The 57,671-nt window shown below is 44.9% G+C and carries 46 protein-coding genes and 5 tRNA genes (1 of these 51 running past the window's edge); 11 read left to right on the plus strand and 40 right to left on the minus strand.

The features are described 5' to 3' along the window. From KQI32_RS05620 to KQI32_RS05630, 3 genes are all read left to right on the plus strand, one after another. Nucleotides 1-1,659: RHS repeat-associated core domain-containing protein (locus KQI32_RS05620; protein WP_305854628.1), on the plus strand; the 1,659-nt coding region annotated here is incomplete at its 5' end. A gap of 10 nt (nt 1,660-1,669) precedes the next feature. Next, nucleotides 1,670-2,251: a hypothetical protein gene (locus KQI32_RS05625; protein WP_177691804.1), complete on the plus strand. Its 582-nt coding sequence runs from the start codon at nt 1,670-1,672 to the stop codon at nt 2,249-2,251. Between the two features lie 277 nt (nt 2,252-2,528). After that, nucleotides 2,529-2,984, plus strand: a complete 456-nt coding sequence (locus tag KQI32_RS05630; protein ID WP_177691805.1) for a hypothetical protein — start codon at nt 2,529-2,531, stop codon at nt 2,982-2,984. A 327-nt stretch (nt 2,985-3,311) separates the two neighbouring features. On the opposite strand, the gene KQI32_RS05635 is transcribed toward KQI32_RS05630, so the two are convergent. The 12 genes from KQI32_RS05635 to KQI32_RS05690 all read right to left on the minus strand — a co-directional run bounded on the left by KQI32_RS05635 (nt 3,312) and on the right by KQI32_RS05690 (nt 10,621). Further along, nucleotides 3,312-3,668 (minus strand): sporulation initiation factor Spo0A C-terminal domain-containing protein, encoded by a 357-nt coding sequence (locus tag KQI32_RS05635; protein WP_253291082.1) that lies wholly within the window; start codon nt 3,666-3,668, stop codon nt 3,312-3,314. Further along, on the minus strand, nt 3,658-3,924 hold the full coding sequence (locus KQI32_RS05640; protein ID WP_216424264.1) for a helix-turn-helix transcriptional regulator: 267 nt from the start codon (nt 3,922-3,924) through the stop codon (nt 3,658-3,660). Before KQI32_RS05640 ends, KQI32_RS05635 begins: the two co-directional genes overlap by 11 nt. Nucleotides 3,925-4,282: 358 nt before the next feature. Beyond that, nucleotides 4,283-4,357, minus strand: a tRNA-Cys gene (locus KQI32_RS05645). 73 nt (nt 4,358-4,430) lie between these two features. Beyond that, nucleotides 4,431-4,505: transfer RNA gene (locus KQI32_RS05650), tRNA-Gly, on the minus strand. 3 nt (nt 4,506-4,508) lie between these two features. Further along, nucleotides 4,509-4,584, minus strand: a tRNA-Phe gene (locus KQI32_RS05655). Nucleotides 4,585-4,614: 30 nt separating this feature from the next. Beyond that, nucleotides 4,615-4,691, minus strand: a tRNA-Asp gene (locus tag KQI32_RS05660). Between the two features lie 9 nt (nt 4,692-4,700). Continuing rightward, nucleotides 4,701-4,776 (minus strand) — tRNA-Val (locus KQI32_RS05665). Nucleotides 4,777-4,943: 167 nt separating this feature from the next. Then, nucleotides 4,944-5,864 (minus strand): Hsp33 family molecular chaperone HslO, encoded by a 921-nt coding sequence (gene hslO / locus KQI32_RS05670; protein WP_216424265.1) that lies wholly within the window; start codon nt 5,862-5,864, stop codon nt 4,944-4,946. Continuing rightward, the gene (locus KQI32_RS05675; protein ID WP_216424266.1) at nt 5,861-6,601 is read right to left on the minus strand and encodes a class I SAM-dependent methyltransferase; all 741 of its coding nucleotides are present in this window, start codon (nt 6,599-6,601) and stop codon (nt 5,861-5,863) included. Before KQI32_RS05675 ends, hslO begins: the two co-directional genes overlap by 4 nt. Beyond that, on the minus strand, nt 6,594-6,893 hold the full coding sequence (locus KQI32_RS05680; protein ID WP_177691809.1) for a YerC/YecD family TrpR-related protein: 300 nt from the start codon (nt 6,891-6,893) through the stop codon (nt 6,594-6,596). Before KQI32_RS05680 ends, KQI32_RS05675 begins: the two co-directional genes overlap by 8 nt. A gap of 18 nt (nt 6,894-6,911) precedes the next feature. Continuing rightward, entirely contained in the window at nt 6,912-7,586 is a 675-nt protein-coding gene (locus KQI32_RS05685; protein ID WP_177691810.1) for a uracil-DNA glycosylase, read from the minus strand. Between the two features lie 137 nt (nt 7,587-7,723). Then, nucleotides 7,724-10,621 (minus strand): glycoside hydrolase family 2 TIM barrel-domain containing protein, encoded by a 2,898-nt coding sequence (locus KQI32_RS05690; protein WP_216424267.1) that lies wholly within the window; start codon nt 10,619-10,621, stop codon nt 7,724-7,726. 115 nt (nt 10,622-10,736) lie between these two features. Here KQI32_RS05690 and KQI32_RS05695 point away from each other — a divergent pair, with 115 nt between their 5' ends. From KQI32_RS05695 to KQI32_RS05715, 5 genes are all read left to right on the plus strand, one after another. Further along, nucleotides 10,737-11,507, plus strand: a complete 771-nt coding sequence (locus KQI32_RS05695) for an AraC family transcriptional regulator (protein WP_216424268.1) — start codon at nt 10,737-10,739, stop codon at nt 11,505-11,507. A gap of 89 nt (nt 11,508-11,596) precedes the next feature. After that, the gene (locus KQI32_RS05700) at nt 11,597-11,773 is read left to right on the plus strand and encodes a hypothetical protein (RefSeq protein ID WP_253291083.1); all 177 of its coding nucleotides are present in this window, start codon (nt 11,597-11,599) and stop codon (nt 11,771-11,773) included. 146 nt (nt 11,774-11,919) lie between these two features. Continuing rightward, nucleotides 11,920-12,183, plus strand: coding sequence for a DUF6809 family protein (locus KQI32_RS05705; RefSeq protein WP_216424270.1), 264 nt, complete (start codon nt 11,920-11,922; stop codon nt 12,181-12,183). 209 nt (nt 12,184-12,392) lie between these two features. Further along, nucleotides 12,393-12,605 (plus strand): heavy-metal-associated domain-containing protein, encoded by a 213-nt coding sequence (locus KQI32_RS05710; RefSeq protein WP_216424271.1) that lies wholly within the window; start codon nt 12,393-12,395, stop codon nt 12,603-12,605. A gap of 28 nt (nt 12,606-12,633) precedes the next feature. Beyond that, nucleotides 12,634-14,610 carry a thioredoxin domain-containing protein gene (locus KQI32_RS05715; RefSeq protein WP_216424272.1) on the plus strand — a complete coding sequence of 659 codons (1,977 nt, stop codon included), beginning with the start codon at nt 12,634-12,636 and terminating at the stop codon, nt 14,608-14,610. Between the two features lie 59 nt (nt 14,611-14,669). Here the strand turns inward: KQI32_RS05715 and KQI32_RS05720 are convergent, their stop codons facing one another. The 12 genes from KQI32_RS05720 to hprK form a co-directional block, all read right to left on the minus strand. Further along, a complete protein-coding gene (locus KQI32_RS05720; RefSeq protein WP_216424273.1) occupies nt 14,670-16,829 on the minus strand; it encodes a DNA topoisomerase III in 2,160 nt (719 codons plus the stop codon). 41 nt (nt 16,830-16,870) lie between these two features. Further along, complete coding sequence (locus tag KQI32_RS05725) at nt 16,871-18,127, minus strand: coproporphyrinogen-III oxidase family protein (RefSeq protein WP_216424274.1); 1,257 nt, start codon at nt 18,125-18,127, stop codon at nt 16,871-16,873. 19 nt (nt 18,128-18,146) lie between these two features. After that, a complete protein-coding gene (locus KQI32_RS05730; protein ID WP_216424275.1) occupies nt 18,147-19,049 on the minus strand; it encodes a radical SAM protein in 903 nt (300 codons plus the stop codon). 154 nt (nt 19,050-19,203) lie between these two features. Beyond that, the gene (locus tag KQI32_RS05735; protein WP_216424276.1) at nt 19,204-19,503 is read right to left on the minus strand and encodes a hypothetical protein; all 300 of its coding nucleotides are present in this window, start codon (nt 19,501-19,503) and stop codon (nt 19,204-19,206) included. A gap of 5 nt (nt 19,504-19,508) precedes the next feature. Continuing rightward, nucleotides 19,509-19,880: a radical SAM protein gene (locus KQI32_RS05740; protein WP_216424277.1), complete on the minus strand. Its 372-nt coding sequence runs from the start codon at nt 19,878-19,880 to the stop codon at nt 19,509-19,511. 154 nt (nt 19,881-20,034) lie between these two features. Then, nucleotides 20,035-23,460, minus strand: coding sequence for a DNA polymerase III subunit alpha (locus KQI32_RS05745; RefSeq protein ID WP_216424278.1), 3,426 nt, complete (start codon nt 23,458-23,460; stop codon nt 20,035-20,037). Continuing rightward, complete coding sequence (gene whiA, locus KQI32_RS05750; RefSeq protein WP_177689634.1) at nt 23,457-24,398, minus strand: DNA-binding protein WhiA; 942 nt, start codon at nt 24,396-24,398, stop codon at nt 23,457-23,459. The genes KQI32_RS05745 and whiA overlap by 4 nt, the downstream gene beginning before the upstream one ends. Nucleotides 24,399-24,459: 61 nt before the next feature. Then, nucleotides 24,460-25,344 carry an RNase adapter RapZ gene (gene rapZ / locus KQI32_RS05755; RefSeq protein ID WP_177689635.1) on the minus strand — a complete coding sequence of 295 codons (885 nt, stop codon included), beginning with the start codon at nt 25,342-25,344 and terminating at the stop codon, nt 24,460-24,462. Next, nucleotides 25,341-26,252: a UDP-N-acetylmuramate dehydrogenase gene (gene murB / locus KQI32_RS05760; RefSeq protein WP_216424279.1), complete on the minus strand. Its 912-nt coding sequence runs from the start codon at nt 26,250-26,252 to the stop codon at nt 25,341-25,343. The genes rapZ and murB overlap by 4 nt, the downstream gene beginning before the upstream one ends. Before the next feature lie 16 nt (nt 26,253-26,268). Next, nucleotides 26,269-26,739 (minus strand): flavodoxin domain-containing protein, encoded by a 471-nt coding sequence (locus tag KQI32_RS05765; protein WP_216424280.1) that lies wholly within the window; start codon nt 26,737-26,739, stop codon nt 26,269-26,271. A gap of 23 nt (nt 26,740-26,762) precedes the next feature. Next, complete coding sequence (locus KQI32_RS05770) at nt 26,763-27,509, minus strand: phosphatase (RefSeq protein WP_177689639.1); 747 nt, start codon at nt 27,507-27,509, stop codon at nt 26,763-26,765. Nucleotides 27,510-27,512: 3 nt separating this feature from the next. Further along, nucleotides 27,513-28,457, minus strand: coding sequence for an HPr(Ser) kinase/phosphatase (hprK, locus tag KQI32_RS05775; RefSeq protein WP_177689641.1), 945 nt, complete (start codon nt 28,455-28,457; stop codon nt 27,513-27,515). 385 nt (nt 28,458-28,842) lie between these two features. Between hprK and rpmB the strand changes: the two genes are divergently transcribed. Beyond that, a complete protein-coding gene (rpmB, locus tag KQI32_RS05780) occupies nt 28,843-29,031 on the plus strand; it encodes a 50S ribosomal protein L28 (protein ID WP_177689642.1) in 189 nt (62 codons plus the stop codon). Between the two features lie 109 nt (nt 29,032-29,140). Here rpmB and KQI32_RS05785 read toward each other — a convergent pair whose 3' ends face one another. After that, on the minus strand, nt 29,141-29,290 hold the full coding sequence (locus tag KQI32_RS05785; protein WP_177689644.1) for a hypothetical protein: 150 nt from the start codon (nt 29,288-29,290) through the stop codon (nt 29,141-29,143). Nucleotides 29,291-29,517: 227 nt separating this feature from the next. Here KQI32_RS05785 and KQI32_RS05790 point away from each other — a divergent pair, with 227 nt between their 5' ends. Next, nucleotides 29,518-30,132: a LexA family transcriptional regulator gene (locus KQI32_RS05790; protein WP_177689645.1), complete on the plus strand. Its 615-nt coding sequence runs from the start codon at nt 29,518-29,520 to the stop codon at nt 30,130-30,132. Nucleotides 30,133-30,236: 104 nt separating this feature from the next. On the opposite strand, the gene KQI32_RS05795 is transcribed toward KQI32_RS05790, so the two are convergent. From KQI32_RS05795 to KQI32_RS05815, 5 genes are read right to left on the minus strand one after another with little or no spacing between them, the layout of a single operon-like run. Further along, the gene (locus tag KQI32_RS05795; protein ID WP_216424281.1) at nt 30,237-32,258 is read right to left on the minus strand and encodes a hypothetical protein; all 2,022 of its coding nucleotides are present in this window, start codon (nt 32,256-32,258) and stop codon (nt 30,237-30,239) included. A gap of 36 nt (nt 32,259-32,294) precedes the next feature. Further along, nucleotides 32,295-34,889: a stalk domain-containing protein gene (locus tag KQI32_RS05800; RefSeq protein WP_216424282.1), complete on the minus strand. Its 2,595-nt coding sequence runs from the start codon at nt 34,887-34,889 to the stop codon at nt 32,295-32,297. A 17-nt stretch (nt 34,890-34,906) separates the two neighbouring features. Then, the gene (locus KQI32_RS05805; RefSeq protein ID WP_216424283.1) at nt 34,907-37,927 is read right to left on the minus strand and encodes an S-layer homology domain-containing protein; all 3,021 of its coding nucleotides are present in this window, start codon (nt 37,925-37,927) and stop codon (nt 34,907-34,909) included. 17 nt (nt 37,928-37,944) lie between these two features. After that, nucleotides 37,945-41,016: an S-layer homology domain-containing protein gene (locus KQI32_RS05810; protein ID WP_216424284.1), complete on the minus strand. Its 3,072-nt coding sequence runs from the start codon at nt 41,014-41,016 to the stop codon at nt 37,945-37,947. A 13-nt stretch (nt 41,017-41,029) separates the two neighbouring features. After that, nucleotides 41,030-42,637: an extracellular solute-binding protein gene (locus tag KQI32_RS05815; protein ID WP_177689652.1), complete on the minus strand. Its 1,608-nt coding sequence runs from the start codon at nt 42,635-42,637 to the stop codon at nt 41,030-41,032. A 158-nt stretch (nt 42,638-42,795) separates the two neighbouring features. On the opposite strand from KQI32_RS05815, the gene KQI32_RS05820 reads away from it, so the two are divergent. After that, nucleotides 42,796-43,653, plus strand: coding sequence for an AraC family transcriptional regulator (locus KQI32_RS05820; RefSeq protein ID WP_177689653.1), 858 nt, complete (start codon nt 42,796-42,798; stop codon nt 43,651-43,653). A 64-nt stretch (nt 43,654-43,717) separates the two neighbouring features. On the opposite strand, the gene KQI32_RS05825 is transcribed toward KQI32_RS05820, so the two are convergent. The 10 genes from KQI32_RS05825 to KQI32_RS05870 form a co-directional block, all read right to left on the minus strand. Continuing rightward, nucleotides 43,718-47,983: a hypothetical protein gene (locus KQI32_RS05825; RefSeq protein WP_216424285.1), complete on the minus strand. Its 4,266-nt coding sequence runs from the start codon at nt 47,981-47,983 to the stop codon at nt 43,718-43,720. Between the two features lie 425 nt (nt 47,984-48,408). Then, entirely contained in the window at nt 48,409-49,002 is a 594-nt protein-coding gene (locus KQI32_RS05830; RefSeq protein WP_216424286.1) for a TetR/AcrR family transcriptional regulator, read from the minus strand. Nucleotides 49,003-49,038: 36 nt separating this feature from the next. Then, entirely contained in the window at nt 49,039-49,389 is a 351-nt protein-coding gene (locus KQI32_RS05835) for a dihydropteridine reductase (protein ID WP_216424287.1), read from the minus strand. 404 nt (nt 49,390-49,793) lie between these two features. Next, nucleotides 49,794-50,918, minus strand: a complete 1,125-nt coding sequence (locus KQI32_RS05840; RefSeq protein ID WP_216424288.1) for a polysaccharide pyruvyl transferase family protein — start codon at nt 50,916-50,918, stop codon at nt 49,794-49,796. 25 nt (nt 50,919-50,943) lie between these two features. Next, on the minus strand, nt 50,944-52,128 hold the full coding sequence (locus tag KQI32_RS05845) for a Coenzyme F420 hydrogenase/dehydrogenase, beta subunit C-terminal domain (RefSeq protein WP_216424289.1): 1,185 nt from the start codon (nt 52,126-52,128) through the stop codon (nt 50,944-50,946). Continuing rightward, nucleotides 52,109-53,125 carry a glycosyltransferase family A protein gene (locus KQI32_RS05850; RefSeq protein ID WP_216424290.1) on the minus strand — a complete coding sequence of 339 codons (1,017 nt, stop codon included), beginning with the start codon at nt 53,123-53,125 and terminating at the stop codon, nt 52,109-52,111. Before KQI32_RS05850 ends, KQI32_RS05845 begins: the two co-directional genes overlap by 20 nt. Beyond that, nucleotides 53,122-54,657, minus strand: a complete 1,536-nt coding sequence (locus KQI32_RS05855; RefSeq protein WP_216424291.1) for a lipopolysaccharide biosynthesis protein — start codon at nt 54,655-54,657, stop codon at nt 53,122-53,124. The genes KQI32_RS05850 and KQI32_RS05855 overlap by 4 nt, the downstream gene beginning before the upstream one ends. A gap of 34 nt (nt 54,658-54,691) precedes the next feature. Further along, a complete protein-coding gene (locus tag KQI32_RS05860; RefSeq protein WP_216424292.1) occupies nt 54,692-55,864 on the minus strand; it encodes a polysaccharide pyruvyl transferase family protein in 1,173 nt (390 codons plus the stop codon). Nucleotides 55,865-55,885: 21 nt separating this feature from the next. Beyond that, a complete protein-coding gene (locus tag KQI32_RS05865; protein WP_216424293.1) occupies nt 55,886-57,136 on the minus strand; it encodes a nucleotidyltransferase family protein in 1,251 nt (416 codons plus the stop codon). 63 nt (nt 57,137-57,199) lie between these two features. Beyond that, nucleotides 57,200-57,671 carry the end of a flippase gene (locus KQI32_RS05870; protein WP_216424294.1) on the minus strand. Its footprint extends 977 nt past the window's final position, so 472 of the gene's 1,449 nt are visible here — the last part of the coding sequence; its start codon lies off the right edge, out of view; it ends in the stop codon at nt 57,200-57,202.

Below are 57,671 nucleotides of genomic sequence, written 5' to 3' on the forward strand. Positions count from 1 at the left end.
ACTTATAACGATGCAAACATGCTGACTGCCCAGACCAACCGATTGGGAGAAAATGTTTTGGGACAGTATTCCGTCAGCTACTATCTGGACGGCAACAAGGAAAGCATTGCGGAGAGCGGAAAGCCGACCACCAGCTATCTCTATGATGATATGGGCAGGCTGACCCAGGAGGTTATCGCCGGGGAAAGCCAGACCAACTATCAGTACGACAGCTTCCTGAACCGGAGCCGGAAGGTGGAAAAGGATGCGTCGGGCAACGTCATAAAGACAAACACTTATCAGTATAATAAGAATAACTGGCTGCTGGAAGACCGGGAAACAGCGGGAGAAAGCCAAGGGAATGAAGTAATCAGAAACTTCTTCTATGACAACATGGGCAATCAGACCATGAAGACCATCACCACCATCGGCGAAGCAGCCGGAAGCCAGTCGGTCACCATCGGGGAGGATCCTAACGGAATCCAGCTGTTTGAATACGATCCGCTGAACCGGATGACAAAGTCCACCATAAACAATGTGACAACGACGTACACATACGACGCCAATGGTTTACGCCAGAGCAAAACCACCAACGGCGTGACCACCAGCCATATCTATGACGGGCAGAATATTGTCATGGACAGCAAGAGCGGAGAAAAACAAATCTTCCATAGAGGTATTTCCCTGATTTCCAGAACCGTAAACGGAGGAAGCAAGGAGTATTATACCTTCAATACCCACGGAGATACCGCACAACTGGTCAACGCAAGCGGAACCATATTAAAAGATTATACCTACGATGCATTCGGGAACCAGAAACAGGAACAGGCAGAAGACAACAATCCGTTCCGTTACTGCGGAGAATATTTCGATAGTGAAACCGGATTTATCTATCTCAGGGCAAGGTATTATGACAGTTCTATCGGGAGGTTTATTTCTGAAGATCCAATTCGAGATGGAATGAATTGGTTTATTTATTCAAACAATAATCCACTACTATTTGCTGATCCAAGTGGATTGAAACCTTCCGTGTGTCAAGCAGCTAAAATGTCCAAACATATATATGAATATGATAAAAACTCTAGCAGAAACGAACGAACGGTGGAAGGCTGGCGATTGATAGATGTATGGAAAGGCCGTGAAAGTTTAAAAATGGGAATTTATATAAAAGACAGTGACAATTGGCAAAATCCTTCGGAATATGCTATCGTATTTAGAGGAACATCAACTTGGTTCGACGAAGATGGACTTAGCAGTGAAGGGCGAAACAATTTGGAAGCTGGCGCTTCAGGAAAATCAGCGGATCTATGGGATGCAATGAATTTTGCTAAATGGTTTGTAGATTCTCATTCTCAGGAAGTAACTTTTGTTGGTCATTCAAAAGGTGGCGGTGAAGCTATTGTAGCTGCAGATTATATGGATAAAGACGCAATTACATTTAATGCAGCAAATTATAGTTTCAAAAAATATGTTTCGGGAAAAGGAAAAGGCAGGATTGATAATTATTATATTGAACGTGAAATACTTTCACCATTGATAGGTACAGCAAGTATTGGAGAAACACATTGGTATCCTACACGATATTGGGCAAAAGAATGGGATGTATTAGGAAAAAAAATTAAAATGTCTGCTCCAATCAAGAATCATGCTATAGAAACAGTAATTGAATCAGTTTGCTAGGAGGATATTTATGAAAAAAAAACGAAAAGCTATTGGTATTATAGTGATACTATTTATAATAATCTCACTTTTACTAATTGGCATTTTGTATTTCTTAGTAATGAGTGGTGCTGTATTTTCATTGATGCCAGATCCTCCTGCACCTGAAATTACATATGGAGAGTTTGATTATAAATTAGTGTATGAGTTAAATGATGAAACAAAAGTATCTGAAGGCACTTTTATATGTGAATTTGCTGGATTTTATAGTTTAGGAAGTGCAGGAAAATATCGCAAGTGGAACATGCACTTAAACAATGATGAGAATTATATTACTCTTTTAGATTTAAGTAATGGGGATGTTGTTGATGATTTTAACCATAAAATTTTGAAATTATATTTTTCTCCTGGAAACCCAGGATATTACATGGGGGACAATTCTATTGATATTGGACAACAGCCGTGGGATTTAAAATGGATAGATTATATGTATGAAGATACTGATGGCACAATAGGACATAGTGGCTATCGAGCAGACGAAGCATATGAGAAATACAAAATCAAACTTATAAGTTGGGAAGTATCTTCACCAATTCAAAACAGTTTCCATTAGTCAACGCAAGGTTAGAAAACGGTTCTATTGACAACATCTAGTGTATGTTAAATTGTTTCAGGGGACAAATTTGATGTCTGACGACAGGTGACATTATTTTCGTCCCCTGTCTTTTCTTCTGTATCCATCCATGAAAAGTACGACAAGCTGGGGAATCTGAGCTATCAGAAGGATGGCCATTGCGGAAACCGGAAAGTAGAACCTATTGTTTCTCATTTTATGGTTCTGGAAGCTATCCTAACGAAGGACAGGGTTCAAAGGAGGTTATTTTTACACGATGAAGATAATGCAAAAGATAACTTTAATGTTATGTAGTATAACTGCATTATTTTACCTAATAGGATTCATACCAATTAAATGGGCAATAAAAAAAGAAGACATTAAGGATGATAGAGAAAATTATATCGTTGTACAGGCAGAGGCATCTACAGTTTCAGCTTGGATCTACGAAAAAGAGTCCGAATGGCGAAATGTATCGCTTCTGAATGAAACTATCAGAAAATTTAATAGAGAGTTAGCAGGTTTGGGTAATCAATATATTTGTTATGGAAAATTTAACGGTTCAACAGAAAGTATTGGTATCCAAGTAGAACTTTTTGATGTAACAGGTTGGGATATCCTGTATCCTATTAAACGTAACAAATATATGGAGGGTATCTTGCCCAAATCATATTTATGTATCTTTGATAAGGCAGAAAGTTTATATTATACCTTATTTTGGTGGAAAGGATAAACCAAGTACATTGAACGATCTATGTCTTGACGAAGAAAAGCACGAAATATCTATTCTATCAAAAACCTTTTAAAAATGGGGACTGGAAAACTCTAGCCCCCAAAATATTGTTTTTCTCAAGCCTCCATTATTCTTTAAACTTTGTTTTATTATGTCACAAATTCAATAAGCGATTTGCTCCTAAAAGAGCATCGGCTATTTTTTCTAAATCTTTCATCGAAAACTTATCATTTCTAAGTTTATTTATTACTTCTCCAGCAGAACCTCCTAAACGAATTATAATTCTGCTATCATAACAGCGCTTATACGCCATTGCTATTTTTTAGCTTATCGTACTGAGTGAGATTCTTTTAAAGCAGATGCCAAGATTGAGATAAACTGAGCTGTACCCGGCTTTTTCTCCAAAGGATGACCCGCCATCTTCTCCAATGATTCAGAATTGTTATTCCAAATCATCGTTAAAATCGTCCGTATATTACGCTCCACTGCATTCCATGTAGTATGATACTTTTTCGCTACTTCGGGATATAGCCGCTTTGTCACCAGTGATAATCTTTGCGGCTTCTGTGCAGCTAAATATACTGCATAAGCGGTTTGTGTATAGCCTTTATAATTAGATGAAATCCCCAGCATATGAAACAGCTTGTACACCTTAGGCATTTCAATACTATCTCTAAACAGCATCTTTGTTTTCCACCTCACAAATCAGTTCTCGAAAATCCAACAAAAGCTGTTTTATTTCTTTTTCTTCCATGAGGTTCATAAGAAACAGCAAAGATTGAGCGGACAAACAGTACTTTCCTGTTTCCAGATAGCTATAAGCCCTTGGAGTAATATGCAGTAACTCTGACATTTTATCTTGAGATACTTTTAGCTTACATCGAATACTTGATGTATAATTTGTAAGTAAATCTTTCACAATTGATTTGTAGGTGCTCACTGTATAAAACCTCCATATTCTTATATTTTATGGATATTTTATAACGTTCGGAAGTATATTTCAATGAAGCACACTTCTATCGGGTGAATTTTGCTATTTAATAAAGAATTTGTGTGGCTTAATCACTGGGCTGTCTGAATGTGGATGATCATAAAATCATGGCTTAACAATCCTCAAAGGGAGCGTGCCTATTTTTACACATTTTCAATTGACGAATAAATTTCAACTAGAAAGCGTAATCGAAATATCAAGAAGAATAACAACAAGAACTAAAAACATGCAAAATCTTTAATATGAGAAATATATCATATCCAAGAAAATATTCCATTAAAAAAAGCACTTTAATAAAGTGCTTTTTTGGAGGCGCCACCCAGATTTGAACTGGGGAATAAAGGTTTTGCAGACCTCTGCCTTACCACTTGGCTATGGCGCCATACTATATTATATGGAAACTTAATAAAATGTTGAAAACAAAAGACGCAAAAATATGCGTCTTTTATCTTCTGTGGAGCGGAAGACGAGATTCGAACTCGCGACGTTCACCTTGGCAAGGTGACGCTCTACCACTGAGCCACTCCCGCAAATGGTGCCTCCGGGCGGAATCGAACCACCGACACGGGGATTTTCAGTCCCCTGCTCTACCGACTGAGCTACAGAGGCAAAATCTCAATCTTCAAAAAGATGAGATTCTGGCGACCCGGATGGGGCTCGAACCCACGACCTCTAGCGTGACAGGCTAGCGTTCTAACCAACTGAACTACCGGGCCAAATTTAAGTGGTGGGCACAATAGGGCTCGAACCTATGACCCTCTGCTTGTAAGGCAGATGCTCTCCCAGCTGAGCTATGCGCCCACTTCATTGTGTAAACAACAAAAATTATTATACACTATTTAAAACAAGTTGTCAATACTTTTTTGAATATTTTTCATATTTTATCAACGTTGCTTTGGTCGTCTCACTGACAAGAGTTATTATACACAACAAAAAGATAAATGTCAAGCATTTTTGAAATGTTTTTATTATTTTTTTTGATTTCTTTTTTCCAAAATTTCCTTTGCCTGAACAGCTACTCTTCGATACATTTCCAGCTCTTCCAATGTGAAGTCATATTTTTTATTACAAAAATGGCATACGGTTTCAATCCCCTCTTTTGCTTCGATCATACGTCCCAGTTCCTCTTCTCCCAAAGAAATCAAACCTCTTTCAAACCGTGCCTTGGAGCAATCACACTGATATTTCGGATAAAGTGTTTCAATGCATTCATAGTCCAGTCCATTTAATAATATGCCCAGGATATCCTGAATATTTTCATGTTCTGCTAACAATTTTGAAATCGTAATTCCGGAATTCAGAATTTCTTCTATCTTTACGATGGTTTCTTCCGATGCCTCTGGCAGCAATTGAATCATAAATCCGCCGGCTTTAAGCACACAGCCGGATTCCTTGTCCACCAAAACGCCCAGCCCTATTGAGGTCGGAATTTGCTCTGACTTTGCAAAGTAGTAAGTGATATCCTCGGCGATCTCGCCGCTGACCAGGGGAATGGTTCCCGTATAGGGCTCTTTCAGCCCGATATCTTTTACAATTGTGAGTGTTCCGTTCGTGGTAAGCAGTCCGCCCACATCCAATTTACCATCCGCACGCAGAGGCAGATCCGCATCGGGATTACTGATATAGCCTTTTACCTCACAGGCTGCATTGGAAAGAGTAATAATATTTCCTGCTCTGCCTTCCGTACGAATCTGGATGGAAACAGAATCCTTTTCTCCTTTCAAATCAGCTCCCAGTATCACATTTGCCGTCAGTGTTCTTCCCAAAGCGGCTGTAGCAGTCTTCGTCGTATGATGCCTTCTGCGCGCCTCATCTGTCAATTCTGTGGTATCCGCTACATAAACCCGGACTTCCCCGTTTAATGTCAATGCTTTTATTATTGTATTCATCTTGATTCTCCTATCTTCTGTGCAACCATAAATATCCGTTCCGACGCAGGTTTTGGCCTGCGAAAGGAAAAGGCATCATATGTACCAAGCAATTTCAGCCCCGCTTCTTTTAACATTGTACCCAGTTCACCCGGCGCATATGCTCTCTCATAATGTTCTTCATAGAACCTTTCAAACAAGGTTCCTTTTTCCCGGTAAAACAGATCAATAAAAAACGTGCAGATCCCAGAACGCTTGTCCAGTTCATTCTGCCAAACACAATAGACGCTTTCCTTGTCATAGACAAAGGTGTTTCCATCCAGGACATTTTGAAACTTATGGGGAGTATTGATATCGAAGATAAAAATGCCGCCAAAATTCAAATAATTTTTTACCAGGCGAAACATTCTTTTTAAATCCTTTTTCGAAAGGACATAGTTGACTGCATCCAAAGCAGAATAAATAACATCAACTGTCCCGTACAATTCAAAATCCGTCATATCCTGCTGAAGAAACAGCACTTTATCCGTTTTCGTGCGGGCAATGTTCAGCATTTCCCCGGAGATATCCACGCCTATCATGTCATAGCCACGGTTCGCCATCATAGCTGTTACCGTTCCTGTCCCACACCCTAAATCCAGAACCAGTTCCGGCTTGATTCCCTGTCTTGCAAAAATTTCTTCATAGTAGTCCGCAAATTGTTTGTATGCAATATTATCCGTCAGCAAGTCATAGCCGCGGGCAAAAGAATTATACATTTTCTTTTCCGCCCAGCCTTTCCAAGGCCAAAAGGTAACCATCGTTGCCGTAATTCAGGCAGCGGCTGACCCGGCTTATGGTGGCGGTGGACGCCCCTGTTTTCTTTGCCACATCGGAATAGATCTCGTTATTGTGAAGAAGCTTGGCCACTTCCATACGCTGTGCCATAGACTGCAGTTCTGTTATCGTACACAAGTCCTCAAAAAAAGCCTTACATTCTTCCACATTCTTCAATGTGAGGATCGCTTTATATAAACCCTCTATCACCGGCGTATCCAGTTTTTTATTCATGGCGGTTACCCCTTTCTGTTAAATATCCTCAATCTGCCAATCGATCGGTTCCTTATGCAGGGAACTTAAAATTTCATTTGTTTTGGAAAAATGCTTACAGCCGAAAAATCCATTATATGCGGACAACGGGCTTGGATGTGCAGCTTTTAATATGTAATGCTGGGGATTTGTAATTAGCCCTTCCTTCCGCTTTGCATTCCCGCCCCACAGCAGAAAAATCACCGGTTCTTCCCTCTCGTTCAGCTTACGGATGATCTCATCTGTGAGAAGCTGCCATCCGATATCCTGATGAGAGTTGGCACGATACGCTTCCACTGTAAGGGAAGCATTTAACAGAAGGACACCTTGTTCCGCCCATTTTTTCAAATAACCGTTGTTGGGAATACGAAGCCCTAAATCACTCTGCAGTTCCTTATAAATATTCTGAAGGGACGGCGGTGTAGAAATTCCCGGTTTCACAGAGAAGGATAGTCCATGCGCCTGCCCGTCCCCATGATAAGGATCCTGTCCCAGAAGCACCACTTTTGTATCTCGATAGCTGGTATATTTCAATGCGTTAAAGATATCGAACATGTCAGGGAACACTTTCTTATGAGCGTATGCCTCTTTTAGAAACTCCCTGATTTTCGCATAATATTCTTTCTGAAACTCTTCTTTTAAAATTTCATCCCAATCATTTCCGATATTCACCATAGGAACACCTCCACTTTCGTATTATATCACTTTAACGCGTAAAAGTAAAGGAGAAAAAACAACGGCTGTATCAAAAAAATACAGCCGTATAGAACAATAAAAGCATAAAACTAGTCTGGTTTCAAACTATTTTGCTTCTATCTGCTGGGTCTCAAAAGAAAGCGGTAATTTATCTGTTTCTCACTGAGCTGATATTTCTCCATCAGTTGGGGACCGCAGCTTCCGGATCCAATCCCCGAAACCTTATAATCCACTCTCAAGATATTTTTCCCGCTCCTTTCCAATTCAAAAGCATGCCCCTTTTTGGTCAATTCCTCTGCCGAATAGCTGGACAGTTGGCAGGCCACCGGGCTATGCGCCGCTATTTCCATTCCGTTTTCCATCCACAGATGTGTAACCCCCTCATGATTGCCGTGCTCCTGCGGCATGATATAGGGTACATATTCTTTCTCCACCGTGCTGTGATAAAGTCCCATTCCCACGTGATGGCACATATCCGCATAGTTTTCATAGGGACCTTTTCCGAAATAGGAGAACTTGTTCCAGTCGTCGTTAAAAGAGATCTCAAAGCCGAACCGCGGCAGGTAAACAATATTTTCCCTCACCCTCGCCGATACATCGAAAAGAATTTCTCCGCTGTCTGAAATGATATAACGGTTTTCATAATGCAGAAAAGGAGCTCTGGCCAATCCGCTGAGGGATCCCTGCACAGTAATCACATTTTGTTCTATTTTCCAGCTGTAAATTTTATTGCTGAGCAGATTGAAATTGTAAGACGCCATATTGTCCTCATAAAGTCCCCAGCGTTTTTTAATCTGGCGATCGTTATCGGCAGGCGCCCGCCAGACCGTCATTTTTATCTGGCCGTCCAGCAATTCTTTTCCGTCTCGAACGAGGGAATCAAACGCGCCGTAATGGGTATTAAAGCGATAAGTGAATTCTTTTCCAGACAGAACAGCATACTCTTTTTCCAGGGTTATTTGCAGTTGTTTCGCAGTGCCGGAGATGACTGTTTTTTCTTGCGGGACCAGAAGAGTATGCTGTTCGAAAGCCAGTTCATATCCCTCTTTGCACCATGGTGTTTCCCGTTTCTCAACAAGGTAGATATTCAGATAAGCCCCCAAACAGCAGACCTCCGGCATGGAAAAACAAAGCTTATACTCTTTTTTCTCATGGGGTGCAATATCACAGCAAAGCGCACCATTCTCCATGGCTTTTCCGTCAATCATAATCTGCCATTGCAGAATATAGTGTTTCAGATTTGTAAAATCAAACCGATTTTCCACCGTCAACAAGTCTCCTGACAGTTCTGTTCTGATTGGCTGATAAACCGCTTTTGCCTCCAGCGTTCCAGCTTTGAAGCTTCTGTCAGGAAAGACAAGACCGTCGCAGCAGAAATTTCCGTCGTGTATTGGCTCGCCGGAATCTCCGCCATAAAGATATCCTTTTTCGCAGAGAACGGTATGATCCGCCCATTCCCAGATACAGCCGCCCAGCAGTTTCGGATTGCGATATATCTTTTCCCAGTAATCAAAAATGTCTCCCGGTCCATTGCCCATGGCATGGGAATATTCACACAGAAACACCGGACGTTTGTCGCCGTCCACAATCAAGTCTTCCAGCTTATCCACATCAATATACATATAGGACAGCAGATCAACCGAAGGAGGATTCCCCACTTCGCAGGCGCGTTCATAATGTACAAGCCGGCTGCCATCCCGTTTCCGGATCCATTCGCTCATGGTATCAAAGGCCTTCGCATAGCCACTTTCATTCCCCAGTGACCAGACAATGACACTGGGATGATTTTTGTCCCGTTCCACCATTCTTGTAACCCGTTCCAGAAAAGCATCCTGCCATTCATCCCTCTGCGCAGGCCAATCTTCATGGTAATCCTCGAATCCCAGCGGTTCTTTCCGGGACGCAAAGCCGTGCAGCTCCACATCCGCCTCGTCAATCACATAAAACCCCAGTTCATCGCACATATCCAAAAAGGCCGGCGCCGGAGGATAGTGAGAGGTACGGATGGTATTGATGTTCAGCTGCTTCATCAGCAGTAAATCCTTTCGCATATCCTCCTCGGTCAGATAATACCCTTGCACTGAATGGGAATCATGGTGATTGATCCCCTTGAGCTTAATCGGTAAGCCGTTTAATAAAAGCTCTCCGTTCTCCGCCTGGTCCAAGATACGCATTCCAATCTTCTGAGGGATATATTCATCCCCTCGTTTCAGGATAACGGTATATAGAGCCGGTGTCTCCGCCGTCCACAGCTTGGGATGCTCCACCGCAAAACAAACGGTATTCACGCCTTCCGCTGAGTCAAGCAATGTCTTCCCATCATACAGGAAGCACTCCGCTTTTCCGTCAAACATGACCGTGATTGTATCCAGAGAAGTTTGTATTTCAACATCCTGAATGCCGTCATACTCCCGGCTGAGCAGATAAACATCCCGGAAAATACCCGACATGCGAAAAAAGTCCTGATCCTCCAAGTAACTTCCGACACACCATTTTAAAACCTTGACCTGGATTTGATTTTTTCCCGCATGAACCGCTTTGGTAATATCAAATTCCGCCTGCATATGGCTTCCCTGACTCATTCCAATCTCCACGCCGTTGACGGAGAGGTAAAGGCAGGAGCTGACGCCTTCAAATACAAGCATTGTCCGCTTTTTCAGCCATGTATCGGGAATATCCGCTGTGCAGGCGTAAACGCCGCAGGGATTGTCATCCGGTACATAGGGCGGATCGACCGGATGGGGATAGTTAACATTCGTATAATAAGGTTTTTCATACCCCTTCATTTGCCAGTTGGAGGGCACCTCTATTTCATCCCATTCTTCTATGGCATCCGGTACATCAATATCGCGGTTGAAATATTTGAATTTCCAAATCCCATTCAATATCTGAACATTTTCCGATGTGTTCCGCTCCATTGCAAGCGCCCCATACAGACTATGATAGGGAATAAAAGAAGTCCGCTCTTTTTCTCTGTTTCTGCTTGTTACCATTGGATTTTCATAATCTCTCATAAGAATCCTCCCAATTCGGTTGAAAAATTTCTTTCTATGTTTTATTATAGAGAAAAGAGGAAAAATAGCAAGGGCAACATTTGAAGAAAACATGTAAAATATGAAGGTGAATTCGATGAAAGTAATCTCTTTTTCCAACCTCAATCACAGCCTGCCCATTTATATAACAGGAATCGGGCTGGATTATCCCCAGGATGAAATGCGAAGAGAAGAGGGCTTTGAGGATTATCAGTGGCTGGAAAACGCCGGCGGAAGCGGAATTTTATATGCCGGCGGTGAATCCTATCCCATCGAGGGACAAATGGGCTTTTTGCTCCCGAAAGGATTGCCGCATCACTACCGCCCCGTATCGAAAAATTGGGTCGTGCATTGGGTGACCTTTAGCGGAGACGCAGTACTCCCTTATTTTCACTCCCTGCATCTGGAATCCTTTTTGCTGTGCGGCGAATCGGTTCTGCCTTGCCTGAAACGTGCCGCTGCGCAGGAGGATACGCTGGACGGAGGAGCTGGAAACTCCGCAATTATGATCGAACTTCTCTGCCAGCTCGCCAAAGGCGGAGAACACCATGTTCTCTCCCCCGCCATCTCCTATCTGTACGAACATTACCGCGAGGATATCCTTCTCACGGATTTGGCAGCTGTTATGAATCTCTCTCCTCAGCATTTCTGTAAGCTTTTTCTGAAATATACCGGTTCTCGCCCCTTCTCCTATCTGGCAAAACTCCGCATCTCCAAAAGCAAGGAGCTGATGCTGTGTGACCGTTCCCTTTCCGTCCGCCAGCTTGCGGAGGCAGTGGGCTATCATTCCTATCAGTATTTCATTCGGGTATTCAAAAAACTGGAAGGTATTTCACCGGGTGAGTACCGAAGAAATTTTCTTTCGTAGCGCTGAGAATGATGATTCGAAAATAATGATTGACTTTTGGGCTTCTTAATTGTATAATTATTATGGGCTTCAAAAGTGAGGTGAATTCATTGCCTGAAAAAAAGAAATTAGGTCGTCCTACAGATAATCCGAAAGGGACATCGATTCATGTTCGCCTGGATGAAGAGTGCAGAATAACTTTAGAAAAATATTGTCAGCAAAAGAATGTCACTAAAATGGAGGCAACGAGACGAGGTATCAAAAAACTGAAGGAAGATCTAAATTAAAAAGGAAGTCCGGCTTTCCCGACCAAAGCAAATCCGAACTTCCCCAACTCGCACCTTCTGCAAAAGCAGAGATACATAAATACTATACCATATGTATCTTTCTCTTTCAAGCAGTTTGTGCGTAATTTGAAAGGATGAAAGAAAAAATGGACATTTTAAAAAAGCTATTTTTGGGTGAAATCTCCCCTATTGAACAGCTTCGACCTCAGACTACGGAATACGATGGTTATGCACAGAAGTATTTTCAATATGAAAAACAGTTTTACAGTCGGCTGGACGAAGAATCAAAAAAACAGTTTCAAGAACTTTTCGAGCTGGAAAGCCAAATGGAACTAGAAGAATTTTCCCTGTGCTTCTGCCGCGGTTTTAAGCTGGGGATCCAACTTATGCTGGCGGCAATGGAAACATAGAATTTCGCTGGAAGCAATGATAACAAAATTAAATGTTTTCAATTAAAATAATGGTTCTGAGCCAATCTTTCAAGTATAATACAACGGCTCAGAACCGTTTTCACTTTATCCCCCAATATGTATAATAAATTTCCTTTCGTTTGCCAATACTATAAAAAGAAGATTTCAAAAAATATATGCCGTGAACAACGGCGGATTGGAGAATACTTATGTCACATCAGCACCTTTTTTATCAGCCTGTGGGAAAGCCGGACTATGAGGCTTTGAAGTTTCAGCTTGGTTCCATGCGGGGCATTATCTCGATGGATATCGACGGGGAAAGCAGCGGCGTTTCGGTAGACTATGATGACATTTATGTCAGCGAGACACAAATCTCCAGATGCCTGAACGAAATCGGTTACAGGAGAAAAGAAAAATGCTAGGACAATATGCCGGAAGAGAGGAACCACCATGAATGCAAACAACCTGATCGCCGAAATGTCTCCCTATCTGCTCCAGCACGCCTATAATCCGGTGCACTGGTATCCATGGGGAGATGAGGCTTTTTCCAAAGCAGAGACAGAGGATAAGCCGGTTTTTCTGTCCATCGGTTATTCCACCTGCCACTGGTGTCATGTGATGGAGGAGGAATCCTTCGAGGACAAAGAGGTGGCAGAAATCCTGAACCGCTCTTTTGTCGCTGTCAAAGTGGATCGCGAGGAACGTCCGGACATTGACACGGTCTATATGACGGTTTGCCAGGCCATGACCGGACAAGGCGGCTGGCCCTTGACTATCCTGATGACGCCGGAAAAGAAACCGTTCTTTGCCGGAACGTATTTTCCCAAGCACAGTTTCCGGCAAATGCCAGGTCTTGTGGAGCTTTTGGAGCTCGTTGAAGCGCAATGGCAAAACAGCCGCGGAGAGTTGTTGGAAGCAGGCGAAAAAATCGCTGTGTTTGCCAGCCAGCTTGAGGAGCAAACCAGCGGTGCGAAAATCAATGAGAGCGTTTTAAAGGACGCGCTTCAGCAATTTAAGGATGCATTTGACCAAAAATACGGCGGCTTTTCCCCCGCTCCCAAGTTTCCCACCCCGCACCATCTTCTGTTTCTGTTACAATACAAGTCTTCCTGCGCTATGGCGGAGAAAACGCTGGAATCCATGTACCGCGGCGGCATTTTTGACCACATTGGCTTCGGATTTTCCCGCTATTCCACCGACCGAAAATGGCTCGTACCCCACTTTGAAAAAATGCTGTATGACAACGCGCTTTTGGCCTATACCTATCTTTCCGCCGATTCCCCTTTCTTCCACAAAGTAGCAGAAAAAGTTCTTCGGTATCTGGAGCGGGAGATGCGTTCGCCGGAAGGTGGTTTTTATTCCGCACAGGATGCCGACAGCGAAGGTGAGGAGGGAAAATATTATGTGTTCACTCCCGAGGAAATCATCCGCCAATTGGGAGCGGAAAAGGGAGTGGCCTTCAACTTGCATTTTGATATCACTCAGAACGGGAATTTTGAAGGGAAAAGCATTCCTAATCTGCTCAGCAACACCGCGTTTCAAATGGAAGATCGAGAGATAGAAAAGGCGGCCGAAATCCTGTATTCCTACCGCAGGCAAAGAACAAAGCTTCATCTGGATGACAAGATACTGACCTCGTGGAATGGAATGGCGCTGGCCGCATTTTCCAAAGCCTACCGCGTTTTAAAAGCGGAGAACGATTTAAAACTGGCGGAAAACTGCTATTCTTTCATCGAGAACCATCTCTCTATGGAAAAGAAGCTGTTTGTCCGCTATCGCAATACGCAGACCGCAGGAAAAGGCCATTTGGACGACTATGTATTTTATATCTGGGGATTAACCGAACTATATCAGGCAACCGGACGTCCGCTGTATCTCGCAAAGGCGGCGGACTACTGCAGTACGGTTCTAGAAGCCTTCTGTGATGAGAAGAACGGCGGATTTTTTCTCACGGAAAACAGTGCCGAAACGCTTTTATTCCGTCCCAAAGAAACCTATGACGGTGCAATCCCATCCGGAAACTCCATGGCGTTTTATGTCTTTGTCCGCCTGTATCAGCTGACCGGAAGAAAGGAATATCAGGAAGCCTCTGAACGACAGTTGGCTTTTTTAAGCGGAAAACTCACCGAATATCCTATGGCGCACAGCTTTTCCCTCTATGCGCTTCACCGGTATTTTCATCCCGGCAAACGCTTGGTTTGCGTCTTGCGCACTCCGGAGGAACGGCAAAAGCTTTTACCTTACTTCCACAAGTTTGAAAACATACTGGTTTTAGGAACGGAGGAAGATGAACTGCTCCGAAGGACTGTCCTCCCCCTGGAGCACTATTCTCTGAAAGACGGAAAAACCACCTTCTATGTATGCGGAGAAAACAGTTGTTCTCCACCCTTCCACAATATCGAAAACTTAGAGAATTCATTGGATTAAATATGGAAAAGACCGTGAAACTGCTTCTGCAGTCCGCGGTCTTTTTTGGAAAACATCTTCTATTTTTTTTGCTCCATCGCTTTTTTCATGGCAAGCTCCAAAGCGCTCATTCCAGTATCTGCGCTTTTTTGCTTATTCAGATACTGCTGAACCTGTTTTTTGGACATGCCGGAGGAAGTCTCGCTCATTCTTTTGTGGAAGGATTCCGCCCGTTCCCGGTAGCCGCACTGGCAGCGGTAAGTCTTTTTCTCGTCCTTCCCAAACAGCTCCATGGTCTTGTGGCACTGGGGACACCGTGCGTTGGTCTTGATGCTGACGCTTTCCCTGTATCCGCACTCCCTGTCCTGACAAACCAGCATTTTGCCCCGCTTTCCGTTGACGCTCAGCATAAATTTACCGCACTGGGGACACACGTTTCCGGTCAGATTGTCATGAGTGTATTTTTCCTCGCTGGCGGCAACTGTCTGCACCAGCTTTTTCGCATATTTTTCAATTTCGCCGATGAAGGCGTCCTTGTTGTATTTGCCCTTGCTGATGGCTTCCAGCTGCTGCTCCCATTTTGCGGTGAGGAGCGGTTCCCGCAGATCCTGCGGAGCCAGCTTCACCAGCTGGATTCCCTTGGAGGTCGGCACGATGCTCTGCCCCTGCTTCTCCACATAGAAGGAGGAAAACAGCTTTTCAATGATATCCGCACGGGTTGCAGGCGTGCCCAAGCCGCCGCCGATGTACTCCTTCATACTCTTGTCGCTGATAAACGCGGAGGGATTTTCCATAGCGGAGAGCAGCGTCGCCTCGGTATACCTTGCAGGCGGCTTTGTCTTGCCGGATTTGACCTGAACGTTTTTGCAGGAGAAACTGTCCCCCCGTTTCAGAGCGGGCAAATCCTGTTCCTCCAGCTCCTCCTCGTCCGCAAAGTCATAGACCTTTTTCCAGCCCTTATCCACCGTTTCCCGGCCGACCGCGCTGAATTTCTCGCCGCCGGCTTCCAGCTCCGCCTTCTGCTGTTTAAACACATAACTCCCGTAGAAGCAGGTGAGAAAACGGCGTACCACCAGCAGATAAATCCTCCGCTCGTCATTGGTCAAATCGGACAGATTCACTGGCTGCTCGGTGGGAATGATGGCGTGATGGTCGGATACCTTTGCATTGTTGACACAGCTTTTGGCGATGGAACGCTTCCCGCCGATGATATCCCGCACCACGGGTGCAAACTCTCCCACCATCACCGCTTTCAGCCGTTCCGGAAGGGTGGGGACAATATCGTCGGTGAGATAGCGGGAATCGGTGCGGGGATAGGTCAAAGCCTTATGCCTTTCATACAGGCTCTGCATAAAGTTCAGGGTCTGTTTCGGGGAATAGCCGTACAGCTTGTTTCCATCCCGCTGCAATTCCGTCAGATCATAGAGAAGCGGAGGCGGCGTTCGTTTTTCGGTTGTCTTTAAATCCGTGATGCGGAAAGTTTGATTTTTCACTTTCTCCGCCACGGCGTCAGCTTTGTCCCGATCGAACGTGGAGTTCTGTCCTTTGGCGTCGTGCCAGTTCACATGAAAATTGCCCAGATTTGCCTGCACGGTGTAGTAATCCTTGGGGACAAAACGCCGGATATCTTCCTCCCGCGCCACAATCATAGACAGCGTGGGAGTCTGTACTCTTCCCGCGGAGAGCTGAGCGTTGTATTTGCAGGTCAGGGCGCGGGTTACGTTGAGCCCCACCAGCCAATCCGCTTCCGCTCTGCCCTGCGCAGACAGATACAGGTTCTGATATTCTCTTCCGTCCCGCAGATTGGAAAAGCCCTGCTTGATTGCCTTGTCGGTCTGCGAGGAGATCCACAGCCGTTTGATCGGCTTGCGGAAGCCCGCCTTTGCGAGAATCCAGCGTGCCACCAGTTCCCCTTCCCTTCCGGCGTCGGTTGCGATGATTAGGGAATCCACCTCCTTGCTGTGCAGCAGGTTTTTGACCACGCTATACTGCTTTGCCGTCTGGGGAATCACACAGAGCTCCATCTTTTTGGGCAGCATAGGAAGGGTTTCCATGCTCCAGGTTTTATACTGCTTGCCATATGCCTCCGGATCCGCCAGCGTCACCAAATGCCCCAGCGCCCATGTCACAATGTAACGGTCGCCGGAAAAGAATCCGCTGCCGTTCTTCCGGCATCCAAGCACTCTTGCCAGTTCCTTTCCCACCGACGGTTTTTCCGCCAGCACCAATGTCTTTGCCATTTTCTCGATTTCCTTTCTATTCTTCAGATTACCGCTGCACCTCAGAATCGAATTTTTTCCGGAAACGCCTTTTTCCGCAAAAGATTCCACATCTGATCGATATAAGACAGGGTATAATAATTTTCATAATAATGATAATAAAACGCGCCTTTTGACGTCATCTCATAGATTCCTCCGTGATGGGTAATATACTTCAGCCGTTTCGCCAGCCACAGTTCCAATCCGTATTTTTTTCTCAGCGGCACACCGAAGAATCCTTCAAAATCTGCTTCGGATACCCTTGTGGTATAGGCTGTCCAAAATAGATAATACACCATCCTCTGCCGTTCGGTAAAGCGCAGAGTCAATGCGGTTGGAAGATGATGCACGGCGATTCTGCGGATGTACTCCTCCACCGAAAAGGTATTGATTTTAAACTGTTTTTCCAAAAGAGTGGTGGCGGAACAGCCAAATCCTAAAAAGTTTTCCCGCGTCATAGAGGAATATTTTTTGCCGCCATGCTTAGAGAAAGTCCAGATAGATTCCCGATAACATCCTTTCTCTCTGCAATAGGAGGTGATATCTTCCAAAAGCTTTCTCTTTTCCCGATTATCCATAAGCGGAATCTGATGCTCCGCAAAGGAAAAATCAATAAACGGGTAAATTGCAATATGATCGGCACCGCCTTCAAAGGCAGTGTCAATATCCTGCTTCAACAGAGCAAAGGTTTCCCCGGGCAAAGCAAAAATAAAATCCATGGATACCGTCTCAAAAGCAACCTTGCGGATTGCCTGAAACATCGTTTCATAATCGGAGGAAGTCCGTCCCAGCACCTTCAAAAAAGTCTCCTGAAAGGATTGAATGCCAATGCTAATCTTTGTAACTCCCGCCTGTTTCAATTTCTGAAGAAGAGGAACTGTCACTTCATCCGGATGAAGTTCGATTCCAATCCCCTCTGTGATCTCAAAATAGATTTTCACCACACCGATTATTTCGGCAAGACGGTCGACAGCCAAAGCGGGAGAACCGCCGCCGATATACAGGCTAGTCACTGTTTTTTTACGATTTCCCTGTTGTTTTCCGACCAGATGAATTTCCTCTGTCAGTGCGTCTATGTATCTCTGTGCAAGCTGTTTTTCATATCTTACTTTACAGTAAGGACAAAAGGAACAAATCTCTCTGCAAAAAGGGATGTGTATGTAAAGTCCAAGCTGTTGTGTATCGGTATATGGAAGATTTTGATCATATTCTTTTGTAAAGCAAAAAGGTTTTGCTGATCTTGTCAGCCACATTCTTGCGGCGGTTGTAAGAAAGCTCATATCCTTTTCTCCGTAATCTTCAGATATATTTTAAATAAGTCGTCAGCATCTCAGACATAACACGCAGCTTTCCCTGAAATAGCAGAGCATACTCGGCCGCAAAGAAATAACCGCACCGGTCACACAAACCGGGTATGTCAATACATCTTCCGCAAACCGACAGTCTACCGTTCTCCATAACAACACATTGGGCGCAGGGGGTCGGAAACGAGTTATGGATCAGATAAGAAAAAGCGCTCTCTAGATTAAATACCGGATACCCCTGCCGTTTCAGTTTTCCGATGACACGGCAACATTGCTCTTTTTCCGCTTCGTTCAGATACAAGGTCTCCGTCCCCGGATACGGAGTATGAAAATTAAAAGAGACTGCCCGCACCTTCTCCTTTTCTTTTGCAATCTGACATACCCTTTCAACGGTATCTTTGTTTATTTGATTGATCGCCATATAGAGGCAGATATTATTGCCGGGTGATCGATCAATGTTCTCCATAATGGTGTCAAAGGTATCTCCGCGGATTTGATTGTGCCGTTGCCTATCGCCGTCAAGGCTTAAAAGAATCAGATCTGCCTTTGGCAATTCGAGGGGGAAAGTTCCATTGGTTACCGTATTTACAATCAGGAAACCCATCTGCTTCGCCTCTTTGACCAAATCCCGAAGCGTTTTCCCGCCGTCCTCCCACAGGAAGGTTTCGCCGCCGCAGAAAAAGAGTATCCGGATTCCCATCTGGTACAGTGTTTTCATCTCTCTTCGAATCTGCTCATACGGATAAATAACCGCTGTGATATTGTTGACGGCACAGTGCTTACAGGACAGATTGCATTTATCCGTCAGTATGATGGTTCCCAAAATGGGATCTTTTTTGTGAAACAAAATGGTTTTCAAACCAAATGCAGAAAAATAGAACAGAGAAGATCGTTTCATTTTTTCTCCTTTTTGCGAAATTGCTCCATATAAAATGTTTTCAAATATTGCTTTACAATTTCATCGCCAGTCTTCTATTTCAGGACAGAAACTCCATCCCCTCGCTTTTACACACGCTAATATGACATCACATTTCAATTTTTATCTTATTCCTTTACAACGTTTTCACATTCTTCTGCCCCAGCAGGCTCTCCAGAATGCCGACAAGGGTATCATCCCTTCTCACCCAGAGGGATTTCTCCGCCATGGTCTTCTGGTTCTTCTCCGCAAAATAGACATAGACAGGAATATTGCCGTGATATGCTTTCAGCGTCTCCTTCACCTGCGGAAGTGCCGCCTGGTTCTCTCCGGTGATTTTCAAATACAGACGGTTAAAGCCCTCCTGGTATTCATAGATGGAATCCAGATAGATACAAGCGTCCTCATCCTCCCGCTTGGAAACGCCGCCGTCCACTTCGACTACCAGACCATCCCGCAGCTGATGGGAGAACTGTTCAAATTTCTGTTGGTTACCGTATTTACAATCAGGAAACCCATCTGCTTCGCCTCTTTGACCAAATCCCGAAGCGTTTTCCCGCCGTCCTCCCACAGGAAGGTTTCGCCGCCGCAGAAAAAGAGTATCCGGATTCCCATCTGGTACAGTGTTTTCATCTCTCTTCGAATCTGCTCATACGGATAAATAACCGCTGTGATATTGTTGACGGCACAGTGCTTACAGGACAGATTGCATTTATCCGTCAGTATGATGGTTCCCAAAATGGGATCTTTTTTGTGAAACAAAATGGTTTTCAAACCAAATGCAGAAAAATAGAACAGAGAAGATCGTTTCATTTTTTCTCCTTTTTGCGAAATTGCTCCATATAAAATGTTTTCAAATATTGCTTTACAATTTCATCGCCAGTCTTCTATTTCAGGACAGAAACTCCATCCCCTCGCTTTTACACACGCTAATATGACATCACATTTCAATTTTTATCTTATTCCTTTACAACGTTTTCACATTCTTCTGCCCCAGCAGGCTCTCCAGAATGCCGACAAGGGTATCATCCCTTCTCACCCAGAGGGATTTCTCCGCCATGGTCTTCTGGTTCTTCTCCGCAAAATAGACATAGACAGGAATATTGCCGTGATATGCTTTCAGCGTCTCCTTCACCTGCGGAAGTGCCGCCTGGTTCTCTCCGGTGATTTTCAAATACAGACGGTTAAAGCCCTCCTGGTATTCATAGATGGAATCCAGATAGATACAAGCGTCCTCATCCTCCCGCTTGGAAACGCCGCCGTCCACTTCGACTACCAGACCATCCCGCAGCTGATGGGAGAACTGTTCAAATTTCTGTGGAAACAGAATCACTTCAATGGATCCATACAGATCCTCCAGCGTAAAGAATGCCATATTACGGTTTGCCTTGGTCAGCTTGTGCCGCACATTGCTCACCAGCCCGACCAGCTTTACCTTATCTCCATCATGATACTTGGCACTTTCCTCCTCACCGCTGTCGGTGATTTCATAGGTGTAGGCGGTCGCCGTCTTTTCGATGCCACTTCGATACTTTTCCAGCGGATGGGTCGTCAGATAAAGTCCCAGCACATCCTTTTCCATATCCAGCATTTCCTTGGGAAGAGGCTGGTTTTCAAACCGGGAAAAATCCACAAATTCCTTGCTTTTCTCCTGACATTCTACTTCCTGCTGACTGAACAGATCGAGCTGCCCGCTCAGATTATTGCGGTTTTCCTCCTGATAGCCGTCCACAATAATCTCAAAGGTCTGCAGAATGGGAATACGGGGAGCCAGCTCATCGAAAGCTCCCCCCATCACCATACTCTCCACCGCCCGCTTATTCAAGTCCTTCGAGGCAAGCCGCATGGCAAACTCATTAAAATTCTTGAATTTTCCCCGCTTCTCCCGTTCTTCCACAATGTTGCTGACAAAATTTGCGCCAACATTCTTTATAGCGCACAATCCATACATAATGTCCTTGCCCTTCGCATAGAATCTGCCCAGACTTTCATTCACATTGGGAGGTATTACCTTGATGCCGCACCGCCCGCAGTCAGCGATATACTGCGTGATCTTATTGGAGGATCCGATAAAGCTGGTCATCAGCGCCGCCATGAACTCCGGCATATAATAGTGCTTTAAGTAAGCGGTCTGAAAAGCCAGAACCGAATAAGCTACCGCATGAGACTTGTTGAACGCATACTTGGCAAACTCTTTGATCTGATTGAAAATTTTCCGTGCTGCAGTCTCGGAGATACCGTTGGAGGCGCAGCCCTCGATAAACAGCTTTTCCTCACTGTTGAGTACCTCGGTTTTCTTTTTGGACATGGCACGGCGCACAATATCCGCTTTGCCCAGTGAATAGTTTGCCAGCTTTCGGAAAATCTGCATGACCTGTTCCTGATAAACAATACAACCATAGGTTGTGCTCAGAATTTCCTCCAATTCATCGCAGACATAGGTTACACGTTTCGGATGCTCCTTGTTCTTGATAAGCTGGGGAATCTGCTCCGCCGGTCCCGGCCGGAACACCGATGTCCCCAGTATCAAATCCTCGAGGCAGCTCGGTTTGAATTCCCTTAAAAACCGCCGCATACCATAGCTTTCAAACTGGAAGATCCCTTCCGTCTCTCCTCGCTGAAACATGGGATAGACCTTCGGATCATCATAGTCAATGTGATCCAGATCAATCTCAATCCCCCGGTTTTCCCGCACGTTGTCCAGCGTGTCCCGAATGACAGTCAAGGTTCTCAGTCCCAGAAAATCCATTTTGAGCAGTCCTAACTCCTCCAGTGTTGTCATGGGAAACTGGGTGGTCAGAAAATCATCGTTTTTGGACAAAGGAACGTATTCATACAGCGGTTTTCCAGAGATTACGACGCCTGCCGCATGAGTGGAGGCATGGCGCACATGTCCCTCCAGCCCTAAAGAAATCTCAATGACCTTGCGGACTTTCTCGTCCTCCTCCATCAGCTGCCGCATTTCCTTACGTTTGAGCGCGTCCTCCAGCGTGACGTTCAGTCCTTGGGGGATCAGCTTTGCAATATTGTCTCCGACATAGTAGGGGTATCCCAAAGCCCGGGCAACATCCCGCACCACGGCCTTCGCCCCCATGGTACCGAAGGTGACAATCTGTGCCACCTGCTCTTTTCCGTATTTTTTCACTACATAGTCGATTACTTCCCCTCGCCGTTCATAACAGAAGTCAATATCGATATCCGGCATGGTTACCCGTTTTTCATTTAAAAAACGCTCAAACAGCAAATCATATTGAATGGGATCTACCCCCGTAATATATAAACAGTATGCTACAATGCTCCCCGCGGCCGAACCCCTCCCCGGACCAACTTTAATGTCATTCTCCTTTGCGAATCGAATAAAGTCGTGAACAATTAGGAAATAGTCCGTAAATCCCATGGAATTGATGACGGAAAGCTCTGTATGAAGTCTCTCCATCAATTGCGGCGTCACTTCCGGATAGCGCTCCGCCATTCCCTTTTCACACAGTTCTCTCAAATACTCTTCTGCATGGACGCCCTCCGGCAAATCGAACTTGGGCAGATGATAGTGGCCGAATTCAAATTCCACTTCACACTGCGCCGCTATTTTTAACGTGTTTTCCATGGACTGGCGCAGAACTTCCGGTTCCAGGGCAGAAAAGGCCGCTTCCATTTCCTCCGCCGCCTTTAGATAAAGTTCCTCAGAGCCGAACTGCATGCGTTTCTCATCATTCATATTCGTCTGCATCTGTACGCACATCAGAATTTCCTGCGTCATAGCATCTTTCTTTTCGATGTAGTGCACATCATTGGTCGCCGCAACCGGAATCTCCAATTCCTGCGCCAGATTTACCAATGCCGGCAGAACGGTTTTGTCATCCTCCAGCCCGTGATCTTGCAGTTCCAGATAGAAGTCGTTTCCGAAGATCCGCTTCAAATTCAAAGCAATCTGCTTTGCCGTTTCCGGCTGTCCGTTCAAGATCGCTTTTGGGATATCTCCCGCCAGACAGGCGGACAGGCAGATTAACCCCTCACTGTATTTCTCCAGCACCTCATAGTCAATCCTGGGTTTATAGTAAAAGCCCTCCATAAAGCCGATGGAACACAAGTGCATCAGATTCTGATAGCCCCTTTGATTCTTTGCCAGCAATATCAGATGGCTGTATTTGTCCTCCTTGGATTTTTCAAATCGGGATCCTCTGGTGATATATACTTCACAGCCAATGATTGGTTTGATTCCCTGTTTTTTGGCATACTTGTAAAAGTCCACGACACCATACATATTGCCGTGATCTGTGATTGCAACCGCACTTTGACCCATTGCCTTGACACGGTCTATCAAATCTTTGATTTTGCAGAGTCCGTCCAGAAGGCTAAACTCTGTATGTACATGTAAATGACAAAAATCTCTCATATTTTCTCCCCGCCGGAACGGCGCTCACATGTTTCCGGAAGTCCGTCTGCAAACTCCATGATTTTCCGCATTCTGTGGTTCACACCCGATTTTGTGATTGGAATTTTCAGCATTTCCCCGATTTCTTTCAAGCTCAAATCAGAATTTTCATAGCGAATCCTTGCAATTTCCTTTAAACTTTCCGGCAAATCGTCAAACTTATTCAGCCGCATAATCTTTTCAATGGCAAGAATTTGGGGCACTGCCGCATTCACTGTTTTATCGAGATTTGCCTGTTCAAAATTCTGCTTGCGGTTCAAATCATTTCGAATTTCCTTTTCCAGCATGATCTCATGGTAGCGGAAAAACATCTGTGTCGCGCCAAGCAGATTCAAAACATCGGCAATGACTTCCTTTTCCTTGAAATATAGGACATAATTTGAATTTCTCACAATGATCTTCGGATAGAAGCCCAACTTTTCGAACAATTCTTTCAAGTCATTGGCAAGATTATAACGAAAGGTGACAAATTCCAGATGGTATCCCTTTTTGGGATTGGTCACTGAGCCGGCAGCCAGGAAAGCTCCCCGTATAGCAGAGTACATACAGCATTCTTCATTGAGAAGCTTCCGGTTAAGCCTTGCAGAAGCATTCTTTCCATCCGTCAGCCCAAAATAATTGAGCATGTCCGCAATCAGATTTTTATCCTGCACATCAATAAAATAACCGTTTGTCTGCTCATTTTTCTTAAATCCGATAAATTTGCTGTCCGGAAACATGCTTTTCAAAAGCAGGTTAATATATCTGGCAACAGCCGGATTTTCTGTGTTCATTTTGATTCTATTATCAGACAGTATATTAAAAAAGGAAAATGCCGCATTGAGAAAAGCTGTCCTGCAGCAGGTCCGCTCTTCCAATACAGCACACATTTCATTCTTTACATCCGAAGAAAAGGACATTCTTCCACCTCCTTAACAAGAAGCGCAGAGGTTCCATCCGACACTCCAATGCTTCAATTCTTCAACGGCCTTCATCCTGGATTCTGTTTTTTCCATCCCTCTCGATATCACGGTGTCCCAGAAACATATTGTGCCCGCTGGCATGAAGCCGATCGTGAAGTTCTTTTGCGATGGCAACGGAACGATGCATTCCTCCGGTACAGCCGATGGCGATCACCAGCTGACTCTTTCCCTCCTCGATATAGTAGGGATACAGAAATTCAATCATATCGGTAAGTTTGTCCACAAACGTATTGGTCTGCTCATAGGCAAACACAAAATCCCTCACTTGCTTAGAGAGACCGTTATACTCTTTCAAATCCTTAATGTAATACGGATTGGGCAAAAAACGGACATCGAAAACCAGATCCGCATCCAATGGCATGCCGTATTTAAAACCAAAGGAAATGATATGAGTGACAATTCCCTCGTACTTTTCCCCGTTCATATAGACAGCCTTAATCTGTTCTTTTAACTGGTTTGCCGTCAGATTGGAGGTATCAATGATATTATTGGCCATCCCCCTCAGTTCTTCCAGCTTGCGCCTCTCCTTGTTAATTGCCTCCAGCACAGTGGAATTTTCATTGACTAAAGGATGCTTTCTACGCGTCTCTTTAAACCGTTTTACCAGAACTTCATTGTTGGCTTCCAAAAACAGAATCTCAAAATCAAAATGCAGGTCTTTCAATTCCGCAATGGCGTTATTGATTTCATTGAACATCTCTTTACCGCGCAGATCAGTTACCAGCGCCAGCTTTTCAATTTTTGACTGCATACAGACTTGGGCTATTTTGGGGATCAGCACCGGAGGAATATTATCGATACAATAAAAGCCCACATCCTCCATGCAGTTGACCACCTGACTCTTTCCGGCGCCCGACAGACCGGATACAATTACAAATCTCACGAAAGTACCCCTTTCCAATCTTCCTCGATTGTTTTCACTTCCAACTCCAATTCCACACCAAACTGCTTATAAACCTCATTCTTTACAAAATCAATCAGCCGGAGCATATCCTCGCAGGTAGCGCCTCGGTCATTTACCAGAAAACCGCTGTGCTTTTCGGACACGCAAGCCCCTCCTATTCTTGTCCCCTTCAAACCGCAATCCTCAATCAGCTTGGAGGCAAAATAGCCCTCCGGTCTTTTAAAGGTGCTTCCGGCCGACGGGAGATTCAAAGGCTGTTTGGACACTCTGCGCTGGGTGTAATCCTCCATTTTTTCTTTGATCTCATTCGGATTTCCCGGCGCCAGTGTTAACTTGGAAGAAAGGATACAGTGCGGCTTACCGGAAAAGAAGCTATGCCGGTAAGAAAAGTTGTGCTGCTGTCCATTTATTGTTTTTACCTGTGTACCATCCAAATAGGTTGTCTCAGTGAGCACATCTTTGATTTCAGAGCCGTAAGCGCCCGCATTCATACACACAGCGCCGCCCACCGTACCGGGAATACCCGAAAGCGCCTCAAAACCGGATAACCCATTTCTGAGAAGGAGATTTGCCGCCTTAGACATCATCACCCCGGCAGAAACCGTCATGCTGTTTCCGGAAGTGGAAATCTCGCAAAGACCAGTTGTCTTGATGACCGCTCCGCGGTAGCCCTTGTCGGACACCAACAAATTGGAGCCGTTCCCCATAAAGAAGTAGGGGATTTCTTCCTCCCTCAATATACGACTGATTTCAGCCACCTCACGGGCACATTCCGGTATCAGCATAAGATCCGCCGGTCCGCCAATCTGAAAGGAGGTATGTTTTTTCAGGGGTTCCTCTTTTAATATATTTTTTGTCACACTCTGAAGCTTTTGATAAATTTCCATCTGAACCCTCTCTTTGTCATTTTCCGATTTCTATCTGATTAATCATTTGCGCAAACTGTTCTATTTTTTCATAAAATATTCTGGCGGAAACATCCTTGACTACAAGCCGCACTATCCATTTATCCAAGCCCTTCACTTTCGAAAACTCGCCGCCGAAGCATTCCTTTTGTATTGCCTTTTTCAGCAGTTCCCTTGAATAATTCTCTTTAAAATATTGTTCCCTGTTTTGATAAAATGCGGCGGTCAGAAACAGAGCACATTTTTTTATCTCTTTTTCCTGTTTCTGAACGAATTCCGTCACCCGCCTGTCAATCTGTCCAAAACGGATATTGCTGCCCACAACGACCAGATCATAATCTGCTGCCTTCCCATTGAACTGCTCCGTCAAATTGGCTATCGTAATATCTGCATTGAGCAATTTTGAAAGCTGAACGGCACACTTTTCCGTACTGCCGTATTTCCCGGCATAGGCGATAAGTATTTTCATAAAATCCGCCTCTTTTCTGAGGGTTATCCCTCAAAGATATCAATTGTCTTCCGTTCCAATATATAATCGTGAAAGGCATTTATATTCCTGTTTACAATAAGTTCTTCGGGAAAATCCGCTTCCTTTAAAATGGAAAAAGCGCTTTCCCACTCTCCCAGCAAGGTGTGATAGTGGGCATCTGTGGAAACACAAACGCGCACACCATACCGCTTGCATAGCTTTGCCACATTCACACAGTTTTCCCAACTGCCTTTTCGCATCCTTGCAGAATTATTATTGATCTCAATGATTTTTCCGAGTCTGCCGGCTTCTTGGACTACCGCTTCATAATCACAAGGATAACGCGCTTGCCCGATATGTCCAAGGCAATCCACCGCCGGATTGTGCAGCGCCCCTAGATAAGTTTGTGTGATCTCCAGAAGAGTGCCGGGTTTCAGACAAGGAGTATGGATACTGGCAATCACCCACTCCAAATCCGCTGTCTGTTCCGGAGTCAAGTCCACGTTTCCCTCATAATCGTAGAGATTCAGCTCTGCTCCCCGAATCAGAAGTACGCCGTGTATCCTACGGGGTAATATCTTTAAATTCACAAAATGGAAAGGATGCGGCACGCCGTTTTCAAGAATAGGACCGTGATCGGTTACGCAGACTCCTTTCACCCCAATGGCTGCCGCATAACTGCACAATTCTGTCACCGTGGAATACGCATGCGCCGTAGCAATCGTATGAGCATGGGTTTCCACCTCTATGGGATACTGCAATTCATTCATCTCCTATAACTGTTCCTCCGCACTCATTTTTTCCATGAGGCGGTCATTTAATTCCTGCGCCGGGTTAAATCCCATCTTTTTCTGACGGTTATTCATGGCCGCAACTTCCACTACTACAGCCAAATTTCTGCCCGGACGAACCGGAATGGTCAAGCTGGGAATCTGTATCCCTAGAATATCTGTATATTCGGTTACAAGACCTAAGCGGTCATAATGCTTCTTCTCATTCCATGCCTCCAATGCAATCACCATATCAATCTTTTCGGTGGGTTTTACAGCCCCCATACCGAAAATACGGCGCACATCAATAATCCCGATTCCGCGCAATTCGATGAAATGACGAATGATTTCCGGTGAAGAGCCCACCAGTGATTTATCGGAAACCCGTTTGATTTCTACCGCATCATCGGCAACCAGACGATGCCCTCTCTTCACCAATTCAACAGCTGTCTCTGATTTTCCAACGCCGCTCTCTCCCAGAATAAGCACCCCTTCGCCATACACCTCTACCAGCACGCCATGACGGGTGATACGCGGCGCCAGTTCCACACTCAAATAGCTGATAACTGCTGCCATAAAACGGGAAGTGGAATTTTTCGTGCGGTAAATGGGAACTTCATATTTTCTCGCCGCCTCTATCAGTTCGGGGAAAACAGGCAGTTCTCTTGTCACAATGACAGCCGGTTCTTTAAAGCTTAACAGGCGGTCAAAAATCTGTATCCTCTCTTCCGCTGTTTTCCCTTCCAGATAAGTATATTCCACCCTTCCCAAAATCTGAAGACGTTCCCTCTCAAAATAGTCAAAGAAACCAACGATAGGCAGTCCCGGACGGTTGACATCCGTGCAGTGTACCTGCCTGCGCTCAATATCTTCCGGCTCATACACTCCCTCCAGGTTAAATTCTTTCTGAAGCTGTTTCATCGAGACATAAAAAGTGCTCATATCCATATTGTTTACCCCGTTTCTGTTTCATATCCTTTTCGAGTCAAAAAGACCGTAACTCCGTATCTAATTTCATTCAGGAAAAATGAGAGTATTCTTTCTTAAAATCTGATATTTCGAAAAAATGATACACACTAAGTCATTTCAAACGCATCCGAAATATTTTTCCTCTTCTGCTGATTTCATAGCGTTCATTTTCTACCATAATTATATTAGAAAACAGCTCTCTTGTAAATAGTTTTCGGGGATATATCCGCATTTTTTCAAAAAAATGCTTGCATTTTTGTCCAAAGTTTGTTAGAATATTGGTTGTGAGTTTAAAAGCAATGGGGTTTTATGCCCTTTTTCATAGGAAATTGCTTACGTATATTGGGTATAGGAGGTGCGATGAATGGCTAAATGTGAAATCTGCGGAAAAGGTACTTGCTTCGGCATCCAGGTCAGCCACTCTCACAGAAGAAGTAACAGAACTTGGAAAGCAAATGTAAGAAAAGTGAAAGCTGTTGTAAACGGACAGGCGAAAAAAATAAATGTCTGCACAAAATGCTTGCGTTCCGACAAAGTGACCAGAGCAATATAGCAAAAATGAAAAAACAAAAGATTTGAGTTCAATGGAAACAGCAAAGGCCTGATATCATATGATATCAGGCTTATTTTTTAGTCCTTTTCGAAACGTTAGGAGACGGTTTTTATGCTGTCTCTTCTTTCCGTTCCAGGCTCTTTTTTTCCATTTTCCAGATCTCTTCCTTATAGGACAGAGGTTCCATACCTTTCATTCCGCGCAGCATATTCAGCAATTTAACGATCAGTCTGACCTGTTCCAGTTCTTTCCTTCTCATGATATCCTCCCCTTGCTGAAAGGAATTCAGCATTTATTTTGAAATTGGTTTTCTCTTTGTTGATTATTAATCAACAAAGGTATTTTAACACTTCGTTGATTAATTGTCAACACATTGCGAGATCTTGCGGAAATAAGTTGATTTTTAAGAAACACTATGTTATACTGATACCATAAGGATTTAACACTTATCCATAAGTATGCTACGTATTAAAGGAGTGTCCGTTTATGAACACATTGGGAGAAAAAATCAAAGAGAGACGGAGGGCTGCCGGGATTTCACAGGATTTTCTTGCAAAAAAGCTGGGATACCGCTCCCGCTCTACCATCGCAAAAATAGAATCCGGCGAAAATGATGTTTCACAAGCAAAAATTCAGGCCTTTGCAGACGCACTCGATTGCTCTGCCGCTTATCTAATGGGACTGAATGAAAACCCTTCTGCAAACAACTCCGTGAAAATTCCTGTCCTGGGCAGGGTTGCAGCAGGTATCCCCCTTGAGGCAGTTCAGGACATTCTTGACTTTGAGGAAATTTCATCCGAAACTGCCCGCAACGGAGAATATTTTGCACTTCAGATAAAGGGAAACAGCATGGAACCCAGAATCTGTGAGGGAGATGTGGTAATCGTGCGGCGCCAATCGGAGGTGGAAAGCGGAGAAATTGCCATTGTTCTGGTAAACGGAAACGATGCCGTCTGTAAAAAAGTTATGAAACACGGTTCCGGAATCAGTCTGGTTTCTTTGAATCCAGCCTATGAACCGATGTTTTTTACCAACGAAGAAATCAACTCTCTCCCGGTTACCATTCTGGGGCGAATGATGGAATTGCGGGGGAAATTTTAAAAGGAAGGTTTGACACAAGCAAGACCGCAAAAAGTCTTCTGTCGGATGAGATATCAAAAAGACGCACAGCTGATTTTGGATCAGCTGTGCGTCTTTCCTTTTGTTCAATTCACAAATGCCGGCATTTTCACACATGCCGAGTGCAGATGCTCCCGCTTTGGTACAAAGCGGCACAGTGTTGTATCATCGCTGAAATAGATATTGCCGTCGCCTCCCTTAGCCATCATGAAAGCATGCTGATCATAAATGCGGTAGGACTTTGTTCTCAAATCAATAACAGTCAGCTTCTCATTCAAATTGCAGTACAGAATATTTCCGTCAAAAACCAGACTTGCAGGTTTCCAGACCGTATTGGCTATATCCCAGTCACTTCGTGAAATATTGATGTATTCCTCCGGATCCAGCGTATCCGGATTTAGTCGGAAAACGATCCCAGCACTTACTCCCCATAGATTTCCCTGTCCGTCAAAGCCCATTCCACCGATATGCATCAGACCGCCGGATTTAAAGTCGAATTGCAGAGTTCTTTCCAAAAGCAGTTTCTCCTTTTTCAGGTCATAAGCAAATACTTTTGCATCGGTCTCGGTCGGATTGCTTCCAAGGCCTCCCCAAATGCCTGATGAACCGTAAATGATCCCATCCTGATAGCAAAGACTGGTGATACTCTGATTTTTGATGATATGCCTCTTTACCCTTTTTTCCCCTGTACGGGGATTGTAAATGGTAAGGGCTCCGCCCAGTGTGCCGTAATCGGGCACTGTGCCCACAACTAAAAGTCCGTCTGCCTCACACAGTGCAAACGGTCTGTCCTGCGCTTCTCCAATCCGGAAAATTGGTTTGGGATTTTCGTGTTCCGCAAAAGGCTTTTTCAAGTCCAGCTCCCAGATAACTGCCCGGGTGTAAATCCCCATATACACCTTGCCGTCAAAGGAAGTGATTCCCTCGGTTTGGCGGCAAATAAAGGGGTGAAAACTGTTTTCATGGCAGCGGTAAATTCCGCCCTTTGTCCCCATATATCCGCCGAATACAATATCCCCGTCGCAGGTGGAGGCCAGCGCTTTGATCTGGATGGCGTCGCTGAATTCCTCCCCGATGCACACAAATTCCACGGTCTTGTTCTCAAAATTGATATAGCTGAGCGCATTGTGATCATAATTGCTTGTGATATAGGTATATCCAGGATATTTTTCCTGATCCTCCAGCCAGAAAAAGCCGCCGCCCATCAGTCCGTTGGCATAGTCAAAGCCGTCGTCCCCTTCCGGAAGCTTGTGATAGGCGATTCCGGTGTTGAATACGTTCATTGTATCCAGTGTTATCCCCTTCAGCTCTCCGTCTGCTCCGACAAAATACACATTCCCTTCATGCTCCTGGCTGACATGCTGTCCGCCCAAGCTCTGCTCACATAGCTCCGTCCATGCTTCCCGCTCCAGGTCATAGCAGAGGATATAGTAAATACCCTCTGCCGTTTTCAGAACCGGAAACAGATAGTTTTCAATGCGGGTCATATAGTAAACCGCGTTGAGATTCACTTGCAGGAAAGATGGAAAACCAAGTTCCCGGCGTTCTCCATTTTCCAGATTCAGGCACACCAGCTTAGGATTCTCCGAGCGGGTTCCCCCATATACCTTTCCCTTGTAATAGGCGGAGGAAATGCAATACATTTCCTCACCCGTCAGACATCCGTAATCGGTAACCGAATGGTTCTTTTCCTGATAACGGAAAACCTTTCCGCCCGGATAGGTCCCGCCGTATACGCTTCCGTCTTCCCCGCAGGTTAAATGGTACACTGCTTCCTCGTCCAGCACGGAAGACACATTTTGAAGTTCTTTTGTTCCGCAGTCATAACGGAACAGCTGTGCAGGCGAGCCAAAGGTTCCGAAATACACGTTGCCGTCCTTATCCACCGTCTGCGTCCAGCAAGCCGCCGTATGATATTTGCTGTTATGCCTGATACTCCGGAAAGGCTTTTTCCGGTTGACATCGTACACAACAAACGTGCCGGGGCTGCCGGTGACGGAAAAGCACAAAGCGTCCTTTCCATCCTCTTTGCTCTTCACACAGTGCAGAATAAAAGTATTTTGAAGCGGCTGTCCAAGCTTCTGGATTTCACCGTTTAAACTGTCCATTCTATCATCCTCAAATTTCAGGTAATTGATGTTTTTTTACAGCATTGCGGGGACGTCGTTCTCAATGAAATTGAGCAGCGTCTGTATCAGCGCTTCGTCCTCCGCTGTCACCGCCCCCTCCTCTTCGGTGATGACGATAAGACCGCGGTCGTCCCAGAACACGAATTTTCCCAGCGCCTCGCAGATGGCCCGCAAAGGCAGCATCGTTCTGTCATTCTCGGTGATGGCCGCAGTGTCCATCTCCATCTCCTCGTCGTTGACCGTAAGCTTGCTCTCCCCGAGGACGATCTTGATCCGGTCTCTGCCCTGCACGATGGTTACGGTCTGGGCTTCCCCGTCCCAGTCCACCTTCGCGCCGACCGCCTCGGCGATAAATCGTACTGGTACAAGGGTTCTTCCGTCCTTTTCCTTGGCAACCACCTTGGGGTCGTTGCTGTCAATATTCATCGCCTTCTGGTTGGCGTAGGCCACGTTGGAATCCAGCTTCATAACGATGCCGTTGCCCACAACCTCCTTAATCTCCTCGGCGCTTTTCTGATCCATGCTGGCCATCACCAGCTTATATAGATTGAATCCGTCGGAGCTCCATCCACTGTGATAGATGTTTCCGTCGTCCCCCAGCACAAAGTACTGCATGGAACGCCAGGTGTGGTTAAACTCCATGGTTTCTGGGTCCAGAATGATCAGATAGCCGTTGCACACTGCGTACAGAACGCCATCCTTGTCAAATTCCAGCTGTGCCATAGTGGACATGGTCTTGCGCTCGTAGTACATCTTATCGGCCACCACCGATTTGATGGTATCCAGGGTAACAGGATCCAGACAGAAGATAGCTCCGCTGGAGATGCCCCACAGGTTGCCGTCCGGACCGATTTCGATATCGCCCAGCGTCTTATTGGGAGCGGAGGTGCCGTCGATCTGAACCGGTTTGCTCAAAGTGACTTTTCTCTGCTCCACATCGAAAGCGAAGATATAGGCCTCGTTTGCAGGGTAAGGCGTCACGGGAACAAAGGTTGAGGTGGCTCCATACAGGATGCCGTCCTTGTACGCAAGCCCGTCTACACTCTGCCCCGGGAACAGATCAGCGTAAAAGTCAAACTGGCCGGTACGCTTATCAAAAATTCCAATCCCACCAGTGTCGAATCCGCTGCGTGGATAGGAGCCTACTGCGATAAGATTCTCGTCAATCTTGCAGATGTCAAAGATTCTGTCCTGATTTTTGTCTCCCAGACTTCCCAGCAAAACGGGATTTGTGTCGGAGGGAGGTTGCGTCAGGTCGTATTCATAAAGGGTTGCCTGGGTATAGCCGCCCAGATAAGCGATATTTCCATACCGCTTGATGGATTCCGACTGGTTGCTCCTGTATTTCACAGTCTCCCCGGTTTTGGGATTATAAACCGCCATGTATTCCCCCATATAACTTCCCATCAGCAGGGTGTTGTTCAGCCCCAGCTCAATATGCTGGATGTGTGCTGAGACAAAGGGAAGCTGATATTCGTCCAAAACCACCGTCTGCTTGCTCTGCATATTGAGGGCAACCAGCGCCTGACTGTTTCTGGAAAAGGTAATCAGAGATTCCCCGGGAAGCTCTGGGTGACCTGGGATCTCCATCCAGGTGCATCCCACCAGATTACCGTAATAGTAAGTCTCGGTGTTTCTGGCCTCCATGGTCTCTAGATCGATCTCATACAGGCCCACCTCAGATATGGGCGCGCTGGCCGGTGCGGAGAGGACATAGGTTTTCCCATCCCCCTTATAGGGCGGCAGCCAGAAGCCATAGCCTCTGGGAAGCTGTAAAACCCAGTCGCCCTTGTCCGCATCGTACACCAGGCAGTAGGAGCTGCGATCCTCGTTCTTGGTGGTGCAGAAGATCAGGTTGTCGATGCTGTCCATCATATAATAGTTGACCACCTTGGCCCCCGGATAGGTCTCCTCCGGTTGCTTTAGCTTAGTCACCTCGCCGGTTTTCACGTCGATGCTGACAAAGCTGGTGGTAGGCGCTTGACCTCCCGCATAGATTTTTCCGTTGTAGTAGGCCATGCTCATCACATACCGCTCTCCGGGGAACACATTGCTGTATTCCTGAACGATGTTCAGATCCTTGTCGCATTTATAGATATTGGGGGTGGGGAAGGTACCGAAATAGATATTCCCCTCCTCGTCAAAGACCAGCCCATAGCCCGCCGTCATGCCGGCGATAGGGGTGGTTCCGCTGCTCTGCAGCTCTTTGGTGGTGACATTGTAGCGATACAGCAGGATATAGCCGTGGGGCAGGATATAGATGTTGCCGTCCGGCCCCTTTTTGATATACCAAGCCGTCTTGGTGTAAGCGCTGGCGCTGGCCTGCAGGGGCATGGAGCGCTCCACCTTCTTTTCGTCCAGATTGTACACGAAGAAGGTTGCCGTGGGGCGGGAGGCCTCCACAATATACATCATATTCTTGCCGTCCTCCACGCCGAACTCACAGGCCACCGCGTCGATGATTCCCATGGGACCGCCCAGAGGTACCTGCTCATAAAATTCCTTATCTATCCGTCTTCCCGTCCCCTCCGCGCCGGCGGAAACCGCCATGGCGGAGAGGGACAATACCATTGCCAGAACCACGCAGAGTATGTTCTTCCTCTTTTTCATTGTTTACCCTCCTCGGATTATCCCTCATAGGGGTTGTTTACAAGTTGCGGGAATGCGTAACCGCTGTCAGCGTCAAAAAACCAGACATCGGAATCCTCAAAGCCTGCCAGAGGCGCTTCCGCGTTTGAGAGCTCATCCGCAGTCACCTCTTTTGCTACCGCATCCGTTTCTTTATTGACCTTCACATAATAGATATTTCCCGCTGTTGCGATCTTCCCCGCATTATTGATTGCTGTAAGGGTGGAAATCGCTGCAGGAACCGAATAGCAATTTTTCACAGTCACGCTGTTCCCTAACGTTCCAACCAGGCCAGCACAGTATCTGGCGCTTAAAAGTTTTCCGGTGTTAAAGCTGTTGGTATAGGTGCTACTTGCATCGGCATGCCCGACCAGTCCGCCGCCGTAGCTTCCGTTGGTGATATCTCCGGCATTATAGCACTGATCGACTGTTCCTGAAAGACTTCTGCCTACAATACCGCCGGCTCTTCCAGCGCCGTTGACAGAACCAAGGTTTGCACATTTTGCAATGGATCCGGCTCTGTCAAAGCCTGCGATGCCACCGCAGTAGGAATTCAGATATCCTACGATTTGTACAGCGCCGTAGTTTTTACAACTCTGAACCGAACCGTTGAGATGATAGCCAACAATACCGCCGGTCTGTATGCCAAGGCTATTGCTGGGTGTTCCGGAAAGGACGCTGCTTAAAACAACTGCTCCCGTTTCATTGACACAATTGCTGATTACGCCCGCCTGGCCAGCAATACCGCCGGTCAGCAAAGCGTTGCCTCCCACATTGCTGTTGTAGTGGTTTTCCACCTTCCCGCTGTTTCTGCAGTCCACAATCCCTGCATTCGTTTTTTGCAGGCCTATAACGCCGCCGACAGCCCCCTCAAAGGTTCCGCTCATCACGCTGTTGTCATTGTAGATTGTCCCGGAGTTCTCACACCTTTCTACCAGACAGGCCGCTTCGCCGGCAATACCACCTGCAAAGGGCGCCTGCACATTCAATGCGCCTTTGTTCACACAATCGGAAAGGGTACTGTTCTCATCAATTTTTCCGACTATGCCGCCTGTGTAGGAGCCGCCGGCAATGCCGGAGCCGCTGACTGTGATAACCGCGCTGTTTTCACAGTCTGTGATCTGCGCTTCCTCCGCCAGTCCGGCAATTCCCGCTGTATACGGAACAGTACTCTCAATGGTGCCCGTGACGCCGATGTTCCGAATCACTGCGCCCTTTACCTGTCCAAACAGAGAGGGATACTCCCCGCCGGTCAATGCGACCTCAATATTCTTTAATCCATCTGCCGTATAACTTCCGGTAAACGGCGCGCCGCTCTGTACCGAAACCGGTACCAGCTGATCGCCGCCGCTGAAATCTTTGCTCTGGACAAAGAAGGCGTCCAGATTTTTATGAATGTTGTTGAAGTGCCGTACGTTTGCAATCTCAAAGGGGGATTCCTCCGTGCCTTCCCCGCCTCCGTAAACAAAGTCTTTGACAATCGTGTCGGATTTCTCCCCTGCATTGACGGTAATGATATAATCGGTTTCTTTGATTTTGCCGTTTTCATCTTTGATGGCGTCGCTTAAGTCAAAAGGAGATGCAGGGTTATCATACTGCTTGGTGCCTGCCGCGGAACGAACAGTCAGACTGTCAGCCGTCCCGTCAAACTGAGCACAGTACATCTCCTCGCCCGCTTCGTTTTCGCTGTAAGTCACCTTAAGTCCCAGTTCGCCAGAACTGTCCTCATTGTATACCTGATAGATAAATTCTGTTTTTTCACAGTATTCCGAATCCTCATACCCTTCTGCGCCAATCGCTTTGACACATACCTGCATCGTTGCTTTCGCCCCCAGATAGGAAGCCGTCAGCACCTTTATGTCCTCCAAGAGCTCCGCATTGGTCTGGGCGGTAGAGATCTCTCTGCTCTCCTCCTCAAAATCCAGTTTTACAAGATAGGAGGAAGCGTTTTTCACTTCTTTCCAGCTATAGAGATAACCCTTTTCCGAGAGCTCGGCAACCGGCGCAGACAGCACGCTTGAATAGATAAACTCTGTTTTTCCGGAATAATCCGAATCTTGGTATCTTCCGGTTCCAACCGCCTTGACGCACACTTGCAGTGTAACGGTTTTTTCCCCGGACTCGCTTGCCATAGCCTGAATTTCCTTTGTCAGATCGACACTGGTCTGTGTTGTGGAAATTTCCTTGCTGGAGCCTTCAAAATCCAGCTTCACCAGATAGGAGGAAGCATTTTTTACTCTTTCCCAGCTGTAGGTATAAGTATCCGCCAGCAGCTTGGGAATCGGCACAGCCAGTTCGTTTACTGTGGAGGAACCGCCTCCCCCTCCTCCGGAACCGGAAGAAGAACCAGCCGATCCTCCCGGTCTTATCACGACGGACGGTGTTGTTGTAGGGAGGGGTGTACTTGTCGGCGGAACGGTTACAATCGGCGTTTCACTGATTTTTCCCGCCTGCCAGAGAATATAAAAAGCCTCCGCTCTGGTAATGGGATTGGACGGCTGAAAGGTGCCGTCATCATATCCGCTGATCAGTCCGTTCTCTTTTAAAAGAGAAACAGCCTGCCTTGCCCAGTCAGGAATCTGATCGGCGTCACCAAAAGGAAGCGTGCTTTCCCTCTGTGGAAGCGCTAAAATTCGGCTTAGAATGACGCAGACTTCCGCCCTGGTAATGTTCCGGTCGGGCTCCGCATTTCCCTGGGTGTCTCCGGTGAGATAGCCAACGTGCTTTGCAATCAAAAATTCTTCATAGTACCAGGCTTCCGCACTGACATCGGCAAAATTTTCCGCCGCTTTATCCGCCAGCTTGAAAGCACGGTTGACGGTCTTGGCAAACTCGGCGCGGGTGATATCCTCGTCCGGATTGATGTTGCCGTTCTGATCGCCTCCGATCACTGATTCAGCAATCAGAGAACGGATGGCTTCCTCTGCCCAGTGACCTGCAAAATCCTCCGCCGATACGGGGAAGAAAATCATCTGACAGGACACGGCAATGGATAACAAAATACTAAAAAAACGTTTCATATTCTCCTGCCTCCTTCTCAGCGGTTGATGACAACAATCTGGGAACAGCTATGGTCATAACGGAACTGAACGACAATGCTGGCTTCCTCCAGATTCTTGGTCTCATCCACGGTTCTGATATCCGCGGTGGTGCCCGTCTTTGTTTTGATCTCGCCTGTAACCGGATCGGTATGGATCACAAGAATTGACGCGGCAGAAATATCCCCTGTCTGCATCAGATAGGTAGCGGGATCTCCCAGAACGATTTTATCCAGTGTGCTTCTGCTCAGATAGGTAGTTAGGTTCCCGCCGCTCAAAGACTTGGGATAGGTTGCTGTCAAAGTATACTGGCTGACGGGACCATTATAGTATCCTCTTTGATCGTTTGGCATGGTAACAATTCCGCCCAGATTGGTGGAATACATAGAGCGGGGATTGCTTGGATACAGTCCTGCGGCATGCGCCGTTGTTGCAATCTCATCAAGACGGAAAACACGTTCCAGATGTGCCAGATTGCTGCCGGCCCGGGCCACACGGATAATATCCCCTTTCTTTAGAGCGGGAACCGCTTTTCCGTAAGGCGTATCGCCCTCTTTGCACCCCTCTATCAGATACCGGTAAGAGAACAGCATGTCATCGGTATCGGCCGTAGCAGACATCTCATCGCTGCCGTTGGTGGTATAATAGATTTTTTTGACCATCTTATCCTTTGCATTGTCATAGACTTCCGTTGTTCTCAAAAAGACCGCCATATTCAAATCGTTGTATGTATAGTTGGTACCGTAACGGAAGGTGTCCGCCCTTCCCCGGACGACTGCCAGACCAGCCACACCGGTGTCCGGATCGATGTCATAGCCCTGGATGTCAAAAGAATAGAGATAGGACAAGGCTGATGGGGAAAGAATCTGATAGTTGGAATCCTCTTTGGGACGCTCATAGAGTTTGAGCATTTCATAGTTGAAGGGTTGATTCATGTTACCATCGCTCTTATTGGAAGTATAGTTGCCATACTGATCCAAACCGTAGACATCAATGTCTGGCACATTCATGATCACCGTGTCCGCCGTCACATAGAACCGGCCAGAGAGGGAGCAAGCATTGCGCAGAAGGAATTCAGTTGTCCGCGGTGCACGGTATCCTGCTTTCAGAGCAGCGCTGTCCTCCACCTCCTCGTTGGTGTATCGCAGAAAATGCTCCGAGGTATAGTAATTGAGATCGGTGGAACCCTCAGTGTTGGGGTTGTCGGTGTCAATCTCGGTAATCAGAGCATCGGAATTGGTCTTTAGGATGACCGGGCGGGAGTAGTTGGTGCTGTAAATGTCCGCTGGTGCACCGGCAAAGGGCTTGGAGGCAGGATCCCGCTTAATCAGCGCCTGAGCGATCTGATCCGGCTCGGTGCAGGTCACGCCGTCCACCTTCACCTTGCCGCGGAATTCAAGAATCTTAATCTCACCGGTTTTCAGAAAGAATTTTCCTTTCAGGGACTCCAGGCCTCCCTCGTTGGTCAGCCCAATCAGGTAGGCGTACTCCTTGCTCTGGGCAGAAGCCCCTTCCATATAAGCAACCTTTCCAGTGCAGTCGAGATAAAACGTCGCTATCTCCCCCAGCGGGAGTGTTTGCAAAAACCGGGGTTTCACACTCAAAACACTGTCAGAAACCGGATAAGCGGTGTCCCCGACGATTATTTTCTGATCGGATTCCTGCATGGAGGAGATGGTACCCTCCACCGTCTGACGCTTAACCATCAGGAAATAGAAGGCTTTGTTGTCGATGGGTTCCGCCGCCTGAGCGATGGATACCACATCGTTTTCCGCGATATCGGAAAGCGTTTTGATCTCCCCGCTGTTGACAATACGGTAATCACACTTGGATTCATCCAGTGTGATACCCATAGAGGGATTAAATTTACAGCCGATATATCCCTCCGCCGGATTGAGATTAGCGGCAACCAGATTCCTCTGAGGCACCTTCTGGCCGTTTTCCCCGATATTAAAGGAAAGAACTTCAATAAAATCCACCCGGTTGTCACCGTCGCAGTCGGCAATCCGCAGAATCCCGTCATCCGGATTTAAATCCTCGGAGGTGTAGTCCACTTTGTGGATACCGTTAATAACAACAGCAGCCCCCTCCTTGTTCAGGGAAATTTTTCTGTAATCAGTCGCGTACGGCTCCTTTTCATACTCGATGTAGTCTGCCGTGACGTTTATGATGCGGTCGGCATTCAGCATGATTTCGCTGGATGATTTGTGGCTGTAATAGGTCAGAACTTCATTCCGCCCGGTTTCCTTGTCGTATTTGACAAAGACCTTCAGACGGCTACCCAGATGTTGGGCAATATCGCTTTCCCCGGTGTAGGCGGTGATTTTTTCTCCGGTATTGGTCACACGCAATACAACTCTCTGGGAATCGCTGAGGGAACCTCCGGTCAGAGAGGTGATTCCATTATCAATCACACGAGCATCATATTCCTCAATCCCCAACCGTTCTGAGAGCAGATTTTTGTCTGGAAGCACTTCCAGTATGATCTCATTGTCCGTAACGGAACCCACTGTCACCAGATCGGCGAACAGTGCATTGTAGAGCATTTTAGCAATCACACTGCCAATCATTTCCCCGCTGATATCAACTCCCTTTAAAAGCCCAATCTCATAAGCCACTGACAAATAGCCGGACGGATATCCGCCCTTCGCCTCAGCATAAGGGGTATATTGCATTGCATTGATCAACATGGTAATTACTTCGTACGCCGTCAGCCGCCTTGCAGGGCTGAAGGTATTGTCCGGTGAGCCATTGATGATTTTCAATTCTTTACATGCTTTGATTTCATGGTAAAAGGGAGTTTCCACAGTTACATCGTCAAAGACGGGTTCTGCACCGTCGTTGCTGAAGTCTGCGCCCGGGTACAGGCAATTGATCAAAATTGCGCACATCTCACCCCTTTCCAAGGTGAAAACAGGCTCAAAATCCGGCGTCAGCACCCCCAGTTTATTGAGCAGTTCCAGTTCCGCAGACCAGTCCGCAGGCTCATCCGCCGCTATAGAAAAAGTCCCGAAAGAACTCAGTAAAACAGCAGCACACACAGCCACACAAATCCACTTTTTCATACGCATACTTTCATCCTCCTCATTTTGCATCATACCGTGCCTGTGCGGAATTGTTGGCATCCTCAATCGATTTTACGCCAAGCTGTTCAGCCTGCTTGAGCCAATTGTTCCACGCAGCATCTCCGGTCTGATCATTGGTCAGAATGTATTTTGTTGCAAATTCTTCTGCCGCTTTGCGCAGTTTTGCATCATTCTGGGTAATAATGTCCTTTTCCTCCGAGGTGTAGACCAGTTCAGGTGGTTCGGGGATAAAGCCGCCGCCATCCTTATTCAGCATCATATCTTGTGCTTCCTGTTCCCTCTCGGTATAGTTAAAGTAAACGCTTCTGTGATCGAATCTTCTGTATAAGCCAGAAACAAACATTCCGTATTTCTCTTCCAGATCATTGATGCCAATCACTTTTCCCTCTTCAAATCCTATGTAATCCGCATGGGTTTTATCCGCGTTCCAATTGAAGGTGACGCCTTCTATCCCACAGGTCATCAACTCCGCTCCTGCAGGGCTTAACAGATAATCCAGCAGTTTCAGTGCCAGTTCACTGTTTTTGGATTTTTTGACGGCCGGCCCTCCGTTGATCTGAGGCAAAGTGACTACCTTTCCAGTCGGGCCTATAGGATAACCATAGCGCAAATCATAATCCGGAACGGTAGCCTGTGCCTGTTCCCGAAACATATCCAACCGCCCAATCCAATCAAATGTCGTAAATGCGGATTCCGCCTGCGTCATCTTGGTGGTCCATGCCGCCTGGGTACAGGTCAAAAACTCAGGGTCCAGTAATTTTTCATTATAAAGCTTTTTGATAAAATCCAGCATATCTTTATATTTTGGATCGGTAGATGCATATTTCCAGGTGCGTGTCTCTTCCTCGAAATAAATTCCCGGCGATCCCGATCCAAGCCCCCAGCTCTGTCCCAGCTGGTTAAAAATAGTCACTCCGGTTTTGGAAACCAGAGGAATGGAACTGGGATAAAGCGTTTTGAGTTTTTTCAGCGTCTGGTAATATTCTTCCGTGCTGTTCCACATTGGGATATTATGCTTGTCAAAAATATCCTTTCGATAAAGCATGCCATGATTCACATAGCGTTCCGTGTCATAGCGCGGAAAGATATAAATATTTCCGTCAGGAGCGGGAAAGCTTTTCATCACTTTCTCGGTTTTCAGATCCTGTGCGTTGTCAATAAAGATAGACTTAAAATTCGGCAGTTCGTCAATATGTTCATTGATCGGTTCAAAGGCTCCCTGCATACCGATATCGTTCACTTCCTCCGCTGTCATGGCACCGTTAAAAATATCCGGCATATCGGTTTTGGAAGCGATCAGAACTCTCGCTTTTTCCTTGATAGTCGCCCTTGGAATCTGAATCAGCTGCAGATTAATTCCGGTTCTTCTGCGCAGCTCATTGATTACCACGGAATCATTGCTGTCCTGACTTGTATCACAAATAATCGAAAGGGTCGTGCCGTTTTTGTCCAAAGGCAGTTTTAAGCCGCCGGCATTCTCTTCAAACTTTTTGATTTCTTCGCTGGTCATTGTTCCCATATCCACGCCGCTGCCGTTACAGCCTGCAAGCACCGCCATTGCCAGCACAGCGGAAATCCCTATTGCTGCCCACTTTTTCCTCCTCATACAAATCCTCCTTTTTCTTTCCAAAACATTCTTTTTTCGATATTTGAAGTTCGCTGTTGACTTCTGGCTCACCCTCTTATATACTATAAATAACATATAAAGGACAAAAACGTCAATTTCCAAACGTGACAAAACATTCATTTTGTGAGGTGAATCTTATGAACCGTCAGGATCTCATTCATATCCCGATCGAAATCACGAAACCGCAGGAATTTTTTCCCCAGCCGATTCGTTTTATGAAGACGGTGACCTCCACCCCGGGGTATGATTCCAAAAGGCAGATTCCCGTGATTCCCCATTGCCTTTTCCACTATACGCTGTCCGGAGAAGGGGAATATGAATTCAAAGGAAAATTCTATAAGGTACAGAAAGGACAGGGTTTCTTCTGGACAACGCAGAGTGACGATTTTAGTTATCGCTATCCACCGGACGGAAAGGAAACCTGGAAGTTTATCTGCCTGTGTTTTATCGGGGAAGGAATGTACGATCTGTCTCTGAAAACAGCCGAGCAGTACGGTCCTGTTTTTACCCTCAATGAAGATTGTCAAAGTATCCGTAACTTTCTGGGTATTATGAAGGATAAAGAATATATATCCCTCTCCTGCGCGGAGGGTATGAAGCTTATCTGGAATCTCTTTGAAGATATTGTGGATTCTTATATCGCCAACAGCAACGAAGTGATGCACCCCACCGTAAAGGCAATCAAACGCCTGATCAACTCCAATTTAACCGAGGACATGACCATCTCAGGAATTGCGAGACATTTGAATCTTTCGCGTGAGCATATTTCCAGATTATTTTTTTCCTATACGGGAAAGTCTTTGAAGGATTATATCAAAGAGCAAAAATTAAACTATGCCTGCAAGCTGCTTATTGAGACAAATTATTCCACTAATGAGATTGCAGAGATCTTAAAATACAGTTCGGGATCCAATTTCATCCGTGCCTTTCACAGCGCCGTGAAAATGACACCAAAGGAATACCGGGATTTAAGCATTCCTCTGTTTCTTTCCTAAAAATGAACATAAGAAGAGCCATAACGTACCTTTCCTGTACATTATGGCTCTTGTTTGATTCAATTTATTCCAGCTCCACTGTAAGTGTTTCTCCGTATAAGACGTGCATCTGATTTGCCGAATCAAAATAAACGGCATAAGGCCGGGCATAAAAAGTGCCGCCAAGCCTTACCTCATTTCCCATGAAAGCAATTCCAAACTGCCCCTTGCCATTTCTAGCGCTCTTTGCAGTACATTCGATGCAGCCGCTTTGCTCCAATCGCGGATCCGATTGTGTTCTGGATAGCACGACACCGTAACGTTCCAGGCGCCACTCCCCTTCTGACACCGTCGAAAAAACAATAAACTTTTCCGTCATTTCCTGCTCCCGGTATACCTTTTTATGAGAAACAACCTGACTTTCGCTATCATAAGGAGCAAATACAACTGAGATAACCGAATCAGCGGCAAGTGCCGGCACCGTGTAACGAATGCTTTCAAGCTCATTGGTGTAAATGTCAACACCGTTCAGATTGATTGAGGAAATCATTGAATTTGCGTCCGGCGTGATTTCCAGCACAAGTGTTTCTCCGTTACGCAGATAACGAATCCCCTCAGCGTTCAAGGTGCCGCTGCCTGTCTTCTGAATGCTTAACTGCCGCAGAAGAAAGCTCTGATCCGACAAGACATTTTTCAGTATCGGAAAACGCGACATTTCCGTATCCTTCCCATAGAAGTCTTTCAAATCTGTTTCTTCCAACTGTGCAGGGGTCACAAGGCTGGTTCCGCTGATCCCGTCATCATAGGAATTCTCAGAAAGATAATAGCAGTTGGAAACGGAGAGAGTCTGAGTGGAGGCATTTGTTCCCGATGACACAGCCGCCATATCCTCTTTTTCGCCAGTACCAATAATTTTGCCTGCGTGATAGCAATGGAATATCTTTAAGGTGCTGTTTGCATGATCGCTCAGTCTGCCGATCGCAACCGCATCGTTGCCTTGAACCGTTCCTGTATTATAGCAACTGTTGATATACGCAGACGTCGGATCGGCACCTCTAACCATCCCGATAATTCCGCCGGTATTTTTTCCTGTTCCGGCAACATATCCCGCATTGAAGCATTCCCGCAGAATTGCATAGCTATAGCCGACAATCCCGCCTGTACCAGTTCCTCCGGAAACTGTGCCGTAATTGGCGCATTGCTTTACCGAAGCAAGACTGCTCGAAGCGCTGTTCTGAAGCCCCACAATTCCCCCGGTATACCAAGAACCAGTTACTGCGCCGCGGTTTTCACAGGCGGACACGAAGGCTTCCGTGCTGAGGTTCCCCACGATACCACCGGTATATTTGCTTCCGGTAACGCCGGCATAATTGATGCATCCGATAATTCTTGCCCCATTCAGCGCGCTGCCTGTGACAGCTCCTGTGTTTTCGCCGCCTTTCACCGTCCCCTTTATCACCATATGCTGAATGCGTGCCCCGTCAGCCGTCTGAAACATTCCGGCAGACTGGCTGCCTGTGTCAATGGACAGCTGCACAGAATGATTTTTGCCGTCGTAAGCTCCGGTAAAACCGATCAGCGGTTCGGTCAGCGCCTCCCCAATATCCCGCTCCTGTGAGAAAAAAGCAGAGGGCGCTTTGACAACATTTTTCAACTGACGAACAGAAAAAATCTGATACGGATCCCCCGCTGTGCCGTTTCCGCCGCCGAATCTTGTATCCAGTTTTGTGGTGACAGCGCTTTCAGCTGGAATACCGTTTTTGATGGAATCTACCGTAACAGTATATTCTCCCTCGGGGAGACCTGAAACAGCGGAGCTGATATCTATTTTTGTACCCGAGCAATTGAGTATCACGGGCGATCCGGCCGGCTTCTCTCCCTGATAGATATAAACGTTATACAATGCATTTTCAGCGGAATCGGTAATTTCTAGTTCATAGGTTTCCGCACCATTGTATCCGCCAGCCACAGCGAGTCCCGTCACAGTTGAGACTGCAGAAGCACCGGCTTCATGAAAATATACCGCATATTTCTGCTGTTTTTTTCCGTCAGGAGCCGTCACCTGAATTTCAGTATAAAACGGAAGGCTGTTTCCATGCTGCGTCACTGTCTTTGCCGCACCTTCATTGACTAACGCTTCTATTGTGGCGGCGGTCGTTCCTTGCGGACATTCCACCTCATAAACATACTGCTCCGGAGAAAAGCCTTTCAGCGGAATGCCGTTAACCGTAAGATCCAGAATTTTGGCGGTATCCTGTCCAGAACACCAAGCCGTTCCCGTCAAATTGATTCTGCTCAATCCATAGTTGGAATCAGACATATAATATACGTTGTTATCTGTGCCCAATGTCAGCATAGCCGTACTCTGGTTCAAAAGCGTTTTCGCTTCCCAGGCATCTACGTCCACAGCACTCATTACACCGCCGATATTGGTGTATAGAAGGCCATTTGGTCCCCATTCCAAGGCAAAGGGCTGCCACCGCATTGAGTCAGATGGTATGGTGAGATTTCCAAGCCTCAGCTCCCTCTTCACCTGCAGGGTGGCCGGATCGATTTCAACCAGTGTCTGCGGACAGGCCATAAAAAGCCTGCCTTGACTGTCAAAGGTCATTCCACCGGCAAAATATTGCCGATTGCTGTCAGTAGTCAGCTGTACAAACTGTGCCCCTTCAAAGTTTCCAGTAGCTGCGTCCAGACGGAATATTCTGGCCCATTCAACAACCGGCTCAACCCCCAGACCGCAGAACATATTTGTGCAGCCATATATTTTTCCGTCGCGGTATGCCAATCCACTGATCGACTGATTCTGAATTGGATCAAATTTAGACTTTACGATGGAGGTACCGGCATCTTTGTTATAAATGCCAACAGCACCGCCTCTCGTTCCATAATCCGGAACCGTCCCCCAAAGAATATATTTCTCTGCATCCTCCACTACAAACGCACGGTTTTGCCCGTGACCTGCCATATCTGCCTTCTTTGCAGTCGCCCAGTTGTCCGGATCGATTTCAATCAGAGAGGCATTATCTCCGTAAGACCCCACATAATATTTCCCGTCAATTGCGTTAATTCCCTCTTTCTGACTCATTTCCAGTTCTTTTTTTACCTTCTTTTGTGCCGCGTCATAGATAACAAACTTTGTGCTGGCCATACTGCTGACCAAAATTTCATCTCGGTATCCCCCATGGATCGTGCGCATAGAAAAACTCTCATGGGGTAAAGGTTCTTTTATGAATTGAGCCTGTTGTTTTCCGAGATTAAACAGCGCAATCCCCTCGCTGGACGCGCCAAACACGACGGTTTTCCCCGGATAGTTTGTCTGGTCTTTCAATGTGACAACGGAAGGATTGATAAGATAACCAGTGTAAAAGTCAAGCCCGTCATAATCTATCTTTTGTTTTGTTGCCGGATTATAGGCGATGAAGGTGCGCTGTCCGCTGTTTCCAACCGCCCGGAAATAAACAAAACCGTTTTCATCCATATCCGAACCATGCAGATGGGAAGTTCCCAGCAGGAAATCAATCCATTGCTTCTGTTCCGAATCATATACTCCCATTACCCAGGAGGTATTGGCAGTAAAACAGGAAAAACGTGCAAACAGATATTTCCCCGCACTGCTCATGGAGTAATACTGCCGCACTTCCCCCTCTACAATACCTTTCTCCGGCCACAGCGGAGGCGCAACCTCGGTTATCTGTCCATTGGAAGCATTATAAACTTTCAGCTGCGCAGGCGTATTGACTCCATTTTCGCTGCTCCCCATGGATCCCATAAAAATATTGTTTCCACAGGATGCGGTTGCCCGTATATAATTTCCTGCAACAAGATTGGAGCCTATTTTGGTCAGTTGTCCTGCCTGGATATCATATTTAAAAAGAGACGCGTTGGGGTAAGTGCCAAAATAATAATTTCCCTGGCTGTCAAAGCACCCTTTATGCATTACCGCCGTGTCCGGTGAGATAGAACCAACATTTGTAAGCACTTTGGTTGATGGATTGTAGCGGTAAAAATTACGGCTGCCCGCAATATTCAAAACCCCGTCGCTTCCGATATCCAAAGCGTTGGCAGAGGTCACTGTTTTCCGGTCAGTCACGATACCGGTATCCAGGTTATAGGCAAACAGGGTATCATTCGTAAGCCCATAGAAAATGTGATTGCCATTGCTGTCCGTTTGCATACAATTGGCACTAATCTGCATGTTCTGAATCGGATCTCCCAGTTTTTCAGAACCTGCTACCGACAAATGTGCCAATTTTTCGGAACCTGCGGCAAGAGATACACACAAAAAGCATTGCATGAAAGTAAACATTGCCAGCGCTGAAGAAAGAAACCGGAAAAATGCCTTTTTCATAGTTCCACCTCACGATTTTTTATTTTTGTTTTATTGTTCTTTTATTATAATGAGATATAAGCCAAAAGAAAAGCGACAAAGTTGCTCTCTTTTTATTCAATATTGCTCTCTTTTTTATTATACAACGGCGAAAAGATTCTTTCTACTCAATAATAAGCAGAGATTGTGCAGAAAAAATCTTCTCAAGCAGAAAGTTTTTCATTCTGAAGAGTACTTATATACTCAGAGATACAGAGAATTTGAGATGTATCAGTTATATCAACAAAAACAGCCTAAAAACCATCAAAACAGGTAAAAATATCGTTGAATCTTTTTTGATAAAACAAAATACATACCCAACATTTGTTCTTTATCCAATAAAAATAGAGCCTTGATCCCGTAGGCTCAAAGCTATGCTATCCTATAATGCCATTACAAAGAGAATTTTACTGAGTGTTATTCAACCCAAAGATACACTCAATTATTATTTTAGAGATATCTTCTATTGACTTATTACAATCTTCCTTAAGCCATTCAAAACTAATCGCATTTATTCCATTTAGATAATACATCATAACATATTTCCTGTCTTCTTCTGGATAATGAAACCTGTCAAGAATAGGATTAAAGATGTTTTCAAACATTCTCTTATACACACTATCAAATCCAAAAGATCTTACGTGAGATAAAGCAGTTAAAAAAATTTCTTTATTATCTTTAATGTATGTGAGATAAGGTGTTAAGTATTTATTGCTAATAAAATTAAGTTCATCCAACTCACACTCTAAAAGATTAAATGCAATAGCCCTTGTATTATTGGTGAAGTAAGAGAGAAAATTATCAAGTAAATATCGTGTAGTCTCATCAAGCAAATCACAAGTGTTTTCATAATGAAGGTAAAAAGTAGAACGATTTACTCCCGCTGTCTCACACAATTCACTTATTGTAATATATTCAAGTGGTTTCTTTTTCAGCAAAGAAATCAATGCAAGGTTCATTTTCTTGGCAGTATTGAAATATTTACTTTCTGACTTATTCATTTTACCCACTCCTTGCATTAAAGTATTATTTATATATTATTTCTCGCTGATTTCACGAGCAAGCTCTACTATTTCATAGGCATATTTCGCTTTGCCCTTTTCAAGCATTTTTTTATAAAGTGGATAATTTATCCCACACCCAACAATGCCCATTATACCAATGATAATACCAAAAACAGTACTCATTATGCTACTTCCTATAACCTGCATAGATAAACACATTCCTGTTCCTACCACAAGGGAGGATAAGATACCAAAAGTATAGGTGAAAATAGTTGAAGGTAATTTGGCTTTGTTATCCAGTTTCTTTAACGCAATAATTTTTGAATTATCCTTTGGTGCATATTCCTTTGCAATTGATTCTGCTAAAATTTTGTCTGTATTCATAATATAGAACCTCCTTTTTAATTTCATAGAAATTATAAAAGAAATTGTTTTCAAAATGAACAACAAAGTTTTCAAAAACTGTTGATTTAAGAAAATACTAATTCTATTTACACCACAATGAGTTTGTCATAAATTTCTTGATAAGCAAATAACTACAAACAGCATTTGCCAATAGACATAAAAAACCACTTTAAACCTTTTATTACAGCGAAAATTTCAACGATATTTTTCAAAAGTCTATTTTACTGTCCAGGAATTTTCAACGATAAATAGTATCAGAAAGGTTCAAGACTGCTTTGTGCCCTGCAAGCTTTAAGCTTACAGGGCACAGCAATCAAAACACACTCAGAGAAAAAGCGCCTATCTCAAATGCAGCAGAAAAACCGGCAGAGCTATCCTGCTGTTCATTCTTTTTTGGAATCTTCTCCTACAATATAACAATCCAGAGCTGAAAACTGTTTTTCCGCTCCGCATATACAGTTGCTTACATCAATCTTACAGGAATTTTCAAAATAGTGAAGAACCTGTTCCGGCTCCAGCTTATCAATCTCTCTGATACGGCAGCTTTCTAAAGGCCATCCGTTGTCCTCTATCACATTATTGAACTTATTCCCCTGAATGACGGCAAACACCTTCTTCCCGAACAGAAGACCTAGAATCATGGCATGAAACCTTGCGGCAACAATATACTTCACAGATTTTATCGTATGTATCAGTTTCTCCATATCATTTCGGTACCGGATGATTTGCAAGCTGTCTTTCGCTTCCTTAGAGAGGCTGGAACAAGCTGTGATTTCCTCAATCATATCCTCGTCTCCTTCCTTTTCGCAGAAGGAGGTCAGTTTGACTTGGAATCCTTTTGAGACAAACTGATTAATCAGATCCGCCATCTTGTCCCGATATACATTGTGCAGTTTTCTATAAGCCGAACGAACCTTAAAATCGATCACTGACAGCATTATACTGTTTTCTTCTTCCGCAGGAAGCGTATTTTTATAGCCAAAGATGATATCATCGGCCCTGCGGACGTTCCTTAGTGTATGAAACAATTGATACGAATAGTTATCACGGAAGCAGACGTCCTCTGCCCGCTTGAAATACTCGTAATGATCCCTTCGGAATTTCTCGTCAAATCCTTTGCAGAAGTTGCTTCCAATGATAAAAACTTTTTTCCCTTTTTTGATCAACGGAAGCATTTTTTTGATATTTTGCAGATACACTTTATCGGAAATGCGGAAGATAGAACCGCCGATCTGAACAATCGCATTGCAGGCATTTCTCAAAAAATGATCAAAAGAATCTTGCCCAAACCCCATTTTGAGAAAAATTTTGTTGAAGAGCCGAACACCAAACATCGTCGTTTCATAGACTTTTAAATTTTTCAGGTGGGAAAAGGTTATGCGGTAACCAGGCGGCGCATACAAATAAAACTGGGTTTCAGGATACCGTTTCACCAATACATCAATAAACAGATCGTCTCCCAGATTGTGATTCAAATATGCTTTGATATAAATTTTTTTGTCCTTCATGCCGCACCTCGAAAATTCAAAAAAATCATCTTCTTTTTCCTCCGATTAAAACGCAGATACAGCTCTTTCCTTTCGAGAGAATAGCGTAAGCTTTTTTTCTGCATTTTGAAAGAAGGCTGCCGCTGCAATACCTCTTTACCAGTTTATCAAAAGAGATTTTGTCAATGTTTTTCAGAAATCCATTCCTTTTTGAATTCCATAGAACGGACTGCGTCATAGCAGGGTTATATTTTATAGCCTCCTGCAGTGCAACGGAACGATATTCCATCCCATTTTTGACCTTTTCAAACAACGCTTTCCCTTTCAGAGAATTCAAAATCAAAAGGGAAGTTCCCTTGTCGTCGTCCATTCCGAGAAAAATATTTTGGATTCCCCAGAAATCCGCAAGAGTGATATCGCTTTCCCGCCGTATATTCTTAAAAGAGCAGTTATAACAGGATGGACGCAAGCAGACATTTTTCAGAAATGCAGTCATCATGAAATCTCTGTCAAGTGTCTCATCATATTCAGAATCATTTTTGAATAAAAAAGAAACAGAGAACCGTTTCCATCCGTTTTTCTTTCCTCGGAAGGTAATTTTTTGTGCAGCAGAGCCTGCAATGGTTTCACGATACTTTAAATATCTATCCCATACTTTTGGAGAGGGTACTCCATGACAAATCATATCCTGACAGATTAAATTCTCGTATTCCTTCTGTAAATATGCTTTCAGTCCGCCAATCTGGCAAGGTGTTCCGGTAAACAGGACCATCCTTCCGTCCATTAAAAATTCCTTAACCTTTTGATAGGATTCTCCTATTTTGCTCTGCACATATTTGGATCCCCTGAACTTTTCCAGTTCTTCTTTGCGTTCTGTATATTGGTGCACCACATGAAACCGTTCATCAAAACAAGCGCCGAACACTACGCCATCCCGCTGAATGACATATTCCGCCAGCAAGCTGAAAAGTCCGCCAGAAGAACTGGCCATGCGGATTTCTTCCCTTTTATTGTATGCGGCGTAAGCAATCGGAGAAGCTTCCGCTTTTTTATCCCGCAAAACCGGACAAATTTTCCTGCACAGACCGCAATCAATACACCGTTCTGAATTGATTTTCGGATACCAAAATCCTTCCTCATCACTCTGCATCGTGATACAATACCGCGGGCAGATAGTCTGACATGCATAGCAGCCGGAGCAAGCTTTTAAATCATCTAATATTTTTGACATACCAAATGCCCTTTCTCATGCAATCCCCTATCAGAATAAGTGCCTTGTGAAACAGCTCATAAAGCCGACAGTTCGCCCTTGCATGCAAAGCTCTATCCGCATGTGTCAAAGCCGACACAGTCTCCAATTCGCGATAGCAAACTTCCAGCGCAGGCTTTTCTTTATACCAATAAGCAATATTCATTCTTTTACGGAGATACTTTAGACGTATTCTGTCATACAAGCGCTTCCGTTCTTCACTGTCCATCTTGATACGTTTTAACGTATTCAATAAGCAATCCTCGTGCATATAGGTTTTTTCGATATTTTCCGCATAGCTTTTCTCTTTTCTTGAATGACTGTTATCTCTCACAACATAATAAAACAAACATTTATCAATAAAGCCAAACGGATATTTTTGTGCTATCGGAAGTAAGATTTGCCAATTCTGTCCGCATTTTGAAACATAAATTTCTTTCTGAGGAATCGTATCTGTCAGACAAACACTTCTTACCATATAGCCTGCCGGGGCGAAATATACTCTGTCCTCAAAAATCAACCGTTCAAAAACAGATTCTTTGTCTGCCTTGTGCGCAAAGTGAAGCAGTCCCTTTTTAAGCTGCGGCTGTTCCTCTGAAACCAAAGCGCCTTCGCTTATTACACCCCCGCAGTCGGTATTTTGCTCCAGGAAATCCACTTTTATTTCAATACTGTCCTGTAAAAGGATATCATCACTGTCCGGCCATGTTACATAACTGCCGCTGAAAACCTTTAATCCCCGGTTCAAGGCCGCCGCCTGACCGGAATTTTTCTGATAAATATAGTGAAACAGATACCCTTTTTCCTCAAACTGTTTTTGATAGGACAAGATAATATCCCTGCTGCCGTCCTCCGAACCGTCATCAATTAGAATCAGTTCGATTCGCTCATAAGTTTGATATAGCACAGACTGCAGAAAACGATGAAGATATCTCTCTCCATTATAGCAAGGTGAAATGATACTGACCAGAGGTTTCATTCCCCATTTCTCCTTTCTGTCACAATGCTTTTTACGCGGTGCAACAAATCCCGGAACTCCTTTGTTCTGTGAAAAACAATAAGGAAAAGCAAATTGGGAAGCAATGCTACAGCTCCGCAGGAGAGTAGAAAGCCACCGAACGTTAGCTGCTTCAGTATCGGCTGTGTACAGAGATAAGTGATTCCTCCGGCGCAGACAACCGCAACAAAATAAACAGCCAGCCTTATGTAATATTCTAGGCAGGATCTTTCAAATAGAAACCGATAAGTACTCCTAGGCCGCCATATCACAAAAACCATTCTGGATACAATGGTACCCATATAAACACCAATCAATCCAAATGTTTTCGCACAGATGATCGAAACAATCAGATTCACGACAGCTTGAGAGAATGCGATCCACTTGTCCCTGCTGAAATCTCCCTTTGCGATTCTTGTATTGTTGTAAGCAGTGCTCTGCCCTACTAAATAACAATTTATGATGATAAGCAGAAAGCTGGCCGTGTCAATCAGATTCTCTTTTCCAATCCAAAATGTTATAAACGGCGGAATCAGAATAAAGAATGCAATACAGCAGAAGCCGTATATCCAGAAATTCAGAAAATTCAGCTCCAAAAATGTTTTCCTGTAATTTTCCGTACTTGAGGAAGCAACCATATTTCCAAAACCCGATGTTACACTGTTAAACAGAATAACAACAAAGGCCAGCACGGAATTGATCAGCAGGGTATAGTTGCTGATCAACCCAACCACTATAACACCGCAAAAGGATGATATGATTATATTGTCTGTGGAGTGAACCGCCACAGAGGCAAACTGATGCACAATCAGTCCTTTTACATTCTGGATAATCGGCGCCTTTTCCTGATTTGACAAGACAAGATTGCTTTTCTGGGCTAAAATCGGGAAGCGTTTGTTCAGGTAACGGGATATAAAAAATCTTGAACATAGCAGTAATATCGATTGGGTCAGCAAATAAATCAAAAAACTCTTAAATACCACCAAAAAAATAATTTGAATGCTTGACGTAACAAATTGTACAATCATCTCCATGTTTGTTATGATATAATTTTTTTGATGGGCATTTACAATACTATATTTATACGTGACAAAATAACTCGTTACCGTGTTGAACAAAAAAATGATGTAATATAGCCGCAAATCATGCAGAGTTAATAAATCCGCTCCTTTTACCACATGCTGCAGAAAAGGCAGAATACTTAATCCCAGGCCAGCTACAATACAGGCAATGAGCCGATATATCTTTTTATAATAATTGATCAATTTCAGAATCGTATCAGTATCATTCTGCGCAACCGGTTTATACATAGCATAGGTCAATGCGGTCCCGAAACCAAGCTCTGCAAAGGACAGGATGGACAGTACCTCGGTATACAGTCCATTGACGCCCAAATATTCATTTCCCAAAAAGTGAATAAAAACCGTCCGCGAAACAAAACCCAGTATAAGTGCGGTTGCTTTGCTCAATATGCCAACGGCTGTGTTCTTTATGGCTAATTTTGTTCTGGTCATATTTCTTCCGCTTTCCTATCAAATTTCAAAGATTTTATTTCTCCGCCAGCTTTCGGACTTCCTCGCCCGCCTGCCACGCTTTTTCTATGTAATGCGGCATAAACCCAGTCAAATGCTCCCTTATTTCCGTTTCACGTTGTTTCAGCCATTCAAATGCATGAATTAAATCATCCTTGTTCTCAATTGTCTGAACAGGCAGTACATAATCTTGATAAGTCCCGAAAATATCTTTCGCAATGCCTTTTGCCTTTACCGAATAGCCCACCGCAAGCGTCGGCACGCAGGAAGAATACGCCGCAATCGTCGCGTGCGTTCTCGCACCGATAAACATCCGGCAGCTTGCTATATATCCTTTTAATTCCATACAGTTGTGATCCTCCACCAGAATTACCCTTCCGGTATCTTTGAACTGTTTGTAAAGCTCTCCCAAAGACTTCCGATCATCACTGTGAGGACGCACCTCGTGGGGGATCAATGCAATCTGCATCTGTGTGGAAGCAATAATATGCTGTAATAAGGCTATATAGTTCTGCATGACCGCCCCCGAATTTGTTTCATTTTCTATGATCATAGGGCTTACATTGATGCCGATTGTATTATTTTTCGAAAATCCCTCCGGAAGAGTTGGTTTAACTGCTTTCAAGGTGAACGCAGGATCGGGAAACCATTTGATATTACTGAGCCCGGCGTTTTGCAGCGCTTCATAAGTGATGCTTTCCCTCGGCGTGATGAGAGTATATTTCTTCAGCGATTGCACAATATTCCTGTCCTCCAGCAGCTCCGGTTCAATGGAACAGCCGAAAAGAACCGTTTTCATCTTTTTCTTCCGAAAATATTGATTGTCCAAATTCAGCACTGTATAGGTGTTCTCATAGCAATAGTTATCCCCGCCTACGGAAACCGCAGCGCCGCATTCCGCCAGCTTTCCCTTCAGGTATTGGTAACGGTATCTGGAAAACGCAAAAGGATCCAACCCGGTTTTAAACAGTATCCTGCAAATCATCCCGGACAGAGAACAGAAATTTACCCATCGCTCCTCAATCAGAGTCATATTCGGCTGTTCGCGTAAATAGAGGGTATCCTCAGAAATATTTTTGCTTAGTACATAGCATTCCCGATTCACAATATCGCAAATTGTGCGGGTCAGTGCCTCGCACCCGTGGTTTCCGCTGCTGCCATTGGAGTATAAAATGATTTTTTTCTTCATTGTGAAGAACCCCCGATTCTTCTATATCATATCAAGTTCGCGAATCAGCGACATTTTCTTTTGCACAAAGTCGCTCTGTTCGTTTTTGTTGACTACGTGAGTATATTCATTTGTCTTCTTTTTGCCGGAAAGTATTGTAAGAATAAGATAAAAGATACGCTGTATCCACGCAATAGGGAGCAACATAACCGATTTTTTCACATAGGGATACTTTTTCTCCATTCGCTTCCGATCCAGAAAGATGATTTCCCATATGCTCTCATGACGCCATGCTTTCATATATCTCTTATAATCTTCCTTCTTAAAACGCTGAAACCGTTCTTCGGTATAAGTGATATAGAAATCCTTCCGCTGCACATCGGAAAAGCCGAAAGTACCCGCCTCCATAATCTCATCCAACACTTGCTCCGCCTGTGCTTCCCGCCTGATAAAGGGCGGAAAATCTTCCTCGCGGAAGCCGAGGTGTTGGATGCCTATGGTATACAACACATCCATGAATTTTTCATATTTCAAATGGCACATCAATACATTAAAACGTTCAAAATTGATTTCTTTGTGATAAGCCTTAAGGTAGAGAAGGGTATCCAGTACCTGACGAATTCCCACTCCCTGACTCAAAAAGTGCTTGATCAGATGAAGAGTCACAAAAATTGCCCCGTCCGTATAGCCAAGCGTATAGATTTCGTCCCTGTCCAGCGTTATCTTCCGAAACGGCTCGGTAAAAACAGACTGCTTGTCAAACCAGACGTCCTCGAAAAGCTCATCGTGCAGATATAAATGCAGTTCAACCATTCCGCCAATCGGATGTATACATACTACATGATGAGATGTTTTATTTTTCGGCTTCACCTCAAAACCCAGTTCACGCATCACCTGCTCTGCTTTGTGTATGTTCTCCGTCCCGATATAGATATCCGCGTCACCTGAAATACGCGCCTCCGGGCAGGGATATAACACCGCCAGTGTTTCCCCCTTCAACAGACAGCACGGGATGTCTGCCTGTTCCAGAGCATGGAGCGTCTTGTGAATAAAAGCATTGCGCTGAACGTTTTTCATCGTGTTGTAATAAAATTCAGCGTTCCACTTTTCGTAGACCTCTTTCGGCATATCCAGCCGCCCCGCTTCATACAGCTGTTTCAGCCTGGGGAAAATGATGTATTGGACGTCGTGAAGAACAGCTGTTTGAATAAACGCATCGTCATATGAGATATGTATTTGCTCCTCACAATTATTCACTTTTAAAAGATTAAAAATTTCTTTCCGGCTGTTCATTGTTTCTCCCATTCATAAAAGCCTTTCGTAGAGCAGATCAAATATTTTAAAACGAACCTCTTATTACGAAACATTTTTGTTTTTAACTAATGCTACTAAATTTATAATATCATTATGAAATATCATTAATCCTCCCATAAAAATAAAAGCGCCGAATACAATATTAATAATTAATTTTATGATTGCATTATATGGTATCAATGCGTTTAACAATAAAAACACTGTCATAAAAAAAGTGCTCCAGAAAAGTGAAATGATATTATTTTTTTTCATCTTTATACGTATTTCTTTTCTCACTATAATCAAAACAACTATTACTGTTAACAATTCTGTTACCACCGATGCAAATGCCGCTCCATTCTGTTGATACAGTTTTATTAAAATGTAATTTAAAATACAGTTCAAAGCAGCAGCAACAAAACGTATTATCGGAAAGATAGACTCTCTGCCTATCGAAATCACCACTTGATAGGCAAGCAAATCTCCAACGCCTTTCACGATAAAAAGAAACGATAAAATTCTCAATGTTAATCCG

Source organism: Acetivibrio sp. MSJd-27 (genome assembly GCF_018918095.1).
GTDB lineage: Bacteria > Bacillota > Clostridia > UMGS1840 > HGM11507 > HGM11507.

Excerpts from the sequence above, each read along its gene's own strand:
- KQI32_RS05720 (WP_216424273.1), bottom strand. The coding sequence starts at position 16,829 with ATGGCAAAGACATTGGTGCTGGCGGAAAAACCGTCGGTGGGAAAGGAA.
- KQI32_RS05835 (WP_216424287.1), bottom strand. The coding sequence starts at position 49,389 with ATGAATACAGACAAAATTTTAGCAGAATCAATTGCAAAGGAATATGCA.
- KQI32_RS05790 (WP_177689645.1), top strand. The coding sequence starts at position 29,518 with ATGAACACATTGGGAGAAAAAATCAAAGAGAGACGGAGGGCTGCCGGG.
- hprK (WP_177689641.1), bottom strand. The coding sequence starts at position 28,457 with ATGGATATGAGCACTTTTTATGTCTCGATGAAACAGCTTCAGAAAGAA.
- KQI32_RS05770 (WP_177689639.1), bottom strand. The coding sequence starts at position 27,509 with ATGAATGAATTGCAGTATCCCATAGAGGTGGAAACCCATGCTCATACG.
- KQI32_RS05690 (WP_216424267.1), bottom strand. The coding sequence starts at position 10,621 with ATGAGAGATTATGAAAATCCAATGGTAACAAGCAGAAACAGAGAAAAA.
- hslO (WP_216424265.1), bottom strand. The coding sequence starts at position 5,864 with ATGAATACAATAATAAAAGCATTGACATTAAACGGGGAAGTCCGGGTT.
- KQI32_RS05805 (WP_216424283.1), bottom strand. The coding sequence starts at position 37,927 with ATGAAACGTTTTTTTAGTATTTTGTTATCCATTGCCGTGTCCTGTCAG.
- KQI32_RS05675 (WP_216424266.1), bottom strand. The coding sequence starts at position 6,601 with ATGTATAATTCTTTTGCCCGCGGCTATGACTTGCTGACGGATAATATT.
- KQI32_RS05680 (WP_177691809.1), bottom strand. The coding sequence starts at position 6,893 with ATGAATAAAAAACTGGATACGCCGGTGATAGAGGGTTTATATAAAGCG.
- KQI32_RS05800 (WP_216424282.1), bottom strand. The coding sequence starts at position 34,889 with ATGAAAAAGAGGAAGAACATACTCTGCGTGGTTCTGGCAATGGTATTG.
- KQI32_RS05715 (WP_216424272.1), top strand. The coding sequence starts at position 12,634 with ATGAATGCAAACAACCTGATCGCCGAAATGTCTCCCTATCTGCTCCAG.
- KQI32_RS05860 (WP_216424292.1), bottom strand. The coding sequence starts at position 55,864 with ATGAAGAAAAAAATCATTTTATACTCCAATGGCAGCAGCGGAAACCAC.
- KQI32_RS05815 (WP_177689652.1), bottom strand. The coding sequence starts at position 42,637 with ATGAGGAGGAAAAAGTGGGCAGCAATAGGGATTTCCGCTGTGCTGGCA.
- KQI32_RS05635 (WP_253291082.1), bottom strand. The coding sequence starts at position 3,668 with ATGCTGTTTAGAGATAGTATTGAAATGCCTAAGGTGTACAAGCTGTTT.
- whiA (WP_177689634.1), bottom strand. The coding sequence starts at position 24,398 with ATGTCCTTTTCTTCGGATGTAAAGAATGAAATGTGTGCTGTATTGGAA.
- KQI32_RS05855 (WP_216424291.1), bottom strand. The coding sequence starts at position 54,657 with ATGACCAGAACAAAATTAGCCATAAAGAACACAGCCGTTGGCATATTG.
- KQI32_RS05695 (WP_216424268.1), top strand. The coding sequence starts at position 10,737 with ATGAAAGTAATCTCTTTTTCCAACCTCAATCACAGCCTGCCCATTTAT.
- KQI32_RS05825 (WP_216424285.1), bottom strand. The coding sequence starts at position 47,983 with ATGAAAAAGGCATTTTTCCGGTTTCTTTCTTCAGCGCTGGCAATGTTT.
- KQI32_RS05725 (WP_216424274.1), bottom strand. The coding sequence starts at position 18,127 with ATGAGCTTTCTTACAACCGCCGCAAGAATGTGGCTGACAAGATCAGCA.
- KQI32_RS05865 (WP_216424293.1), bottom strand. The coding sequence starts at position 57,136 with ATGAACAGCCGGAAAGAAATTTTTAATCTTTTAAAAGTGAATAATTGT.
- KQI32_RS05740 (WP_216424277.1), bottom strand. The coding sequence starts at position 19,880 with ATGAAACGATCTTCTCTGTTCTATTTTTCTGCATTTGGTTTGAAAACC.
- KQI32_RS05745 (WP_216424278.1), bottom strand. The coding sequence starts at position 23,460 with ATGAGAGATTTTTGTCATTTACATGTACATACAGAGTTTAGCCTTCTG.
- KQI32_RS05845 (WP_216424289.1), bottom strand. The coding sequence starts at position 52,128 with ATGTCAAAAATATTAGATGATTTAAAAGCTTGCTCCGGCTGCTATGCA.
- KQI32_RS05705 (WP_216424270.1), top strand. The coding sequence starts at position 11,920 with ATGGACATTTTAAAAAAGCTATTTTTGGGTGAAATCTCCCCTATTGAA.
- murB (WP_216424279.1), bottom strand. The coding sequence starts at position 26,252 with ATGGAAATTTATCAAAAGCTTCAGAGTGTGACAAAAAATATATTAAAA.
- KQI32_RS05820 (WP_177689653.1), top strand. The coding sequence starts at position 42,796 with ATGAACCGTCAGGATCTCATTCATATCCCGATCGAAATCACGAAACCG.
- KQI32_RS05685 (WP_177691810.1), bottom strand. The coding sequence starts at position 7,586 with ATGGTGAATATCGGAAATGATTGGGATGAAATTTTAAAAGAAGAGTTT.
- KQI32_RS05765 (WP_216424280.1), bottom strand. The coding sequence starts at position 26,739 with ATGAAAATACTTATCGCCTATGCCGGGAAATACGGCAGTACGGAAAAG.
- KQI32_RS05830 (WP_216424286.1), bottom strand. The coding sequence starts at position 49,002 with ATGAATAAGTCAGAAAGTAAATATTTCAATACTGCCAAGAAAATGAAC.
- KQI32_RS05840 (WP_216424288.1), bottom strand. The coding sequence starts at position 50,918 with ATGAAGGACAAAAAAATTTATATCAAAGCATATTTGAATCACAATCTG.
- KQI32_RS05795 (WP_216424281.1), bottom strand. The coding sequence starts at position 32,258 with ATGGACAGTTTAAACGGTGAAATCCAGAAGCTTGGACAGCCGCTTCAA.
- KQI32_RS05785 (WP_177689644.1), bottom strand. The coding sequence starts at position 29,290 with ATGAGAAGGAAAGAACTGGAACAGGTCAGACTGATCGTTAAATTGCTG.
- KQI32_RS05730 (WP_216424275.1), bottom strand. The coding sequence starts at position 19,049 with ATGAAACGATCTTCTCTGTTCTATTTTTCTGCATTTGGTTTGAAAACC.
- KQI32_RS05850 (WP_216424290.1), bottom strand. The coding sequence starts at position 53,125 with ATGAAACCTCTGGTCAGTATCATTTCACCTTGCTATAATGGAGAGAGA.
- KQI32_RS05630 (WP_177691805.1), top strand. The coding sequence starts at position 2,529 with ATGAAGATAATGCAAAAGATAACTTTAATGTTATGTAGTATAACTGCA.
- rpmB (WP_177689642.1), top strand. The coding sequence starts at position 28,843 with ATGGCTAAATGTGAAATCTGCGGAAAAGGTACTTGCTTCGGCATCCAG.
- KQI32_RS05625 (WP_177691804.1), top strand. The coding sequence starts at position 1,670 with ATGAAAAAAAAACGAAAAGCTATTGGTATTATAGTGATACTATTTATA.
- KQI32_RS05710 (WP_216424271.1), top strand. The coding sequence starts at position 12,393 with ATGTCACATCAGCACCTTTTTTATCAGCCTGTGGGAAAGCCGGACTAT.
- KQI32_RS05810 (WP_216424284.1), bottom strand. The coding sequence starts at position 41,016 with ATGCGTATGAAAAAGTGGATTTGTGTGGCTGTGTGTGCTGCTGTTTTA.